The organism is Sorangium sp. So ce1153 (genome assembly GCF_051521595.1).
Lineage (GTDB): Bacteria > Myxococcota_A > Polyangia > Polyangiales > Polyangiaceae > Sorangium.
Genome location: NZ_CP150361.1, coordinates 7,015,361 through 7,072,602, shown reverse-complemented (window position 1 = coordinate 7,072,602; position 57,242 = coordinate 7,015,361). Strand labels below are relative to the sequence as shown.

Here is a 57,242-nt window from a genome sequence, read left to right as displayed (position 1 = left end):
TACTGCTCGGGGTTCTCGGAGAGCAGCTTGGCGGTGGCGAGCGAGCCGTCGGGCCGCCTGGCCACGACGTCCGTGAACGTGCCGCCGCGGTCGATCCAGAACTGCCATGCGCGCGAGGTAGAGCTCATCGGATCGACTCCTTGTGCGCGCTGGCGAGGGAGGCCTCGCGGCGCCGACAGCTTATCAGCACGCCGCTGTCGACAGTTCAACATTATGGTTTCATTGAGGAATCGTCGGCGACGCGCGTCGCCGTGGCGCCCGCCGAGCTCCCTCCTCGGCTGCTTGTGGGGCGCTCGTCGGGCCGGTTACCATCCGCCGGTCCCGCCGCGCGCGTTCGAGCAGGCGCGGGCACCGGAGCGACCATGGCCGACACGAAGCCGATCCATCTGGCGAGGGGAGACGGGAGCTCCGGGGCGCTGGGGGCGCGCCGGGAGGTCCGGGCGGAGGCGCGCATCGCCTCCGGCGATCTGATCGACGTGCGCCGCGTCGAGGTCTCCGACCGCATGTCGGCGCTCTTCGAGGCGCGCGTCGTCGCGGTGTCGGACAACCCCGACATCGACTTCGAGGCCGTCATCGGCCAGCCGATGACCCTGGTCGCGCACAGCGACCAGACCCGCACGTGGACCGGCATCTGCAGCCGCCTCCGGCAGCTCGCGGTCGAGGAGCGCAACCTCTCCACCTACGAGCTCACGCTCGTCCCCGCGCTGTGGCTCGCCACCCAGCGGCGCAACTACCGCATGTTCCAGCACACGTCGGAGCTCGACATCGCGCTCCAGATCCTCAAGGAATGGGGGGTCTCCCCGGCGCTGCGCCTCGCCGGGACCTACAAGAAGCGCAAGTACCGCGTCCAGTACGGCGAGAGCGACTACACGTTCCTCTGCCGCATGCTCGAGGACGCCGGGGTGAGCTTCTACTTCGAGAGCGCCGGCGAGGGCCGGCTCGTCCTCGACGACGGCCCGCACCGCAACACCCGCCGCGCCCCGATCGCGTTCCGCGACCACCCGACCGACACGGATCAGGATCACGTCACCGAGGTCGAGGTCGGTCGCCGCCTGCGCCCGGGCAAGTACACGGTGCGCGATCACGACCACCGGCGGCCGGCGTCGTACCGGCTCCTCGCGAGCGCGGGCGGCGCGGGCGGCGGGGCCGGCGCGGGCGGCGGGGCCGGCGCGGGCGGCGTGGAGGAGCGGCTCGAGCGCTTCCACTACGTGCCCGGGGCGTTCCTGTACGAGAGCGACAAGGGCGAGAGCACGCCGGTCGCGGACGACAGGGGCAAGTACCGCGCGGACGAGTCCGAGGGCGCCGCGCTCGCGCAGCGGCGGCTCGAGGCCAAGCGCGCGTCCGCCCGCGAGATCGCGTTCAAGACCAACGCTCTCGACCTCGCGCCGGGCACCGTCGTCAGCTTCCTCGATCACCCGAAGAGCGAGCTCGGCCCGGACGCGGGGCTCCTCGTGCTCGAGTCGACCCTCGTCGGCGACGTCCCGGGCCCCTGGCAGCACGCGTGCAAGGCCGTGAGCGCGGAGGTGCCCTACCGCCCGCCGCTCCGCGCGCGCAAGCCGCGCGCCCAGGGGGTCGAGAGCGCCACCGTCGTCGGCGCGCCCGGCGACGAGATCCACGTCGACGAGCACGGCCGCGTGCGCGTCCAGTTCCACTGGGATCGCGAGGGCCGCATGAACGACGCCTCGTCGTGCTGGATCCACGTGAGCCAGCCCTGGGGCGGCGCCGGCTTCGGCGGCACCAACCTGCCGCGCGTCGGTCAGGAGGTGATCGTCGACTTCCTCGGCGGCGATCCCGACCGCCCGATCATCGTCGGCCGGGTGTACACGAGCCTCCAGAAGACCCCGTACAAGCTGCCCGACAACAAGACGCAGAGCGGCTGGAAGAGCAGCTCGTCGCCCGAGACCGGCGGCTACAACGAGATCATGTTCGAGGACGCGGCCGGCAAGGAGCTCGTCCGGATGCAGGCCGAGCGCGACCTGCACAAGAAGGTCAAGAACGACGAGAGCGTGAACATCGGCAACGACCGCGTGAGCGCGATCGGCCACGACGAGGAGCAGATCGTCGGCAACGACTTCATGAAGCAGGTGGTGAACAACGCGCGCGAGGTGGTCGGGATGAACCGGGCGCGCGCGGTGGGCAACAACGAGACGGTGGAGATCGGCAGCACGCAGAGCATCCGGGTCGGGGACAGGCTCGAGATCGTCTGCGGCAAGTCGGTGATCGTGCTCGAGAAGTCGGGCAAGATCACGATCTCGGGCACCGACATCACGGTCCATTCGAGCGGCCACACGCAGATCGACGGCGATCCGATCGACCTCAACTAGGCGCTGGCTCGGGCGTCTCGCCGTTCACTCGGCCACGAGCCGTGCCACGAACCGGAACCCCTCGCCGGCGCTCGCCTCGAGCAACGGCGCGACCGCGTCCGGGGACAGCTCCCGAATGGGGCGGAGCTCCGGCGTGCTCGGATGGACGGGGCCATCTGACATCATCGAACCGCTCGCTGAGCTCGCATGGCAGGCGATGGGCTGCTCAATGCTGGTTTTGCGGTAGATCGTCCGCGATCTCGTAGTAGTCGCCCTTGTCGGCCGCGTGGATGTGAATCCTCAGTCTGGTGCCCGTGGGCATGTCGAACGCGCCCATGGCGACGCCGATCCAGTCGTGCTTCTTCTGGTCGATCGGGTCCCAGAAGAGCGAAGAGCCGCACGCAGAACAGAAGCCCCGTCGCGCCTTCTCGGAAGAGCGGAACCAGGTGATCTTGTCGGCGCCGTGGATCGTCAAGGCGGCGCGAGGAACGTCCGTGGACGCGAAGAAATGACCGGAGTGCTTGCGGCACTGCGAGCAATGGCAGGCATCGGGCGGGGGCAGAGCGCCGGCAACCTCGAACCTCACAGCCCCGCAAAGACATGATCCGCTGTGCACAGCTCACTCCTTCTTCGAACGCAAGGTTGAGCGACCAATCGTCCTACCGTCGCTGCTCTCTGTCTGCCCAGCGCCATGGCGATAATCAGCGGGCCAGGCCCGTCTGGTTCATCGCCTTGTTGGGCTGCGTCCATCGACCATCAGGAGAGCACTTCGGTGGCAGTCTTCGACCCAAGGGCGTTGTCGATCCAGCGGTCGAGGGTCGCAACATCCGTGCATGCCCGGACGCGCGCGCTCTCGTTCTCGGTGAGCGCGATCCCTGCGCGCGCAAGCAGCCGCAGCAGCGTGTCCCTCTTGCCCTTGAGCTCGCCCTCACGCATTCCCTCGAGCTTGCCCTCACGCATTCCCTCGAGCTTGCCGCGATCGATGAGCTTCTGCACGAATGGGGGAATGGTCGCCTCGCCTTCGATCTGCCGTTCCATGACCAACGCCTCCAGAGCCTGCCGCATGGGCTCACGCAACCCGTTCCAGATGAGCTGAAAGTAGACCAGCGCGTGCTCCTGGTCGAGCCGGCCGAGGGCAACGAGCGCCGTCCGGACCACGGTGAGCCCGTTCGGCCCGTTGCCGTGCGCCACCGCCGAGAGCACGGCGAGCTCCGGCTCGCCCTCCGCGTCGGCTGGGTCGGTGATCTCGGGCACGACGGCCGGACCGAGCACCAGCGGCTCGACGTTGCCGAGGCCCAGGCCGAGGTCGATGTTCTCCGCCGCCCAGGCGGCCACGCCGGCGTCCGGCGCGACAACGAGGACGATCGTGTCGCAGCGCTTCCTGGCGCGCACGACCGTGACGTACGTCGGCCACGAGAACTTCTTGTCTGGGTCCACGTCGCGCTGGACCTCGAAGACGATCGCCAGCACGAGCGCGCCGCTCGCGTCTCGGAGTTCGAGCACCAGATCGGCGCGGAACTCCACCGGGATGAGCTGGTCGAGCGACGACTCGACCACAGCGATGGAGGCGTGCGGCGGCACCGCGATGTGGAAGAGCGTCTCGAGCAAGCGCGGCGCAAGCTCCGGGTGCTCGCGGAACATCTCGACGAGGGCGTTGTGCTCGAGCGTCGGCATGACGCTCTGCCTTGAGCACACCCCATGCCGGCACAAAAGGACGGGAGAACGCGAGGAGAGCTCCAGCTCAGGGGTGGCGGCGCCATGGCGGAGGGTGACCGCCACCGCTCTCCGCTCCATGCCACGCCGGCCCAACTGTCGGTCGATCGGTCAACCGAAGCCGCCGGACCAGCTCACGTCGATTGGCCTCGTCCGACGTGGCATGTCGTTCATGGTACCGGACGAGGTACGCTGCCCGAAGCGCGGTGAGCAATGCCGTCTTCACGCGCGGATGTCCGGCACACCGGAATGTGGTCAATTGGCGACGGCGAGCGCTGAGACCCTGGCGCCGCCTCGACCTCCGGTGCGGGAGATCCCGACGCCGCCGGAGCTCAGGTCGCCTGCGTGCGCGCGCGGATCGACGCCGCGACCCGCCGGCCTGCCCGACTACGAGGCCTGCCCCGCCTCGCGCATCGCCTTGCGCACCTCCTGGGCCGCCTGTGGATCTCTCACGATCCGCTCCAGCCACACGCGCCGGAGCCGGATCGTCACCCCCTCCGGCAGCCTCAGGTCTGCGAGCGCCTCTCTGTCGGTCCCGCGCTCGACCGCGATCATCAGCCGCGCGTACTCGCCCGCCGTGATCGGCCCTCGCTCGGCCTCGAGCGCCCCGACATAGGCCGCGTCGTATGCCGAGAGCAGCGCCTTGCTCCCGCGCGCCGCGCCGGCGCGGATCGCGTCGAGCCAGTGCGCGTGCAGCGCCTCCCAGGTGTCCGGCGCGAGCGCCTCCGCCTCGAGGATCGCGTCGCGCGACTCCGGCCGGCGCGCGAGCTGCGCCGCGATCGCCGCGCAGCGTGCGAGGGGGTACTCGTCGACCGGCAGCGCCGGCGCCACGCTCGGCCCGGCCGGGAGCTGCTCGGGGGCGACCGCAGCGGGGGAGGGCTCCTCCGCCGGAGCGGGCTCCGCGACGCGGCGCTGCGCGGGCGGCGGCGGCGCAGGCGGCGGCGGTGCGGAAGGCCAGGGCGGCGCGGGCGGCGCGGGCGGCGGCGGTGCGGAAGGCCAGGGCGGCGCGGGCGTCGCGGGCGGCGGCGGTGCGGAAGGCCAGGGCGGCGCGGGCGTCGCGCGTGGCGGCGGTGCGGACGGCGCGGGCGGCGGCGGCGCTGTCGAGAAGCGCCAGGCGGGCGGCGCGTCGGGGTGAAGCGCGTCGCTCGCCGTGAGCGACGGCGACGCCGTGTCCCCGGCGAGCGACGGCGGCGGCGCCGTGTCCCCCGCGCGCGGCGGAGACGGCGGCGGTCCGAGCAGGTCCGCCGCGCGGCGCAGCGTGAAGGGCCCTCCTTCCGGCGCGTCATCGAGCGGCGAGGGCCCTCCGGCGTGGAACGGGAGCGCAGCCTTCTTCGCGGGCTCGAGCGCTGGCGCCTGGGTCTGCGCGGGGTCCTCCTCCTCGACGGGGCGCGAGGCCGCGGGCGACGCCGGCACGCACACCCCGTTCGCGTCCGGCGCCCAGTCCGCGGCCGGCGCCGCGCTGGCGGCCGGCGCCGAGGTCCGCTGGAACGGGAGCGCCGCGGCGGATCTCGACGAGAGCGGGGGCGCCATCGTGCCCGTGCTGCTCGGCGCGGCCTCGTCGTGGGTCACGACCACGACCCCCTCGCGCTGCGGGTGATCGAGCAGCAGCTGCCCGCGCCAGACGAGCGCCGCGACGCCGCGATCCGCGTCGATGACGAGCGTGTCGCACCGGAGCGGCACCCGCTGCTCGAGCCCGTAGGTCGTCGTGAACGCGCGCAGCGCCGGCGCGCGAAGGCGCGTGATCAGCCGCGCGAAGCGCGGGTGCAGGTGCTCGAGCACGATCCGCTCCGCGCCCGTGAGCTCGTCGGTCACCTGGTCCGGAGGCGCGACGTTGAAATACGCGGTGTCGATGTCCTCGGGGAGCGGGCGCTCGACCCAGCGCGCGTGATCCCAGCCTGCCGCGTGCCGGCGCAGGCGCTGCGCGCGGCCGGGCCACTCCGGCCGGATCGGGCCGAACCCGGCGGGCCCGCGCGTGAAGCCCGCGTCCGCGCGGATCTGGACCGCCTTGTCCACATCGCCCACCGCGAGGCGCGCGACGAGCGATCGCACCGGGGTGCCCTCGGGCGCGTGCGCGTGGCCCACGACGACGACCTCTCCCCACCGCTTGAGCGGCGCGACCGGTCCCCACGGCTCGACGTACCGCCGCTCGTCGTCCTCGCCCTCCGGCGGGGCCATGGGCGCGCCGGTCAGCGGCGACTCGCCGGGCGCGAGCTCGAAGTGCGCCCGGCACGCGACGGTGAGCGCCCATGCGTCCGGTCTCAGCCGCCACACCAGCGTGCTCGCGCGCAGGAACCCCTGGCAGACGACGTCCATCGCGTGGCGAGGATACCCGAGCCGCGAGCCTTCCGGCGAAGCGAGCGCCCCCGTCGCTCCCTGGTCACGCGCTGGACACCCCGCCGTGCGGCGCCGGACGCGGGCGGGCGCGCTTCCCCGCCTCGCGCCCCGCAGGCCCCGTCGCCGCGGCGCGTCGCCGTTGAAGGCCGGTGTGCGCTTCGATAGCGTCAACGGGCGACGATGGAGTGCCGGAACCTCACGCCGTTCGACGCCCTGGCCTACGGCGCGCTCGACGCCAGCGACGAGGAGCACCACGTCTTCGTGCTCAAGGCGGCCTACCGGCTCGCCGCCGCCGGGGGCGACGGGGAGGCGACGACCCACCGCTGCGAGCTCCTCCCGGGCGACGACGCGGGCAAGCTCCACCTGCGCGACGTGTTCGAGGGCGAGACGAACGCGTCGAGCGTCCGCGCCGAGAGCGATCTCGCCCCGTTCAAGCCGCGCTGCGACGTGCTCGTGCGCGCGACGGCGTGGGCGCCCGGGGGCCAGCCCGCCGAGCGCTGGACGGCCCGGCTGCGCGTGACGGCGCCGGGCGAGCCGCCGCCCGGGGGCGGGGGCGACGCCGGCGCGCCCGCGCCCGCGCCCGCGAGGCGCGCGCTCGTGGACAAGGCCGTGGAGGTGTGCGGGCCGCGGTGGTTCGAGCGCACGGCGGAGGGCTTTCGCCTCACGCAGCCCGAGCCGGCCGCGAGCGTCCCGGTGCGCTGGGAGCACGCCTTCGGCGGGCGCAGCCTCGTGCCGGCCCCGGAGCCCGGGCGGGGCCCGCTCCTCGACGAGGTGTGCTTCACGAACCCGGTCGGCTGCGGGTGGATGGAGTCGCGCCACCTCGGCGCGCTGAGCGACGCCGGCGCGCCGGCGCCCGACCGCGTGCCCGCGCCGCAGATCGAGCGGCCTGACGGCAGGGTGACGCGCCTCGTCGTCGCGTCGCACCCGCCGCACGCCGTGGAGGCGCCCGCGATGGCGGAGCTCGCGGAGGGCTACGGCGTGCGCCCGGCGGGCCTCGGGTGCGTGGGGCGCGCGTGGACGCCGCGGCTCCAGCGGGCTGGCACCTACAACGACGCGTGGGTGCAGGGCCGGCACCCGTTCCTCCCCGACGACTTCTCCTTCGACTACTGGAACGCGGCGCCCGACGACCAGCAGATCCCGCACCCCGGCCCCGGCCTGCGCGTCGAGCTCTGGAACCTCGCGCGCCCCGAGCTCGCCCGCGACGGGCGCGTCGCGTTCGAGCTGCCGCCGCACCGGGCCTTCGCGCTCGCGTGGATCGGCGGGCTCCCCGTGCCGGTGCCCGCGGCGCTCGACACGCTCACGGTGGACGCCGAGGCGATGGTCGTGACGTGCGTGTGGCGGGCGCTCGTGGCGCGCGCGCTCGGCGTGGAGCGCATGGAGGCGCGCTTCGAGCTCGACCCGCGCGCGCCGCTCTTGAAGCTGGAGGCGGCGCGTGGCTGAGAACGTCCTCTCGCGCAAGCAGGAGCCGTGGATGGCCGTGTCGTGCGCGCCCGACGTCTGCAAGACCCCGATGGGGTCGAGCACGCCGCCCGTGCCCTACAACGTGGTCTCCAGGCTGGCGCCCGCCCTCGACGCCAGCGAGAACGTCCACGCCAACTTCGGCCCCGTGCAGAAGCACGACCGGACCGTGATGCCCACCACCGAGGGCGACGAGCCGGGCACCGCGACGGGGGTCGTGAGCGGCACCGTCGGGCAGCAGAGCTGGTCGCAGGAGCACAGCCCGAGCGTCCGGGTCAACGCGCAGCCGGTCGTGCGCCACGGCGACATGGCGCAGATGAACGGCGACAAGGCGGCGCAGGACAGGGCCGACAAGGCCGCGCGCTACAGGTGCCGCAAGGAGCAGATCGCCGAGGGCAAGAAGAGCCAGGATCCGGCGACGCGCGAGGCCGCGGAGCGCTTCGAGCGCAACAACATCGCCGCGGAGAAGGCCGCCCTCTCGGAGCACGTGTACGACCCGTCGAGGCCGGCGCCCACGGGCTGGCGCGACATCAGCGACGACCCCGAGGCGCTCGCGCGCTACGGGCTCACGCCCGGCGACCTCGACGGCAGCCGCCCCGACGCCACCCGGCTCTACGAGCCCGATCCCTACGTCTTCGGCGGCGATCAGCGGCCGACGGTGGCCTTCCGGGGGACGCAGGGCGGCGCGGACTGGCAGAACAACTTCGCGCAGGGGCTCAACATGGACTCGCCGTACTACCGCGACGCGGTCCGCGTGGGGAACACGCTCGGGAGCAGCGTGGACTACACGGGGCACTCGCTCGGCGGCGGCCTCGCGTCGGCCGCGGCGACCGCGGCCGGCGCGCAGGGCTGGACGTTCAACGCGGCGGGGCTCAACGCGGGCACGGTGACGCGCTACGGCGGCACGGAGCGCCCGACGGACATCGCCGCCTACCAGGTCCAGGACGAGGCGCTCACGGGCATGCAGGAGCAGGGGTGGAAGGGCACCGCGGCCGCGTTCGCGGCGGGCGGCCTGTGGGGCGCCCTCGCCAAGATCGGCCTGAGCGCGCTGGCGCCCGACGCCGTGGGCACGCGGCACCAGCTGCCCGCGTCGAGCCTCGACCCGTACAACCGTCACCTGATGCCCGACGTCCTCAAGGGTATCGAGCGGCAGAAGCAGGAAGACCAGAGGAAGATCGCCGAGAAGACCGGAAAGGTGTGCTGATCCATGGCCGTGCGCCCGCCCGACCCTGACCGCTTCTTCCTCGGCCCGCAGCGCGAGCTCGCGCGCGCCGTCGCGGCCGCCGACCTCGCGGCCGTCCGCGCGCTCGCGCCGGCGACCGACCTCGACATGCCCGGCGCGGAGGACATGACGCTGCTCGCCTTCGCGATGCACCGGGCGTCGGGGCTCGAGCCCGAGCGCCTGCAGATCGTGACCGAGCTCGTGCGCGCGGGCGCCGACGTGCACCGCGTGGTGCCGGGCCTCTCGAGCGCCCTCGATCTGGCGCTGCTCGCGAAGAGCCCCGAGCTCCTGCGGGCGATGCTCGACGGCGGCGTCTCCCCCGACGCGCGGGTCGGCCGCGGCCACACGCCGGCGCTGTTCCGCGCCGCCGCCGAGCCCACGGCCGCGAACATGCGCCTGCTCCTCGACCGCGGCGCCGACGTGAACGCCCGCGACTCGCTCGGGACGCCCGCGATCACCTACGCGCTGCGCGCCCTGCAGCTCGACCAGGTGGATCAGCTGCTCGACCGCGGCGCCGATCCCGGCGCGGTCAACCGCCTCGGCCAGTCGTTCGCGCACGTCCTCTCGGAGCTCATGGCGCGGCAGCTCCCGGGTTCGCCCGCGCTCCTGAGGATGGCGGCGCTCCGCGACAGGATCGCGCGGGCGGGGGTAGCGTGGCCGCCCGCGCCGCCCGAGGTGGAGCGCGAGCGCATGCGGCAGCGCGGCGAGGAGCCGATCGTCCCGGTCGTCCACGCGCGGTGAGGTGATCGATGGCGACGGGCAACACGATCGGACGCATCGTCGGACAGTCCCCGGCGCGCCCGGTGCCCCCGGAGCAGGCCAACCCCGTCGTGCAGCTCTCCGAGGGGGTCGAGCAGCTCGCGGCGCGGTGGCAGCAGCTCGGCGGGCGGCTGCGGCAGCTCCTCGGCGCGGGTCGCGGCGGCGGGCCGCGCCAGGGCGGCGGTGCGCGGCTGACCGGCGCCGGCGCCGGCGACGGCGCGCTCGGGCCCGGGGACGTCGCGTCGCGCGAGGCGCTCGCCGCCCGGCTCACCGAGCTCGGGCACCTGCTGCGGGCCTCGCCCGAGGCGATGGCGAGGCCGCCGCGGCCCGATCAGTTCCAGACGCGCCGGATCACCGAGGAGATCCTGCAGCAGGCGATGGCTGTGTCAGGGCCGCGCGGCCAGCCGGTGCACGAGCTCTCGCTCGGCGCGGCGCGGGAGCGGATCGCGGCGCTCGCCGGGAGCGCCCCGTCGCCGGCGCAGGCCGTGCAGGCCGTCGAGAACGCCGCGACCATGGCGCAGATGCGCGGCGCCAACGCGCCGGTGCTCGCGATGCTCCAGTCGGTGCTCGCGGACGTCCAGAAGGCGCTGGGCCTGATCCAGGGCAAGCAGGGCAGGCACGACGGCGCACAGATCCGGAAGTGAGCCCGTGAGCAGGCGGCCCGGCGTGGCGCGCGCGGCCTGCCGCTGAGCCCCTGCCGAGAGCCTCGCCGCGGAGAGCTGCCCCCGGAGGCGCGCGCGTGCAGGCGGCCCGGCGTGGTGCGCACCGCCTGCCGCTGAGCCCCTGCCGAGAGCCTCGCCGCGGAGAGCTACCCCCGGAGGCGCGCCCGATACGCGCCCCGCGTGCGCGCGCGGTGCGGCCGCGATGAGCCGCCCGCGGACGCCGCTCCTGTTCGCGCCACGCGCCGAAGTGGAGTTCGCCTCCTTGACGATTTAAAACATATGTTTTAAACATTGGATTAAGTCGTCTGTTGGGTCGGCCGGCGAGGCGCTCGACGGGCTTCGCGCTGCGGCGCGGGAGGAGGTGGTCAGATGGCTTCTTCGAGGTGCGAGCGGGGGCGGTATGCGGTGGGCTTCGCGGCGGTGGCGCTCCTGGCGCTGGCCGTGGCGGGGTGCGGAACAGGTTCGGAGCCGGAGCCGGAGCCGGAGCCGGAGCCGGAGGCGCAGGTGACGTGGCACGGGGACATCGAGCCGCTCGTGCAGCGCGCGTGCGCGTCATGCCATGACAGCGGCGGCGTCGGCGGGGTGACCCTCACGGACGCGGCGACGGCGCGCGCTCTCTCCGGGCGAATGGCCGCGCGCGTGGCGAGCGGCGAGATGCCGCCGCCGGCGCTCGACCCCTCGTGCCGTCCCTATACGGGCGCGGATCGGATGAACCTCGACGCCGCGGAGCGCGAGCGCTTCGCCGCGTGGGCGAGCGCGGGCGCCCCGCTCGGCGATCCGTCGGAGGCGCCGCCGCCGGGCCCTCCGGCTCCCCACCTCGGCGATCCCGACGTCGTGCTCGAGATGCCCGAGGCGCACGAGGTCGCGCCCGACGCCGACGGCAACGAGTATTACTGCATGATCCTCGACAACCCCCTCGACGCGCCGGCCTGGATCACGAGCCTCGAGGCGCTGCCTGGCGATCCGGAGGTGGTGCACCACATGGGGCTCTACCGGGACCAGGGGCACGACGCGGGCGCGGGCTACGGCGCTCCGCCGGGGGCGAAGGGCTTCGCGTGCCGCGAGCCCGTCCTCGAGCTCGACTGGCAGCTCCTCCACGCCTGGGCGCCGGGGGGAGGGCGGACCGAGTTCCCGGCGGGCACCGGCCTCCGGATCGCGCCCGACGACCAGCTCGTCCTCCAGATCCATTACTATTCTCCGCGCAAGCTCGGCGCGGTCGACCGGTCGAGCTACCACCTGCGCACGGCGCCCGGGGAGCTCGACACGGAGGTCACGATGGACGTCTTCGGCCCGGTGCCGTTCACGATCCCCGCGGGCGCCGCGGCGCACACCGAGCGATCCAGCTTCGAGAGCGTCGGGGCGCCGACGAAGATCTACGGCCTGCTGCCGCACATGCACCTGCTCGGGCGCTCGTACAACGCGTGGATCGAGGACGAGGCCGGCGCCCCATCGTGCCTGGCGCGCGGCGCGTTCGAGTTCCACCACCAGGCGCTCTACATGTTCGACGAGCCGGTGACGCTCTTGCCCGGACAGCGGCTCGTGACCGAGTGCACGTGGGACAACTCGGCCGCGAGCCCCGATCAGTACAACGACCCTCCGCGCGATGTCGCCTGGGGCGAGGGCACGACCCAGGAGATGTGCTTTCTGGTCGCGTACATCTCACAGGAGTAGGGGTCGAGTTCTCTCTTCGCTACTTCGCGCGCGAGGCAGACCGCTGGCAGGGATTTCTGACGCGCGGAATTGGCGCTGCGCTCCGTTCGATGGGCCGCCTCGCCATGGCGGCACCCCAGCGTGCGTGAGCTCTGGAACCGGGGTTCAGTGCTGTACAACTGTTCGCACGGCGTGGTACACGCCCGAAAAGGCTCCCGGCCGAGAAAACCCCTGCGCGAATGTCCAGCCAGAAACCCCTCCCGCACGTCACCGCCGCGCGAGCCGCCGGGCTGGCCGCGCTGCTCGACGCGGCCGATCCCGCCGCGGAGAAGGAGCGCGCCGGGAGCGCGGAGCGGCACTTCGAGCGGGCGCGGCGGGCGCGGGCGGCGCGGCCCCACGCGGCCGCGAGGCCCGGTGCCAGCCCGGATCCGGCGCCAGCCGGCGCGGCCGCGGCGGGCAGCGCGCCCGCGGCGGGCAGCGCGCGGGAGTACCTGCACGCGGAGCCGACGCGCTCGCCGGTGCTGAACGCGTTCCTGAACGAGCTCGGTGACGGAGGAAGAGCGCTCGTCCCGGCGGGCGTCCACGTCTTCGACGAGCACGCCCTCGCGCCGAGGCTCGTCGAGATCGCGCGCCAGCGCGTGACCTCCATGCTGCTCGCCGTGGGCAGGACCGACGTCGCGCTGACGCTCGCGCAGATGCCGCCGATCGCCAACGAGCGCGCGGCGAGGCTCTTCATGAGGCAGGCGGTGCACGTCGGCGGCGACCTCGGGGCCATCACGCGCGACTACGGGCGGCACTACCGGCGCTCCGGGTCGCCGGATCGCGACGACCAGCGCGCGGGCTGCATCATGGCCACCTTCGCCGGGCGCCTGATCGCCATGGCGGAGAAGCTCCTCGGGCCGCACGTGCGCGCCGACGTGCAGGCGTCGCTGGAGAAGCTCACGTCGCAGGGCAGCCCTCCCGCGCGGCGGACGCGCGCGAGCGAGCTCCGGGCGCCGCAGGGCGCGGGGCGAGGCTCCGCCGCGGCGGCGCCGCCCGACGCCGCGAGCGCGACGAGGCGTCCGAGGGGCAGGTAGGCGGCGCGCTCGCGCGATCTCGCGCTGGCCCGGATCCTGTTGCGGGCGGCGCATCCGCCTGCTTCGTTGATCGCGAGGCGCCCCGGAGAGTTGACTCCCAGGCCCCTGGATGCGTACTCCCAGCGAGAGGCCGAGGCTCATGACTTCACTCGCAGAAGGCAGCGTCATCGCGGGTCGATACCGCCTCGAGCGCATGCTCGCGCGGGGCGGCATGGGGTCGATCTGGGTGGCACGGCACCTCCAGCTCGACGTCGGCGTCGCGGTCAAGCTCATGGCGTCCGAGTACGCCGCCTCGACCACCGCGCGCGCGCGCTTCGAGCGCGAGGCGAGGGCCGCGGCGCAGCTCAAGATCCCGAACGTCGTCCACGTGCACGACTATGGGATCGAGGACGATACGCCGTTCCTCGTGATGGAGCTCCTCGAGGGCGAGGACCTGGAGACGCGGCTCGCGCGCGAGGGGCGGCTCACCGGGGCGGCCACGCTGACCATCGTCACGCAGGTGTGCAAGGCCCTGCGCCGCGCGCACGAGACGGGGATCATCCACCGCGACCTCAAGCCCGCGAACCTCTTCCTCTCGCGCCAGGACGAGGACGAGCTCGTCAAGATCCTCGACTTCGGGATCGCGAAGGCGGAGGGCATGCTGCTGGCCGGCAAGGAGACGAAGACGGGCACGCTCGTGGGCTCTCCCTATTACATGAGCCCCGAGCAGGTGCGCCGGAGCAAGTCCCTCGACCGGCGGAGCGATCTCTGGTCGGTCGGGGTGATCATCTACCGCTGCCTCACGGGCCGTCTCCCCTTTCCGGGCGAGGAGATCGGCGAGGTGTTCGTGGCGATCTGCACGGAGGACTTCCCCCTCCCGTCGAGCCTCGCGCCGGAGCTCGGGCCCGAGGTGGACAGGTTCTTCGCGCGCGCGCTCATGCGCGACCCGGAGCACCGCTTCCAGAGCGCGAGCGAGCTCGCCGAGGCCTTTCATGCGGCGATCCACCTGCCCGGCGCGGAGATCAGAGCCCCCCAGCCGTCGGCGCCGGCAGAGGGAGCGCTGCACCCGCTCGCAGGCCACGACGGCGCGTCGGGGACGGCGGTCGCGAGCCCAGAAACGATACGGATGGCTCCGGGAGCGATCGGGGTGGCTCCGGGAGCGATCGGGGTGGCTCCGGGAGCGATCGGGGTGGCTCCGGGAGCGATCGGGATGGCTCCAGGAACGATCGGGATGGCTCCAGGGGCGATCGGGATGGCTCCAGGGGCGATGGTGGCCGCAGGCCCAGGGGCGATGGCCGCGAGCCCCGACGCGTTCGCGTCCACGCTGCGGGGCGGGGCCGCTTCCGTCCCGCACCGCTCCCCCGGCAGCGGCGGCGCGGAGGGTGGCGCGCCGCCCTTCGAGGCGACCGCCAGCACGCTGGCCCCCTCCGGAGAGACCCTCATCGTGCCGCCGGCCGGCGCCCGCCGGCGCTGGGTCCCGCTCGCCCTCGGGGCGCTCGCGCTCGCGCTCGGGCTCGGCACGTACGCGGTGCTCCGCGCCCCGGCGCCTGGCGACGCGCCGGCGCCGCGCCTCGACCAGGCGGCCTCCGAGCCGCCCGCCGCCGCGCCCCCGGCGGCCGCGCCCGTCGTCACGGCGACGGAGCCCCTGCCAGCGGCCTCCCACAGCGCTTCCGCCGCGCCAGGCGCCTCCTCGGCCCCCGCGGCGCCGGCCGCCGCGCCCGCGTCCGTGGATGCGCCTCGGCGGCCGTCGCCGTCCTCCACGAAGGGCACGCCGCAGCCCACCCGGCCGAGGATCCCCCGGGACGACCCCACCGACCACATGTGACCCTGTCCGGCCCTCGCCAGGACGACCCCACCGACCCCATGTGACCCTGTCCGGCCCTCGCCAGGACGACCCCGCCGACCCCGTGCGAAGCCGCCCGGCCTCGCCAGGACGCTCCCGCGCGCGGCGGCGCCGCGGAAGCCCCCTGGTAGGGCCACGGCGCCGCCTCAGGCGCTGCTCCGCCCGGCGCCCGCCCGCGCCTCCCGCCGGTCGCGCAGCGCGGGGGCGATGCGGTCGCGCACGAGGTCGAGGAACACCTTCACCTTCGGCGACAGGTGCCGCGTGCCCGGGTAGACGACGTGCAGCGGCACCTCGACCGGGCTCCACTCGTCGAGCACGCGCGCGAGGCGCCCCTCGCGGACGTCCTGCTCGCAGCGCATCGCGGGCAGCATCCCGATGCCCACGCCCGCGAGCACGACCCGGTGCAGCACCTCGAGGTTGTTCGCCGTCGCCCGCGGCGCGACCCGCACCTCCGCGCGCCGCGCCCCGCGGTGCAGCACCCACCGCGCGCCGGGCGGCTCCCCCGCGCGCGCCCCGGCCGACGCGACGACATCGTGGCCCGCGAGATCCGCCGGCGCGCGCGGGGCGCCGCGCCGCGCGAGGTACGCGGGCGCCGCCACCAGGTAGCGCGGCAAGGCCCCGAGGCGCCGCGCGACGAGCGAGGTGTCGCTGGGCGCGCCGAACCGCAGCGCCACGTCGAACCCCTCCGCGACGAGGTCGACGACGCGATCGGTGCAGACCACCTCCACGCTCACCTCGGGGTGGACCCGCAGGTACTCGGCCACGACGCCGCCCACCCACCCGAAGTGCAGCGGGGCCGTGACCCGCAGGAGCCCGCGCGGCCCGTCCTGCATCTGCGTCACGGTCCGGTCCGCGTCGTCGAGCTCGGCCACGATGCGCGCGCAGCGCTCGTAGTACGCCGTGCCGACGTCCGTCAGGCTGAGCTTGCGCGTCGTCCGCCGGAGCAGCTGCGCGCCGAGCCGCGCCTCGAGCTCGGACACCTTCCGGCTCACCGTCGATTTCGGCATCCCCAGCTCGCGCGCCGCCCGCGTGAAGCTGCCCGCCTGGACCACCCTGGTGAAGACAGCGATCTCGTTGAGGTCGGGGAGCATCGGATTGTTCCACCCATGGAACTATTCTTCCTGCCGGTCAAGACTAATCAGGCGTATGGAACAGCCATAAGCTCTGTCCAGAGAGGGTGGCTCGCCCCAGTCACGCACGCGTCGTGCACGCATCACGCACGCATCGTTCACGCATCACGCACGCGTCGTGCACGCGTCACGCACGCAATGCGAGGGCGCGCGCGGCACGACTCGAACGCTGTCCCGTGAGCGCGGGAGCGATCGAGTCAGTCGTGCCGCGCCGGGCCGCGCGGCGCGCTCGGGAGGGAGCCACCCGGAAGGAGACACACATGTATTTGGTCACGGGTGCCACAGGGAACGTCGGCAAGGAAGTCGTCGAGGAGCTCCTCGACGCGGGCGAGGCGGTCCGCGTCTTCACGCGCGATGAGCGCAAAGTGGCCCGCTGGGGCGACAAGGTCGAGAAGGCCGTCGGAGACCTCGCGCGACAGGACACGATCGCGCCGGCGCTCCAGGGCGTCCGGGCGGCGTTCCTGCTGCCGGTGGGCGGCGCGGAGGGCATCGATCACGTCCGCCACTTCCTCGCGGCGGCGCAGGCGAGCGGCGCGCCCCGCGTCGTCCTCCTGTCGAGCTTCAGCGCCGGCGCGCCGACGGTGCAGCTCGCAAAGCACCACGCCGAGCGGGAGCACCTCGTCAGGGCATCCGGGCTCCCGTGGACGTTCGTCCGGCCCGGCACCTTCATGTCCAACACCTTCCAGTGGGCCCGGTCGATCAAGGCGGATCGCGTCGTCTATAACCCTCACGGGGACGGCAAGACAGCGCCCGTCGCCCCGCGCGACATCGCCGCTGTGGCCGCGCGCGCGATGGTCACGGGAGACTTCCTGGGACAGGCGCTCGAGGTGACCGGCCCCGAGCTCCTCAGCACGCCGGACCAGGTGGAGATCCTCGCGCGCGTCCTCGACACGCCGCTCCGGCGCGTGGACGTCTCGGTCGAGGCAGCCAAGCGGCGGATGATCGAGGCCGGCATGCCCCCGCCGTTCGCCGCCGCCCTCGGCGAGCTGATCGAGCGCATCCGCGCGGGGAACGGCGCCGCGCAGACCGACACGGTCGAGCGCGTGACCGGGCGCAAGCCGGCGACCTTCGAGGCCTGGGCGCGCGAGCACGCGCGGGCGTGGACGGGGGACTGACGCCGCCGCGGGCGGGCCGGGCTCAGCCCCGCTGGGCGTTCTTGCGGTCCGGGCTCAGCCCTGGTGGGCGTTCTTGTAGAGCCGAAGGCTGTTGCGGATGGCCATGGTCACCGTCATGGGCCCCACGCGCGGCACGAACACCTTGGCCTTGCTCTGGATATCGTCGCTGAAGTTCTTGAAGGTCGAGAAGTTGATGCAGAGGGCGCCCTCGCGGATCTCGGAGGCCTGCACGTGAGGAAAGCTCCGCGAGGGCACGCCGGTCACCACGATGTCCGCCTGCCGCAGCGCGCTCGCCCGGTCCACCGTCGTCTCGTGCACCTCGTGCGTGTCGCCGGACGGGCTGGGGACGAAGAGCAGCGGTCCGTCGATGTCGAACGAGGTCACGTGGGCTCCGTCGTGCGCCATCATGCTCGCGAGCGGCCTCCCGACCACCTCGCTGCGGTTGAAGATGCAAACGCTCCGGCCCGCGAGCGGCCGCTCGCCCCCGCCGAAGAAGCCGGCCGCCTCGACCAGCTTGAGGATCGCGAGCGGCGTGCAGGGCAGGATCGCCTTCTTCGTCCTCGCCTCGTCCAGGAAGCGCTGGTTGCCATACAGGCAACGTGCCCAGAACGTGTGGAGCCCCTCGATGTCCTTGGACGGATCGACGCTGTCCCGCAGGTACACGTCCTGCTCCGTGCCGAAGATCGGGTAATACACCATGATCCCGTGCACGCCCGGATCCGCGTTCGCCGAGCCGATGGCGGCCTCGGCGCTGAGCCGCGTGGCGTGGCGGATCTCGAAGCGGACCCCCACGTCCTCGCACGCCTTGCGCGTGTACTCCGCGTACGTGTACGAGGGGCCGTGATCCGCCGCGAGCACGCCGACGAGGAACAGGGGCTCAGGCAGGGCGGCGAGCTCCTCCCGGACCTCGCGGCGGAACTGCTCCGCCACGACATTTGGATCGATGACGCTGGCCGTGCGAGCATCCGGGCTCGGCGGCTTGTGGTGCGGGTCCATCCTGGGGGCGGAGACGAGCACGCGCCAGCATCGCTGTCAAGTTTCCGGCCGCCGCGCGCGCGTCACGCTGCGTCACCTCGCCCACCTCGCGCCGCGCCATCGCGTCATCGCGTCATCGGTAGAGTCCACGCGCGACGACTCGGACGTTCCATGGCGCGGAGTTCACCGGAGCGCCGTGTCGCGACTCGCCATCTGACTCAGCGTGACGGGTGCCGCCGCTCCGCGCCGGCCGCCGCGCCCGCGGCGACGGGCTCTGCAGCGCGGTTGTCGGTCGCCTCGCCGGCGGGGCCGCTGGTGCCGGGCACGTTGAGGACCATGCCCCCCTTGTCGCGCAGCTCGTCGACGAAGTCCGCGCCGAACACCTCCTCGGGCGTGTCGCCGTCGAGCCCGCCCATGCCCGAGAGCCCCTCGAGGTCGGCGAGGTTCCCGTCACGGCGCCTCGGCAGGGGGCGCGCCTGCAGCACGTCGTCCCGCGTCACCGTCAGCGCCACGACGTCCTCGCGCATGACGCTGATCCAGGAGGCGGGGAAGTCGGCCTCGGCGCCCGCGGGGCCGCGCACCCGGAGCCGCGAGATGTCGTTGCCGGGGTCGTTCGCGCCCACGCCGATGAGCTGCGCCTCGGCCTCGTCGGCGGTCATCACCCGCGTCTCGGGGCCGAGCTCGACCGTATCGTCGGTGACCCCCAGCGCCTCCTCCAGCTCCTGCCTGCGCTCGGGCGGCTGCGGCACCAGCGAGGTGTCGACGCGCCCCGCCGGCTGCGCCGTCGTCCGCCCCTCGTAATACCGGGGCATCGCCAGGAGCTCGTCTCGCCCCTGCCGCAGCTGGAGGCGCCCCCCGGCCGTGCCCTGCACGAGGTCCATCGAGACAAGCAGCTCTTCGCTCGCCAGCGGTGAACGGAGCACCACGTGGGTCACCACGCCGCGCTCCCGGTCGACCAGGACCCGGTCGAGCACGCCCGCATCGAGGCCGCCCTCGGCGGTCACGGGCATCTCGAAGTCGATCTGCATGATTCCTCCTCAGACCAAGAGCCTCGTGCTCGATCGAGAGCCTGAGACGGGCAGGCGTCGATGTCCAGTGGAGGGCCGGCGAACTTCATGGCCCGGCGCAGCGCGCGTCGTCGGCGCGGGGCGGCACGCCGTCTGCCTGGCAGATGCGTCCCCAACGCGCCTCGAACGGGGCGCCGGTGAGCGCGGATGCGCGAGCCTGGCGACCTCATCCTGGAGACGAGGCGCCGCGCGACCTTGCCGCGCGCTCCTCGGTCATCGAAGCTCGCCGGTGCGCGAAGACTCACCGGTGATGCGAGTCGGCGTGAGCCCATGACCGCGAGTCGGCGTGGATGTGTTGGCGTCAAACCCACAAACCCACGCGCGGTGCCTCTTGCATTCACCAGAGGCTTCCATTGTCAGCCTGGAACGCCCGACAGTGGAAGGAGACAACCACAGAGGGCACAGAGGCACAGAGAAGAAGAGGAGAAATGGCTCTTTTCTTTCTCTCTCCTCTGTGTCCTCTGTGCCTCTGTGGTTAAAATCTCTCTTCGAATGCTTGGCCCGCACGCTGACGGTATCGTCGCTGATGGCGACAGATCGTCCGGGAGTGTTGGGTGTCAGTGCTGGACCGCCCGCTGCCGTGCCTGAGGGGCACTCTCTTTCCATCTGCCGGGGGCCTGCGATCAGCTTCACGTGAGCTGGGACGGCTCGATGTCACGGGCGCAGCCGGGGAGGGCGATCCTCCTCGCCCCGCGGACCCGGGACAGCTCCGGAACGAGCTCCGCCCCGGCGCGCCGTGCCCCCGGAGAACCGCGCCGGACCGCCAGGTGAGCCAGATCCCGGGCACACCGTGGCACACTCCCGTACCCTGCGCGCGATATTCCCGCGGATTTGCTGCTATCGGTCGCTGGTACGCCTGATGCAACCTACGCGCCGGCCGCTGGATGTGTGCCAGGGCCTTCGGGAGGACTGGACTTATGCGCGTACGCTTCGATGCTCTCCGCCGACGCTGGAGCTCCCCTCACGTGCTGGCCGCGCTGGCGCTCGCGGGCGCGTTCTCGGGGGCTTGCTCTTCCGATGAGGCACCGCCGAAGACGTTTGGCCGCCCCGATCAGCCGAAGAACGGCATGATCGAGGTCGACGAAGCCAAGCTGCGGGGCGTGATCGAGGAGGGCGACCTGCGCCTCCAGATCCCGGTGCGCAACCTGACCGCCGGGGCGACCCGCGGCCACCTGCGCGTCACGCTCGTCGATATCGACGCGGACAAGGAACAAGGCACGACCGAGGTCGACATCGAGGTCCCGAGCGCGGCCGGGGCGACCGCGGAGGCCCGCCTGAAGGCGCCGTCCGTGAGCGCGCAGCCGAACCTCGCGCGGTACCTCGTCCGCATCGACGACGGGTCTGAGGAGGGGCTGGTCGTGACGCGGAGCCTGCTCCGGGTGATCCCGCCCTACGACGTGCAGCTCGAGGGGCCGGCGCGCGTCGTGCGCGGGCGCCCCGCGAGCTACCGCGTGCGCGCGACCGACCCCTTCACCTACCAGGGGATGGCCGGCGTGGACGTCGAGCTCTCGGTGGGCGAGGGGGACGCGGCGCGGCAGCTCCGCGGGACGACGGACGCGCTGGGAGCGGCGGTGTTCGAGGTGGAGCCCGGCGCGCTCGGCGAGCACCCGGTCTCGGCGCAGGCAGACGGCTTCGGGGTGAGGGCGGTCATCGACGAGCACGTCACCGTCGAGGGGCCAGGACCGAAGCTGCTCCTCACCACCGACAAGCCCCTGTACAAGCCCGGTCAGACAATCCACCTCCGCGCGCTCGCGCTCGAGCGGGGCAACAACGCGCCGCTCGTCCGCGAGTCGATCACGTTCGAGGTGGAGGACGGCAAGGGCAACAAGATCTTCAAGAAGCCCGTCGTGACCGACGCGTTCGGCGTCGCCGCGACGACGTTCCAGATCGGCTCCATCGTGAACGTCGGCGAGTTCAAGGTGCGCCTCGTCAGCGGCGAGGTGACGACGGAGAAGACGGTCAGCGTGGGTCAGTACGCGCTGCCGCGGTTCGAGGTCGCCGTGAAGACCGACAGGCCCTGGTACAGCGCGGGCGACACGGTGGTGGGCACCATCGACGCGCGCTACTTCTTCGGCAAGACGGTCGCCCGCGGCAGCGTGACCATCGAGGCCGCGTCGCTGGACGTCGGCCAGACGACGTTCCAGCGCATCGTGGGCGAGCTCAACGCCGAGGGGCACTACGGGTTCAGCGTGGCGCTGCCGCCGAGCCTCGCGGGCCTGCCGCTGGAGCAGGGCGACGCGGCCGTGACGCTCACGGTCACCGTCGCGGACACGGCAGGCCAGCAGGTCACCAAGGCCATCCCGGTGAAGGTCGCCGCGGACGTGGCCTCCATCGTGCTCGTGCCCGAGGCGCGCGAGCTCGTCCCCGGGGTGCCCAACACCCTGCTTCTCTTCGTCACCGACCCGCTCGGGGCGCCCATCCCCGACACGGAGGCGGTCATCGAGGCGCCGGACGGCTCGCGGCTCACCGCGCGCACCGACGCCTTCGGCCAGGCGGCGGTGACGTTCACCCCGCCGGCCGGCCCGGCGGTCGACGAACCCTCCGGCGAGCCGGCCGGCTCGTCGGACGGTACTTTCAAGGTCCGGGCCAAGGTGGGCGACCGGACCGTGACGCAGTCGTTCTCGTTCGCGGCCCAGGCGGGCGGCGAGCACCTGATCGTGCGCACCGACCGCGCCGTGTACGAGACGGGCGAGACGATCGAGGTCTCCATCGAGTCGAGCGAGGAGGCGGGCAGCGTCTACGTCGACTGGCTGAACGACGGTCAGGCCGTCGACATGCGATCGCTCGAGCTCGAGGGCGGGCGCGCGCGCTTCAGCATGCCCGTCGACGCCGGCCTGCTCGGCAACAACCGGGTCGAGGCGTACATCGTCGACGACGACGGCAACCTGGTCCGCTCGGGCCGCACCGTCTTCGCGCGCGGGGACAGCGCGCTCAGCATCAAGGTCGACGCCGACAAGCCGCTGTACGCGCCGGGCGAGACGGCGACGCTGCGGCTCTCGGTCAAGGACGACGCCGGCAACCCGAAGGTCGCCGCGGTCGGCGTCCAGGTGGTCGACCAGGCCGTCTTCGCGCTGGTCGACGCCCAGCCCGGGCTGCTCCGCACCTACTTCGAGCTGGAGGACGAGTTCGCGAAGCCGAGCTACGAGATCCACGGCCCGCAAGCGAACCTCCAGAACCTGCTGTTCAGCGCGACGGCGAGCGAGGACCCCGAGCAGGCCGAGGCCGCGCAGCGCACGACCCAGGCCTCGCTCGCCGCGCTCGCCGGCGGCTCGGTCACCGGCCTCCAGGCGCGCACGTGGCCTGACGTGCTGGCGAAGGTGCAGACAGAGCTCGCGTCGTTCCACGGGCGGCAGAAGGACGCGCTCAATCCCTGGCTCGCGGAGGCCACCGCGGGCGCCGCGCAGGAGCTCAAGGCGCTCGGCTGCGAGCCGGCCCAGTACTTCTGCAGCACGCCGGAGGGCATGTACACCGAGCTGCTCGCGCAGCGGACGACCGAGCGCTTCAAGGCGTATGACGTGTGGGGCAACGCGTACGAGGTGGTCGGCGGCCAGGGCGGGTTCTCGCTGCGATCGTCGGGGCCCGACGAGGTGGCGCAGACCCAGGACGACGCGTCGATCGCGTTCTCGTTCGACGACCTCGGGATCGTCGTGCCGGTGCAGGACTGGGCGGCGGGAGGCGATCCCGCCGAGGGCGACGGCTGGGGCGCGACCGGGGCGGGCAACGGCTGGGACACGGGCGCGGCCACGGCCGGGGCGGGCGGCGCCTCCGGCGGGGGTACCGGCAGCGGCGGCGGCGACGGCGGGCCGCGCGTCCGGCGCGAGTTCCCGGAGACCCTGTACGTCAACCCGAGCGTGATCACGAGCTCCGACGGCACGGCGACCCTGAGCATCCCGCTCGCGGACAGCATCACCGAGTGGCGGCTCTCGGCGCTCGCGAACTCGGCCGACGGCAAGCTCGGCGGCGTGCAGAGCGGCTTCAAGGTGTTCCAGGACTTCTTCGTCGACGTGAGCTTCCCGGCGACGCTCACGCGCGGGGATGAGGTCGAGTTCCCGATCGCGGTCTACAACTACCTGGAGACGCCGCAGACGGTCGATCTCACCCTCGATCCGGGGAGCTGGTACACGCCGCTCGGCGCGACGTCCACGCAGGTGTCCCTCGCCCCGGGCGAGGTGCGCGGCGTCCGCTTCCCGGTGCGCGTCGACACCGTGGGCGTCAACTCGCTCACGGTCACGGCGCGGGGCACCGAGGGCGCCGACGCCGTGGCCCGCACCGTGCGCGTGGTCCCGGACGGCAAGCCGTTCGCCGACAGCCAGTCGGGCATGCTCGAGACGGGCGCCGTGAGCCACGCGCTCTCGTTCCCCGAGGGCGCCGTCGTCGGCTCGAACCAGCTCTACGTCGAGATCTACCCCGCGTTCCTGTCGCAGGTCGTGAGCGGCATGGACAGCATGCTCCAGGTCCCTTCGGGGTGCTTCGAGCAGACCACCTCGACGACCTGGCCCAACGTGCTCGTGACGCAGTACATGAAGCAGACGGGCCAGATCACCCCGGAGATCCAGATGAAGGCCGAGTCGCTGATCTCGGCGGGGTACCAGCGCCTGCTCACGTTCGAGCACCCCGGCGGCGGCTTCTCCTGGTTCGGCGAGCAGGACGGGCACCCGTACCTGTCGGTCACCGCGTTCGGCGTCATGGAGTTCGCCGACATGATCAAGGTGCACGCCGTGGACCCGGCGATGCTCGCCCGGACCATCGCCTGGCTCGCCGGGCAGCAGAAGGCGGACGGCACGTGGGAGGGCGATCAGACGGAGTTCTTCAGCTTCCACACGGGCACGCTCCGCAACAGCGCCTTCGTGCTCTGGGCGCTCGCGAGCGCCGGGTACACGGGGCCGCAGATCTCGGCGGGGCTCGGCTACCTGGCCGGGGCGGTGCAGCCGGCCACCGACGACCTGTACACGCTGGCGATCGTGGCCAACGCCCTCGCCGTCGCCGACCCCTCGAGCGCGCTGGCGGACCGGGTGCTCGACGCCCTCGACGACCGGAAGACGGCGGAAGGGGACGCGTTCTACTGGGACGACGGCGGCACGCAGACGTCGTTCTACGAGTACGGCGACGACGCGAAGGTCACGACCACCGCGCTCGCGGCGCACGCGCTGCTCTCGGCGGGCGCGCACCGGGCGAGCGCCGACGGCGGCGTGAAGTTCCTGACGCAGTCGAAGGACCCGAACGGCAACTTCGGCTCCACGCAGGCGACGATCTGGAGCCTGCGCACCCTGCTCCTCGCCGCGAGCAAGGGGACCGAGGGCGCCACGGGGTCGCTGACGGTCGAGGTCGACGGCGAGGCGACGAGCACCGTCTCCCTGCGCGAGGACCAGTCCGACGTCATGACGACGCTCGACCTCACGCACCTCGCGACCACCGGGGCGCACGAGGTCACGCTGTCCTTCGCGGGGGAGGGGAAGCTCAGCTACAACGTGGTGAGCCGCCACAACGTGCCGTGGAGCGCGGTGCCGAGCGACGGGGGCGGGCCGCTCAAGGTCAGCGTGAGCTACGACAAGACGCAGCTCTACGTGGACGACATCGTGACGGCGTCGCTCGACGTCCGGAACACGACCGACGCGGCGCAGAACATGGTCCTCGTGACCGTCGGGCTCCCGCCGGGCTTCCAGCTCCTGACCGAGGATCTCCAGGCGTACATGGCCGCGGGCCAGCTCTCGAGGTTCGAGATCACCGGCAAGCAGCTCATCCTCTACGTGACGGAGATCCCCGCGGGCGGCGCGGCCGCCTTCCAGTACCGGCTGCAGGCGACCATGCCGGTGAAGGCCGAGGACGGCGGCGCCGAGGTGCACCCGTACTACCAGCCGGAGCAGCAGAGCTTCTCCGGGGCGCAGACCCTGCAGGTCCTCGGGGAGTGAGCGCCGTTGCCGGGGGTTGCGCGGGCGTCGTACACTCGCGCAACCTTCGGACGGCATGACGGAGCGAGATCCTCGTCGACAGTCAGCTTCTCCGGCGCGCGTCGAGCTGCCGCCCGCCGCGGCCGAGGTCGCGACCGAGCTGGACGCCGCCGAGGGCGCGCCCGGCGAGCGGGCGGCGCCGGGCCAGGCGTCCCTGATCGTCCGCGCCGGCGACGGCGCGGCGCGGGTGATCGACATGGCCGACGGCGACGTCGTCGCGATCGGCCGCGCGCCGGAGTCCGCCGTGTGCGTCGACGACCCCCGCGTGTCGCGCAACCACGCGCGCGTCGCGCGGCGCGGCGACGCCCTCGAGCTCGCCGACCTCGGGAGCCGCAACGGCACCTCGGTGAACGGCGCCGTCGTGCGCGGGGCCGAGCGGGCCCTCGCCGGCGGCGACGTGATCCGCGTCGGCCCGGCCGAGATCGTCGTCGCGATCGCCGCGGCGGCGCCCGTCAACGCGGCGCCGCCCGGGGCCGCGGCGGTGGAGCTGGAGGGCCCCTCGTCCGGTCAGGGCGCCGGCTTCGTCGTCGCGGACGAGGCGATGGTGAAGGTCTTCCAGGTGGTGCAGCGCCTGGCGCGCGCCCAGACCACGGTGCTCGTCCTCGGCGAGACGGGGTCGGGGAAGGAGGTCGTCTCCGAGCAGATCCACCGCGCGAGCCCGCGCGCCGGGGGGCCGTTCGTGCGGCTCAGCTGCGCGGCGCTGCCCGAGACGCTGCTCGAGAGCGAGCTCTTCGGCCACGAGAAGGCCGCGTTCACCGGGGCGGACCGCCGCAAGATCGGCTACTTCGAGGCGGCGCAGGGCGGCACGCTGCTGCTCGACGAGATCGGCGAGCTCCCCCTCGCCATGCAGGCCAAGCTGCTGCGCGTGCTCGAGAGCCGGCGCATGGCCCGGATCGGCGGCACGCAGGAGATCGAGCTCGACGTGCGCGTCGTGTGCGCCACGCACAGGGATCTGCAGGCCGAGGTGGCGGCCGGGAGGTTCCGGCAGGATCTCTATTATCGCATCAGCACGTTCGTCCTCCGCGTCCCGCCGCTCCGCGAGCGGCGCGCCGAGATCGCGCTGCTCGCGCACCGCTTCGCGCGCCAGGTCGCCGAGCGCATGGGGGAGCGGGCGCCGCGGTTCGCGCCAGCCGCGATGCAGGTGCTCGAGGCGCACGCGTGGCCCGGCAACCTGCGCGAGCTGCGCAACGCGGTCGAGCACGCCGTCGTGCTGGCCGACGCCGGCGTCGTCGAGGTCGAGCACCTGCCGGCCTCCGTGGTCGAGGGCGGCGCGGCGCCGGCGAGCGTGGGCGCGCCGGCGAGCGTGGGCGCGCCGGCGAGCGTGGGCGCGCCGGCGAGCGTGGGCGCGCCGGCCAGCGCGGGCGCGCCGGCCAGCGCGGGCGCGCCGGCGGAGGCCGGGCCGATGCCCGCGCGCCTCGCGGAGCTGGAGAAGAAGAGCATCGAGGACGCGCTCGCCGCCGAGGGGAACAACCAGACGCGCGCGGCGAAGCGGCTCGGCATCTCCCGGCGCGCGCTGCTCTACAAGCTGGACAAGTACAACATCCGGCGCTGAGCGCTGGCCCTGCGCCCCGCGATCCTCGTCGCGTGCCTCGAAGCGGGGCTCGACGCGCGCTCTCTCTCGCTCACGACCGCCGTGGCCATCGCCCTCGAGGACCCCGGCGCGCCGGGAGCGCCGGCCTACGGCGGGAACTCGTCGAACCGAGGATACGAGTCCGTGATCTGATGCCAGGCCGCCTTCGAGGCGACGTGGATGTGATGATCAGGCCGCTTCGCCGGCACGCCGTCGAGCGCGCCGAGCTGCACGTGGGCGAACGCCTGCCCGCGGACCGCGTCGTACAGGGGCGAACAGCACTGCTTGCAGAGGCAGCGGTAGCCGTCCTCGCTCTCCCCGAGCCGCAGGAGCAGCTCGCTGCCCGCCGTGACGCGGACCTTGTCGATCTCGATCCCGCCGATGGCGGCGCAGGCGGCGCCGGTGCGCCGCCGGCACCTCGAGCAATGACAGTAGAACGCGTAGCCGAACGCGTCGTCGACCTGGAACTGCACGGCACCGCAATAGCAACTCCCGTTCAGCATCGGGTGGTGGCCCAATTTGCCCCGGAGTGATTCACATGAAGGCGGGAAGGCAGGAAGATCATTGATCTTTTCTTCTCGCCTTCCCGCCTTCATGTTCAAATCCGGCCACCACCCAGCATCGCTCCTCCACCTCCGTCGAGCGCCGCTCCGGCTGCTGCGTCGTGAGCTCGAGGGCGCGCCTGTGCCGGCGCGGGCTCCCTCGGGTGGGCGCCGGCGTCCGCGTCACGCTGCGTCGCCGAAGTTGCGCGCGATCACCGGGGCGACGCTCGGGTGCGCCTCGGCGCGCTCGGCCGCGGCGATGGCGCGCGGCGCCACCTCGCGGATGCGATCCCGGCCCGGGCGCCAGCGCGAGATCATGGATGCATAGACGTCGAGCACGGTCATCTGCTCGCCGAGGAAGAACGGGCCCGCCCCGAAGCTCGCCTCGATCGCGCTCCAGCAGCCCAGCGTACGCTGCACGGTCGCCTCCTTGAGCTCGGCCTGCGCCGCCTTGCCCTTCACCCAGCGCTCGGGGAAGTCCCCCACCGTGTACATGGGATAGATCGCCGAGGGGAAGTAGACGAGCCGCCGCAGGAACGCCGCGCGCCGCGGATCGCCCGGGCGCGGCGCGAGCTCCGTGTCCGGGTGCCGCTCGAGCAGCCAGAGGAGAATGGCCACGCTCTCGGTCATCACCGTGCCGTCATCGAGCACGACCGTCGGCACCTGGAGCAGCGGGTTCAGCGCCCTCAGCTCCTCGACGGCTGGCCCGGGCTCCCAGGGCGCCACCTCGGTGAGCTTGAACTCCTCGCCGAGCAGCGCACAGACCGCCTCGATCACGGCCGAGCCGCACCCCTTGCACCCGTAGATCGTCAACATCGCTCGCGCACCTCCGTCCGGTGCGCCCCTCATAGCAGCGCCGCGGATGGCTGGGTAGCGCGGCGCTGCCCGCGTCCCGGCTCAGGGGCGCTGCCCGCGTCCCGGCTCAGGGGCGCTGCCCGGACGCCGCGCCGCCGCGCGCCCCGGCGGGAGCGCAGCGAGACGGAGAAGTCATCGCGTCTCCCGAGGTCGAGCCGGGCCCCGGTGAACAGGCCCGCTCGCGCGGGCTCGCGCCGCGCCGGACGCGGCGCGGCTGTCTCAGGGCTCGGCCCCCTCCAGCATGTGGCAATACTGGCACGAGAACTCGCCTGTCTGCGTCGTCGGATCGAACCTCGGGATCTGGAGCAGGTCGGCCATCTCGGGCACGACCTTGTCGAACATGAAGTTGGTCCACTCCTGCCGCTCCGGGTGCTCCGGGTCTCCCACCCACTCGAGGAAGCCCTCCTCGCTGCCGGGGAGCGGGGCGATGCCCGCGCTCGGCATCGCGTAGGTGCCGCTGGCAACGCCGTCGCCGTGGCACGTCTCGCAACTCATGCTCTCGAACTTCGGGTCGTACGCGACGAAGACCTCCTTCATCCGCGGCATGACCACGTCGGTCATGTATCCGGTGCGCTCCTCGAAGCTCATGTCCTGCCATGCGACCGGCTCCGGCTCTGGCCCCTGCTCCTGCTCGCCGTCGTCCGCCCCGCCGCACGCGGCGGCGAACAGGCACGCTGCCATCGAGATGCGCCGCAGGACCGCGGCGGTCCTCCTCGTCCGGCGCTCCGGGGGAGGCGAGCGATCGGGCTGCCCCGCCTCTGCCGTCGCGTCGTTGGTCGCCGGTCCCACGGTGTTCATGGATCGCATCGTCACGTCTCCTTCTGAGCTGCGCGTCCGGCGGTCCCGGCCGGACGAGCCCTGGTTCTACGGTCACGACGAACGAGGGGGCGCGGGATCGACACGGGGGGCGATCTTTTTTTGCGTTGCGTCCAAGTGCTTGAAATGACTTGGCATTGGCGCCGTGCCTCCCGGCGGCCGCCGGGCACCCGGCGCCCCGGCGTGCACCGGGGAGCCCCGGCGGATCTGCGGGGGGGGCGGCCGGCGCTACCCGCTGCAGCAGCGGAATCCGATCGTGTAATCCGTGTCGTCGCGCTGCCGGACGTCGCGCGCGTCGCACCGGAGCTCGTCGAGCGAGCCGCCGCTGTCGAACGCCCCGCCGCGCGTCGCGCAGAGGTCGCCGGAGCCGGTGTCGCCGGAGCACGAGTCTTCCCACTCGCGGACGTTGCCGCTCATGTGCTGCAGGCCCAGATAGCCGCCCTCGCACGCCATGCTGGCCTCGTCGCCGACCGGCACCGTCGCGTCGCCGTCGCCGTTGCACTGCTGGGCGTCGAAATCGCCGGTGGAGTGGGCGAGCGCGCCGCCCTTGCTGCAGGCGTCGAACCACTCGCCCTGCGCCGCGCCGGCGTCGCCGTACGGCAGGGGGCCGCCGTGGAGCTTGCCGCAGAGGCGCTTGCCCAGGCTCTTGCAGAAGGCGCGCGCGTCGCACCAGTCGACGCAGGTGGCGGGGTACGGGTCGTCGGCGCGGCGGGTCGCGCACACCTCGGGGGCGCCGGGGCCGGAGTCGAAATCGAAGGTGCCGTTGAAGGAGCAGAACGGCTCCTGCGCCTCGACGTCCGGGTTCGTGGCGAGGAAGCGGCGGTAGGCGGCGTTCGAGACCTCGGTCTGGTCGATGCAGGACGTGCTCTCGACGGTCACCATGCCGGCGGGGCACTGGCAGACGCGCGCCGCGCACGAGGCGGTGGCGCAGTCGGCGTCGGCCTCGCAGGGCTGGCCGTACAGGCACGACGCGTCGCCGGCGCCGGGCTCGCAGGTGAGGCCGTCCAGCGGGCGCACCAGCGTGCACGCCGGGGCGAGGGCTGCGGCGAGGGCAGCCGCGGCGGCGATGTGGGCGGGCAGCCGGCGGCTCATCAGAAGGCCCCCTCGACGCCCGCGGAGGCGCCGGCGACGAGCGGACGGATCGCCGGCCGGAGCGCGCTCGCGCGGGCCGGCGGCGGCGTCGCGGCGGCCGGCCGGGTCAGGTAGAGCCACGCCGCGGCGCCCAGCGCGACGACGCCCACGCCGAGGCCGACGTCGGCCACCGCGTGCTGGACCCGGATGGCGCGCACGTCGTCGCCCGGGCAGCGCGGGGCGCACGTGGCGCGCAGATCGGCCTCGGCGTCCAGCGAGAGCGCGCCCACGACGGCGAACACGCCGAGCCCCACGACGCCGACGCCGCCGGCGGTCCACGCGAGCGGGGGGACCGCGGGCGGCGCGGCGGCAGCGAAGCGCGGGGGCGCGGAGGGCGGAGGCGCGGAGGGCGCGGCAGACGGAGGCGCGGCGGGCGCGGCAGGCGGACGGGGCGAGGGCGCGGAGGGCGCGGCAGACGGGGACGCGCCGGACGCGGCAGGCGGAGGCGCAGAGGGCGGAGGCGCGGCGGGCGGAGGCGCAGACGACGCGGCAGACGGAGACGCGCCGGGCGCGGCAGGCGGGCGGGGCGAGGGCGGCGCGCCGGCCGGAGGGGCGCCCAGGACCACCGTGATCGCCCGGTTCTTCTCGCCCTCGCGGATCAGCACGCGCTCCTCGACGGCGGGGCCTCCCGCGGGCTCATACCGGAAGGTGTGCGGGCCCGGGTCGACCGGCAGCGCCTTGCCGTCGAGCGCCGCGGCGAGGAGGCGCCCGTCCACGAGCACGCGCACGTCGAGCCGCTCTCGTCCGCCGGCTTCTCTTGCGGCGATCACCACGGAGGGCAGGCTCTTCTCGACCTCGGCGAGCCATGGCCCGCAGTCGGCCACGGCGGCCGCCGGGCACGTCGGCTGCGAGCAGGCGATGAGCGCCTCGCGCGCCGCGATGAGCTTTCCGTCGCGACGGAGGCCCTGGGCGCGCTCGTAGGCGGCAGCACACGCCCGCTTGCTGGGCTGGGCGCGGGCGTCGATGCCGGCGAGCGAGAGCGCGGCGGCGAGGCACAGGGCGAGCGCGGGCCGCGCGCGGGCGGGAGAGGCGTTCATCGGCTCACAGGCACTCCGGCTTGAGCCGGCGTATGCCAGCCTTGTCCACGGTGTAGGGTGGGGCGCAGCGCTGGGCGTCGGCGCGGGTCGCGCGCGGCGCGGGCGCAGGGGCGCGCGCACCCACGGCGGTGCGCGCCGGGCGCGGCGCGGGAGCCGCCGCGGGGGTACGCGGCGCGGGCGGGGCAGGGGCCGGTGTCGCGCCGGCGCCGGTGGAGGCGGTGGCGCCCGTCGAGGCGATGGCGCCCGTGGCGCTGGTCGCACCCGTCGCGCTCGTCATGGGCGGCGGGGCAGGGGCGGCCGTCGTGCTGGCCGCAGCCGTCGTGCTGGCCGCAGCGCTCGCCGCCGTCTCCTCGGCGGCACGGCCCTGCGTCGCGGCCGCGGGGATCGCGCTCGCCGCCTCGTCCGGCCCCGAGGGGCCGCGGCGCGACCAGTGCGCCGCGAGCGCGGCCGCGCCGCCGAGGAGCACCACGCCCAGCGCGACGAGCGGGCGCGCGCGCCTCGTCGCGGCGCGCGGCGCTTCATCTCTGGAGGCGAGCGCCACGGAGGTGTCGCTGGACGTCGCGTACCCCGCCTGCGGCGCCGTCGCGGTGGCCACCTGCTCGCGGACGACGGCCGGGATCTCCGGTGCGGTCTCCGCCAGCCCCTGCGCTGCCGGGCTCGGCGGCGCAGGCCCGCGTCCGCCGCGGTCGCCGTACGTGTCGCTGCGGTCGCTCGGGCCCGCCGCCGACGCGCTCTCGATCTCCGCGACGCGGGCCGCCCGCTGCGCCAGCGCGTGGCCGGCGAGGTCCTCCACCCACTCGCCCACCGCGCGCGGCGACGCGAGCGGGACGACCTCCTCGATGGCGATCGCGAGCTCGCGGGCCGTCGGGTAGCGGCCCTCCGCGTTGCGCTCCAGCGCCCGGAGGACGACCGCGTCGAGCGCCCCCGGCGCGTGCGGCGCAAGCGAGCTCGGCGGTGGGATGGGCTGCTCGAGCACGGCGGCGATCAGGGCGGCCTCGTCGCCGCCGTCGAAGAGCCGCTTGCCGGCGAGCGCCTCCCAGAGGACCACGCCCGCCGCGAAGACGTCGGTCCTCCGGGTCACGTCGCCGCACAGGATCTGCTCGGGGGCCATGTAGGCGAGCTTGCCCTTGAGCTGCCCGCCGCGGGTGATGCTGAGCCGCCCGCGCGCCTTGGCGATGCCGAAGTCGAGCAGCCGCGCCGTCCCGTCGACGCCGACGAGCACGTTCTCCGGCGAGATGTCGCGGTGCACGATGCCGAGCGGCTCGCCGGACTCGCTGCGCGCCTCGTGGGCCGCGTGCAGCCCGTGGAGCGCGCCGCACGCGACGCTGGCGACGATGGGCGGCGGCACCGGCGCGCCGCGCGCGCGCGCCGCCCGGAGCAGCCGCGCCAGCGACTCGCCCCGCACGTAGTCCATGACCAGGAACGCCTCGTCCGCGGCGATGAGGAGGTCGACCGTGGCGACCACGTTGGGGTGCTGGATGCGCGCGACGATGCGGGCCTCGTCGCGCAGGCTCTCGGCGATCTCGGGGGACTCGGCGAGCTGGGGGTGCAGCCGCTTGATGGCCACGGTGCGCGAGAACCCCGCCTCGCCGACCAGCCGGCCGAGGTGCACCGACGCCATCCCGCCGGAGGCGATCGGGCTGTAGATCAGATACCGGCCGATTCGCCTGGGCGGTGACGGCTCCGACGTCATGCCGGGGCGATGATACACGAGCCCGCGCGGCGCCGGGCACGAGGCCTCGATCGTCGGCCTCGCCGCGGGCAAGCAGCTCGCTGGCAAGGGGGGCAAGATGACGATCACGACGGAGCGGGCGGCCGAGGAGCCGGCGCCAGGCCCTTGATGAGCCCGCGGTCCGGGCGCGGCCGGACTGTCAGGCGGGGTGGGCCGCGCTCGGCTCGACGAAGCAGGCGCGGTACCCGTCGGGGTCGGTGACGAGGACCTCCCGTGTGTGCCACGGCTGGTCGCGCGGCCCGTCGACGGCGGCGCCGGCCGCCGCGGCGCGCGCGGCGATGGTCTCGATGCCGAGGTCGCCGGCGGCGCTGAAGCACAGGATCACCCCGAGGCCGCGCTGGCCGGCGAGCGAGACCCCGGGCGGCGTGGCGACGAGGAAGAGATCGGCGTAGCGCGCCCACCGCAGGTGGACGAACACCGGATCCTGGTGGACGCGGGCGAAGCCGAGGAGCTCGTAGAACGATGCCGAGCGCGCCGCGTCGGCCACGAGGAGCTTGACGTAGGCGGGCATCAGGTAGGGTTCGTCGCTGTGCATGGTCCCTGGGCGCCAAGGTGTGCTGCGCGCGGGGCCGGAAGGCAAGCCGCCAGCGCCGGGCGGGGACGGCGCCGTCTCGTCCTTCAGGTCCTCGGTGAGCCAGAGCCCGTCCCGCTGCACCGTCACTGGTCATGAAGAACTCGCGGCCGTCGTGGGGGGATCGACGAGAGCTGCGTGTCTGGCGTGCTCTGTTGTCATCGCCCCTTCGACTCCGACACACGAAGCGCGCGGAGGGGCTGTAACGGGGCATGTGGCGAGTCTGCTCATGAACGATTGTGTGAATGAATTGGGGGTGTCCTGGTAATGCACGAGGACTCCAGATGACGACGTGCGCGCGATGTGTCGATGTGTCCCTTGGCGCCGTGGTGTGGTATCGGCGGTCGGCATGCAGTTCCGCCTCGATCAGCTCAGCAAGAACATCCTCCGGGACTTCTTCGTGCTCGTGGGAGCAGCCGAGACCGAGGTGGAGGTGCCGGCCGGGGATGCACAGCGGATCGACGTCTGGCACGTGCCCGATCCGGAGCTGTTGCGTGCCCACCCCGAGATAGAGCCTGGCTTGCTCCGCTCCATGGCGGCGGAGGCGGGGATGGTGGAGGTCTTCAGCGCCGCGCCCGATACAGCCGAGTTCCACGATTGCCTGCGCAAGCGCTACCAGTGGCACCACACGCTCGAGCTGCGCACGGAGCGCCGGCTCGATCTGCCGTCGGCGTGGCTCTTGAGCGCCGGGCGCCCGGACGGGGTGCTCCGCGACTTCGGGTTCGTGCAGGACGCTGCTGGTCCGGAGGGGCTCTACGCGGCGCCGGCGCCGGGGTGGCGGATCCATGCCGTGGTGATCGCGGAGCTGCCGCGCGTCAGGAGCACGGTGCTGCTGCGGTTGCTGGGCTCGCCTCGCGTGCGGCGCGCGGCGCTGCGGGATCTGGCGGCGCTCCCCGAGGAAGCGTGGGAGCGCCGGGTGGCGCTGCCGTGGCTGGTTCGGTTAAGCTTCGAGGTGCCCGAGGAGCTCCTTCCAGGGCTGCCGTCCGAGGAGAGGGATTTCATCATGGAAACCCGCGAATGGTATGAGCAGTGGAACGCACGGAGGATGCAAGAGGCAAAAGAGGCGGAGGAGCGTGCCCAACAGCGCGGGCATGAGCGCGGGCGGCTGCAGATGGCGTCCCGGATCTGCGCGAACCGGCTCGGCCGGCCGCTGACCGAGGCGGAGACCGCCGCGCTGGCGGAGCGGCTCGAGCGGCTGCACGAGGACCGAGTAAGTGAAGTGGTCCTCTCGTTCTCGGTTGAAGCGCTGGGGGGCTGGCTCGCCGATCCGAACGCGACGTAACGCGGCGGTGCCCCGCCAGGACAGGAGATCCCGGCGTTCGCGGCCTACGGCGCGGCCGTCGCCGCGGGCTCCGCAACGCAGCGGATCCCGAGGAAGCCGCAGCGGTACGTCACCTCGAACCCCCCCGGCCGCGCCGTCCTGACGAGCGGCGGGATGCCGTCGCGCCAGCTGCCGCCGCGGGCGACACGCATCTTGCCATTGCCGTCGTTGGCGCTGGTCGTCCACTCGAAGACGTTGCCGGCCATGTCCTGGATGCCCTGCGGGTTCGCGCCCGCGGGGAAGCTCCCCACGTCGCACGCGGTCTTGCGCACGGCGCCGCCGCCCGACCAGCAGAGCTGATCCTTCGGGGCCTCGGCGCCCCACGGGTACGGCCGCGCCTCCTCGCCGCCGCGGGCCGCCCACTCCCACTCGTCGTCGCGCGGCAGCCGCTTGCCCTGCGCGGCGCAGTAGGCCTCCGCCTGCGCGAAGTCGACGCAGACCATCGGCTGCTTCTCCTTGCCGGCCACGCCGTAGGTCGACGCCTCCTTGGCGCAATTCGCCAATGTATCCGTACACTTACCTGTCTTGACGCACGCGGCGTAGGCCTCGGCGGTGACCTCGGTCGTGTCCATGCAGAGGTCGCCCACGGTGGCCTTCACCTTGAGCGGGCCCATCACGAAGCTGCCGCCGGGCACCCGCGCCATGCCGTCGGGACAGCCAGCCGAGGGCTTCGCCGGCGCGGCGGAGGCGGCGGCCGGCTCCACGCCGGCCTGCGCGGCGCTCGGATCCGCGCCGGCCGGCCCTGGCGTCGCGGCCGCCGCTGGCTGAGGCGGCGCCGGGGCGGTCGGCGCGCCGCCAGCGGTGTCCCCCGGCGCGGCCTGCGGCGCGGGCGCCGGCCCGGCGGGCGGGGAGCCGTCGGGCGCCGCGGGAGAGGCGCCGCACGCGGCGGCGAGGGCGCCGCACGCGGCGGCAGCGAGGAACAGCGAGGAGGTGGCGAAGGGCGGGGTGTGGGATCGCATGGTGTCTAGGAGGCGGTCACGGTCGGCGCCGGCTCGTCGTCGAGCCATTGCTCCTGGACGACGATCGCCGGTAACAGGGTGAACGGCCCGTCGTAGCCCGGGCCGAAGGTCAGGATCTGGATCACCCGCCGGTCGCCGCGGCGGATCGGGAACATCACCTCGCCCCCGCGGGGGAGCTCGCTGCCGCCGCGGGGCGGATCGATCCAGAAGGCCACGCCCTCGGTCTTCCCGCCGAGCAGCGAGATGGCCGAGACGGTGAGCTCGGGGCAGCGGATGCGCAGCCACTCCCTCGTCCGGTACGCGCGGCAGCCCGCGGCCGCGGGGCCGGTGCGGGAGAGGCGGACGCGCGGCGCGGCCTTCCACTCGGCGGCCGTGGGCTGCTTCGACGGCTCGGCCGGGAAGGGCTCGGCGTCGAGGGGCCGCTCCTCGACGGCCTCGGGCGCGGTGGCCGGAGGCTTGCCGGGCGCGCCGGTGGCGGCGGCCTTGGCCTGCGCGCCGGGCGCGCCGGTGGCGGCGGCCCCGGGCGCATCCTTGGGCTGCGCGCCGGGCGCCGCGGCCAGGGCGCCGACCGTACCGGCGGCCATCAGGGCGAACAGCGCGACGCGCGGCCTCATAGCGTCTCCAGGAAGGCCACGAGCGCCGCCCGGTCCTCGGGCGACAGGTGGCTCGTCTTGCCCATCCAGTCGGCGTTCTGCTCGATGAGCTCCGCCAGCGTGCCGGCGCGCCCGTCGTGAAGGTACGGCGGCCGCCCTCCCACGAAGCGCAGCGAGGGCGTCTTGTACTCGGGGCGCGGATCCGCGTCGTAGCCCGGAGGCGGCGGCCGCTTCGGCATCGGGTACGCCGTGCGATCCGTGTAATCGCTCGCGGGCACGTGGCAGCGGGAGCACTTCGCCTCGTCGCTGTGGAAGATCTCCTGGCCGCGCTTCACCCGCTCGTCGGCCGCCCCCTCGGCGCGCGGCGGCGTCACCAGGCCGCGCCGGATGAACATCGTGAGGTAGGTGGCCCGGGCCGCGAGCCCGGCCGGCGTGTGGTCGATCGGCAGCCCACCCCAGCGGTGCAGCCCCATGCCCGCCTGGAGCCTCTCGAGCAGATCCTCGTTCTCGCCGTGCCAGCCGTAGGGCCCGGCCGCGCCCACGTTGCCGGCGAGCATCGGGGTGCGCCGCGGGTAGCCCTTCCGCTTCGCTACCTCGGGGATGTTCTCCGGCCTGCCGACGAAGTTCGCGTGCTCGCCGTCGGCGGTGCTGAAGGTCGCCTCGCGCCAGACGTGCCCGTCGTCCCGCCCCTCGGGGTGGCACCCCGCGCAGCCGAGGTTGCCGCTCACCGTGGCGTCGAGCGCGCTGTAAAAGAGCCGGCGCCCCTTCGCGACCTCGGGGCCGAGCGGGTCGTCCGCGAGGTGTACGAGCGCCGCCGGCCCCTCCGCGGGCGCGGCGCCCGCCGGGAGCGCCGCCGCCGGGCCCGCGACCGGATCCTGCAGCCGGATCGCCGCCACGTCCCCCGTCGCGCGGCAGAACACCCACGCCGTTGCCTCGTCCGCGGACAGCGCCAGGCCCGTCGGCGCGCCGCACGTGCCCGCCACGCGGATGTGCGGGTCGTAGCGGCCGCCGACCGGGTAGCTCTTCACGATCGCGAGCGTCGGATCCACGGCGGTCGCGTCCACCTCGAGCACGAGGTCGTCGCCCTCGCCCGCGACGAGCAGCGTGCGCGCGCGCTTGCGGTAGGCCACGGCGCGCGGCTGGGTGACGGGCGTGACGCTCGCGCCCGGCAGGGTGATGACGCTCTCCGGCGTGATCACCTGCTCCGCGAACGCCGACCTGAGCACCGGCAGGTTGCCGTGGTGCGGCGGGGCGAGCGGCTCGTCGCGGCCGGTGAGCAGCACGTCCACCGTCGCGGCGCCGAACCACGCGGCGTGGCCCATGGCGCCGAGCGCGTGCCGCGCCGCGAACAGGCGCCGCCCGTCCTCCGACAGCGCCAGCGCGTAGCCCAGCGACGCGGCGAGCCGCTCACCGGACGGGGCGCGCAGCGGCGCGGCGGGCAGCGCGACGCGCCGGACCCGCGGCGCCCCGCCGAGATCGTCGATCCGGGTGACGTCCGCGCCGACGAGGTGGCTCACGTACGCGGCGCTGCCGTCGGGCAGCACGGCGACGCCCCGCGGCTCGCGCGCCACATCCACGGTCCACCTCGTCTTCCCGGCCTCGAGGTCCACGGCCGAGACCTTGTGCGTCCACGCCGAGGTCACGATCGCCGTCTTCTCGTCGGGCGTGACCGCGATGCCCCACGCGTCCGCGGGCAGCGGGACGCGGCCGAGCTCGACGAGGCCGGCCGCCGCGTCCGGCCGCAGGATGAGCAGGAGCCCCGGGTCGCGCACCGTGGCGAGCACCCGCCCGTCCAGCGCCAGCACCTGCGCGGGCCTGCCCGGCGTGGGCACGCCTGCGCCGGGCCGCGCGGGGTCGAGCGGCAGCGGCACGACGCGCAGCACGCCGTGATCCTCGTCGGCCACGTAGAGCGCTTCTTCGCGCGCCGCGCGGGCGAGGGCGCCGCCCTCGCGGACCGGCGCGCGCAGGGCCGCGGCCGCGGCCGGGGGCAGGGGAGCGGCCGGCGCGCCCGCGCCGCCATCCGAGGCGGCCGCGCTGCCGGCGGGGCCAGCGCCCGCGTCCGCGCCGGGCGCCGGGCCGCTGGAGCAGGCGCTCGCAGCGAGCGCGAGGAGTGCGGCGAGAGAGCGTGTCGCGGCGTGGAGCAAAGGGATCGCCGGATCTTCGCGCGCCCCCGCGCCCCAGGTCAACGGGCGCGGAGGGGCCGCCACGCGCCGTTTGATCCGTGCGCGCGAACGAACTATCTCGGCGTGTTCATGACGACAGCATCCCTGGCGGGCCACGGCGGCCCGGGCGGCGCGCAGACACCTCGGTTCATGGAGGTGAACGGAGCCCGCCTCGCCTGTGTGGAGCAAGGACAGGGCACCCCGGTGGTGTTCCTGCACGGGGCGGTCTCGGACCACCGCATGTGGGATCGGCATCGCGCCATCGTGGGAGAGCGGCACCGGGCCATCGCCTACAGCCAGCGCTATTTCGGGACCGGCGAGTGGGGCTCCAGCTGGCCCCCGTTCGGCGTGCAGACGCACACGGACGACCTCGTCGCGTTCCTTCGCGGCCTCGGCGCGGGCCCCGCGCACGTGGTCGCGTGGTCGTACGCCGGCCATGTGGTCCTGAGCGCCGCGCTGACCCATCCCGAGCTGATCCGCAGCGCTTTCATCTACGAGCCGGGGGTTCCCTCGTACGTGACCGATCCCGCCGAGCTGAGCGCGCTGAGGGACGACATGAACGCCATGTTCGGCCCCATCTTCGGGGCGGTCCAGCGCGGTGACAGCGAGGAGGCCGTGAGGCTCCTGCTCGACCGGTCGGGCCAGCGCGAGGGGTATTTCGATGCTCAGTCCGCGGAGAGACAGGCAGTCAACCTGGACAACGCGCGGACCATGCCGCTCCTCCTGTCGCAGCCCCGGCCGCCGGAGATCACCTGCGGCCAGCTGGCCAGCCTGAAGGTGCCTGTCACCATCGCCCATGGCGAGCTCTCCCGGCCGACGTTCGGCGTTGTCTCCCGCGCTGCCGCCCGCTGCATTCCCGGGCAGCACCTGGTGATCCCCGGGGCCACGCACATGTGGCCCGAGGAGGACGCGGGCGCGTTCTGCGCCGCGGTGCTGAGCCGCATCAAGGAACGCTGAGCGGCGCCGGCGCGGCCTGGCCCCCCGGCGGGGCGCTCCCTCTTCGCGTCGCTCGCCGCCCGAGCCACCGCGCCTCCTCACGCGCGAGGCGCGCGGCGGCCGCCCAGTCGATCCGTGCCGCCATCCTCTGAGAGGGGCCGGGCGAGGCCATGTTTTCCCACATGTCCTTCGTGCCGAAGAGCAGCTCGACCACGGCCGGGTCCTCGTCCCACGCGACGGGCACGAGGTCGTCGAGGCACGTCGTATCGACGGCGGCCTCGGGGTCCTCGATGAACTGCGCCATCATCTGCGTACCGCAGGGCGCCGCGCCGGCGGTCCTCACCGGGGATTCGTACGCGACCCAGTGCGGGCTCCAGGGCACCGCCACGAACGTCTGATGGGGCGCGGTGAGCCTGTCCGCCACGAGCTCCGCCCGGCCGATGGGCGTCTGCGGGTCGAGCAGGCCGTTCATCGCCAGGACGGGCACGGTGAAGCTCGGCCACCCGTCCCAGAACTGGTCGTGCGGATAGCGCGGCCAGAGTTCGTGAAGCTCGCCGAGCTCCAGCGCATCCTCCGGGCAGAAGCGCTGCGAATCGCAGCGCTCCTGGATCTCGGCCAGGGTCGGGGCGGGCTCTTCCCACAGCTCGGAGAGGGCCACGTGCGTCCCGAGGACGCTCGAGTCCCGCGGCTCGCCTCCGTCGGTCTGCGAGAAGAGGTCGAGCAGCGTTTGCATGTAGTGGTCGACCACCTGCACGTCGCCGTCCTCGCAGCGGTCGATGCGGTAAGCGAGCGGGAAGATGTGCGTCCGCAGGGCGCGTGCCTGCGCGAAGATCGGCACGATGGATGTGAAGAGGGCGACGTCGGTGCCGAGCTGCGAGCAGTGACCGCTCGAGAGCTTGCCGAGGAGCGCGTCGAGCTTCGCCCACGGGTCGGCGCCGAGCTTCGCCCCGCAGACCGGATCGGCGGCGCAGATGTCGGACAGATCCCGCACCACCGGATCGAATTGCGTATCGTACCAGGACAGGTACTGCGCGCCCGGCGACATGATCGAGTCGAGGATCACGGCGTCTGCCCCGTCGGGGTGCGCCTGCAGGAAGCGCATCGCGCGCGTCGTCCCGTAGGAGGCGCCATACAGGATCACCTTCTTGCCGGGCTCGCGCGTCAAGTCGATGAGCCGCGCGAGATCCTCGGCGTCGGCCGACGTCGTGAAGCGCGCGAGATCGCCGCCCCACGTCGCCTTCACCGCCTGGATGCAGGCGGGCCACTCGAGCGCGGTGATCTCCGCGCCGCCGTCCGAGCTCGGGTCCTCCTGGGCCGGGCATTCGAGGCGGCTCGAGGGCCCGACGCCGCGGTGCTCGAGCACGTACCAGTCGACGTCGGGCATGGCGCCCTGCCACAGCTGCTCGACAACGTCCTTGAACAAGTAGCCGGAGCCGCCGGGGCCGCCTTGCAGGAGCCAGACCTGCGCCTTCGCCGCCCCGCCCGGCGCGAGGTGGCGCGATACGAAGATGGGGAGCGCTTCGCCGTCAGGCCTCGAGGGGTCGAGCGGCAAGGGGACCGTGGCGCACTCGGAGAGGAAGTCGCCTGGGCAGCTCCCCCACGCGATTGCCGTGCTGCCGCCCGAGCCGCCCGAGCCGCCAGCGCCGCTCGTATCGGTGCTGGCCTTGTCTTCGCGGTCAGCGCAGCCCGCAGCGAGCGCCGTGAGCCCGAGCGCCGCGAGGAGGCGCCCCCGCCGAAAGATGTTTTGCATGTTCATGTCCGTGAACCTCGTGATCGCCGCAAGGGCAGCAGGTCGAGCTGCGCGATCGTCGCGGTGTGATGACCAGGACGCCGGTGGCGCCCCCGAAGGTGTCGTTGTCGCGCGCGATACGGTGTGTTCCCGCTCGGCCCGGTTCTGCTCAACGCCGGGATCGATTTCAGCAGTGGCGGATCTTTTTTGGATGGCGGCGTCAGTGGTCAGACGTCTGGCTCTCCGCGGCCAGACGTCTGGCCACGGCGATCGCTCGGACTTCGCCGGCGCGCTGGCGAGGGGCCTGTCGTCCTCGTGACAGGAGCTCTGCAAGTCGCCGCGCTCTCGGCGGTGGCCCGGCGCGCCCGCTTGGCGCCTTGGCCCCGATCAACGGATAGGTCGGACGACGACGTGGTAAGTGGCGGCCTCCGCCGGCACACCGATGGCCTCGACCATCGCGCGGCGCTCTGCCTCCGCGGCTGCCGACATATCCACCACGGTGGACGTGCGCCCCGAAGGCTGGAGCTCGGCCACCTTGACGCCGCGGATGGCGCACCGCTCATGCCTCGCCCCCGGGTACACGTGCTCCGCCTCGTCTACCGCCAGCGGTCGGCTGGGGCGCCATACAATCTTCTCGCCGAACACGAGAAGCACCTGCGCGCTGTGAGGTGGTTTGCACCTGAAGCTGAAGAGGGTTGCCTCGTTCTTCTCCGAGAGGCCGCCAGGAGAAAGCGCAGACAGGTCGCGCCAGATGGACGCCGGCACGCGCTCGAGCTGCTCGTACGCCTCGGCGAAGGAGCTCAGGGCGATCGTGGCGTCGTACGGGTATCGGGAGGCCAGCCGGATGCCCACGAAGAGCCTCTCAGGGAAACGTTCGCTTCCGCCGGGTAGGGAAGCTGATACTTGCTCCTCCAGCGCAAAACAAGCGAGCGCGATGCCGGTCTGCCGTCGCACCAAACGCAGCATCTGTCGGATGTCATAAACGCTCTGGTTCGGCAGCATCGGCGCGAGCGAGGCACGTCCCGCGATGAAGCAGGCGTCCGTAAAGCCGCCGAACTCCACGTACTCACTCTCGGTCCAGGTGCTCTCGACGTGGCCGGACGTCTCACCAGCTCCGGAGAAGTCCCACGCCTCCCTCACGGCCCAGCCGATCGCGGGGCGCAACGCGAGCGTGTCTTCGTCCTGCGCGATCCCCACGAAACCACCGAGGAACTCCATGGGAAGCTGCTGCAGCAGATAATCCCACGTGAACGAGACGGCCGAGAGCCCGCTCGGAGCGTGGCCCTCGTTCATGCTGTTTCTATCGAGGTAATCGAAATGTTCGTTCAGGTCGTCGAAACCTTCGTCCCCCGTGGAATGCCCGACCGGCGCCGGATCGAAGCCCTTCTCGCGGCCCCCCTCGCGTTCACCAGCCTTCAGGTGCATGAACGCGAGGTCCTTGTGGATGGCGCGGTTCCGCGCCAGGTCGCCGTAGATGTCGAGGTAAGGGAAAAAAGCGTTGATCCAGCCCGTGATGAACGGCCCGCCGGATTCGTCATGGAGCTTGAAGAGCGATCTCCAGAATGCGACGTCGATGCGACCCTCGAAGGCGTCGATGAACCGGTCGACGATCGGCAGGAGCGCCTCCGTCCACCAGGAGAGGTCGTACTCCGAGAGCGCCTGGACCCGCCTCCGGATGCGCCGGTAGTCCTCCACCGTGCCCTCGAGGGTGATCGACGGGATGCCGCAAGCCGTCTCGAAACTGTACTTGAAGTAGCTCCTCATGGCGTCCAGGAGGACGATCTCGGAGGCGGCGCGCTCGCACGGCCCGGTGGTGGAGAAGTCACAGACCACGAGGTCGCGCTGGCGGCCGATGTGCGCGGCGACTTGCTCGGAGAACGACGAGAAAACCTCGGGCCAGGGATTCTCAGGCGAGCCCTTGACGAAATCGTCACGCCGGACGCGGAGCTCGGCCTGACCCTCGTGGCGGACGAACTTGCCCCGAAGGCGCTCGGCGTTCGCCTTCACGTGCGCGGCGAAGCCCTGCGCGATCGCCAGCCAGACGGCATCCGGCGTGAGCGCGAGCGGATAGTGCTGCCGGAAAGCCGTGCCGACGGCCGCCAGCAGCCCGTGCTGCCGCGCGCGGAGGCACCGCGGCGGGTTGCTCCCAAACGCCTCGACGGGGCGGCCGAGCAGGAAGACGGGCCTCGCGTTCTCACCCTTCTCGTCGGACACGTCAGCCAGACGTCGATGCGCTCGCTGGACCGGCGATACCTCAAACGTGATGGCCATCTCTCGTCTCCTCATCAGGGCAATGCTGCGGGCGCCGCGGGCGACAAAGAGAAGCAAGACGGCTCAACCATGTCAATGCGCGCCCGCGCGCCCGCGCGCCCGCGCGAGAGCGCGAGAGCGCGAGAGCGCGAGAGCGCGAGCGTGCGACGCTGATGTGGTCGGGGCCCTGGTGATCGACCCGGGGACTCATGTAACCTCTCTCCTCTCCATCCCTTTGCCCGCCGAGGAGGTCCTCGATCCATGAGCGAACGGCTGAACCTGATGTCCCCCGCGATGCTCGCCGACCCGTACCCCACCTACGCCGAGCTGCGGCGCGACGCGCCCGTGTGCCAGGTGGACCCGGGCGGCTTCTGGGCGGTGACCCGCCACGACGACGTCATCGCCGTCCTCAAGGACACCGAGCTGTTCTCCTCGGAGGGCTTCCGCGCCGCGACCAAGCCCGCGTGGCTCGGGCACAACCCGTTCGGCGACTCCATGATCGTCCTCGACCCGCCGGCGCACGGCCGCCTGCGCTCCCTCGTGAGCCGCGCCTTCACGCCCGCGGCCATGGCCCGGCTCGAGGCGCGCGTGCGCTCCTTCGCCGGCGACCTCACGGCGCGCCTGCCGCTCGGCGAGCCGGTCGACTGGGTCGAGGCGCTCGCCATGCCGCTGCCCGCGAGCGTCATCGGCGAGCTCCTCGGCCTGGATTCCTCGCTGCACCCGCGCTTCAAGCGCTGGACGGACGACCTCACCAGCATCAGCCCGGTCACGCCGGACATGACCGCGCGCATGGAGGAGATCCGCACCACGGTGCGCGAGGCCGAGCAGTACATGACCGAGGTGCTGGCCCGACGCCGCCGCGAGCCCGCCGACGACATGGTGACAGACCTACTGCGCGCCCGGGTGGACGGCGAGTCGCTCACCGACGCGGAGCTCATGAGCTTCATGTTCCTGCTGCTCGTCGGCGGCCTGGAGACCACGGTGCACCTCCTGAGCCACACCGCGCTGCAGCTCATCGCGCACCCGGAGGTGCTCGATCGCGTGCGCGCGGATCCCGCGCTGATCCCGCGGCTCGTGGACGAGGTCCTGCGTTACGAGCCGCCGGTGCGGTCGGTGTACCGGGTCGCCACGCGCGACGCCGAGCTGAGCGGCGTGCGCATCCCCCGGGGCGCCAAGGTGCTGGTGGTGATCGGCTCCGCCGCGCGCGACGAATCGCACTTCCCGGACGCGCACCGGTTCGACATCGACCGCGCCGGGGTCACGAACGTGCCGTTCGGGCACGGCGTCCATTTCTGCCTGGGCGCGCCGCTCGCCCGGCTGGAGGCCCGGCTCGTCCTCGCGGCGCTCCTGCCGCGCGTCCGCCGCTTCACCCAGGCGGGGCCGGTCGCGTGGCGGCGGTCGATCTCCGTGCGCGGCGTGACCACGCTCCCGCTCGTGGCGCACCCGGCCTGAGCGCGCTCAGAGCGAGCCCAGGAAGACGACGAGGGCGTCGCGATCTTCCCTGGGGAGCGCCATGAAGCGCTGCCTCGCCGCGTCCGCCTCGCCGCCGTGCCACAGGATCGCCTCCACGACGTCCCGCGCGCGGCCGTCGTGCAGGAGCTGCGTGTGGCCGTTCACAGCCTCGAGCAGCCCGATGCCCCAGAGCGGCGGCGTCCGCCACTCGCGCGGCCCCGCCAGGTGATCGCCTGTCGACGTGTCCGCGAGCTCTTCTCCCATGTCGTGGAGGAGCAGATCGCTGAAGGGGTGGATGATCTGCTCGCGCAGCTCGACGAACGGGTGATCGCTGCCCGTCTTCATCGTGGGGACATGGCAGCTCGCGCACCCTGCCTGGCTGAACAGCACCTCACCGCGCTGGACCGCCGGATCCGCGGTGTCGCGGCGCGGCGGCACGCCGAGCATGCGCATGTACGCCGACATCCTGTCGAGATCCTCGTCCGAGAGCTCCGGCTCCCCGCGCGTGCCGGCTTCGCAGCCCGCCTGCCGCTCGCCGCACTCCTCCACCGGGAAGAGGCTCGTCGTCACGCCCATGTCGGCCACGAGCGCGTCGGCGACCTGGTGCGGCACGCTCACCTTGCCCGCCTTCCAGCCGAAACGCCCGATCCGCAAGACCCCCGAGGCGGGATCCGGGATCAGGTTCGGACGACCCGAGATGCCGTCCTGGTTGCAGTCCATCCCGTCCGCGCGCTCGAGCAGCGACGCCTCGGCGATCGCCTCGAGGAGGCCCATGCCCACGACCGGGCGGGCGACGCGGACCGAATAGCTCGAGATCGGCCCCGCGGAGAGCCCGCTGAAGCTGAACGTGGGCTGCCGCAGGACATACGGTGTTCCGTCGGGGAACTGCCCGGGCCTGTCGGTATAGGCCAGGGTGGCCGTGCCCTCGCCGGGGCTCCCGTCGAGCCCCTTGTCCTGCAGCTGCCGGCCGTAGCTGGGGTCCACGGAAGGCCCCCCGTTCGCGCCCGACCCGGCGCCGAACAGCTTCACGACGGAGGTGGCCATCGCCTCGCCGGGCTCGGGCGGCGCGCCACGGCCGTTGTTGATGTGGCAGCCCGCGCACGCGGCCTGGTTCGAGAGGGGGCCCGCCTTGCCAGCCTGCTCGTCGAGGGCGGGATTGCCGCTCTCGCTGTGCTCACCGGTGGTGAAATCCGTGTGGAACAGGCGGCGCCCCTCCAGAAAGCGCTGGATCGAGCCCTCCTGGATGTTGAGCGCCATCTGCTCGTAGTAGAGGTGAGGCTCCTCGTGGATGTACGGGATCGTCCCGTCTCCGCCCGACAGGGCGGCGTCGTTCGGCTCGTCGAAGGGCGTCAGCTCGCCGCTGCCGACGCGGTAGCGGAACGTATCGCTGTAATAGCTGGTCCTCCCCTCGACGGTGGCCGGATCGAGGAACACCCCGAACTCGAACTCCAGCAGATCGCCCTCGCGGATCTCCCTGCTCTCCCTGGCGTTGCGGTCGACGACGAACTCCCAGTGGGTGCTCGTGATGCGGTCCATACCGTTGTTCGAGTCGAACACGTTGCCTTCGCCCGAGTACCAGCAACGGAAGTTGATGACGTTGTTGTCCGAGGTCTTCGCGTTGGGGAGCCAGGTGAACTTGACCGTGCTGCCGCCCGCCGGGATCGTGTCCTCGATGATGAACTTGTAGCTGCGGTTCTCGAAATAGCGCGGCTGGAACGGGCTGAACTCCTCCTCTTTCTCGTGGCGGCCGCGCACGCGCCCCGCCGCTTCGAGCGCGATCGTGCCGTCCGCGGCCCTCGTGGCGATCGGCCGGCCTCCGGTCGCCGCGGGGAACAGGGGAGAGACCTCGCCGGTCACGCCGGAGCATTCGCCGGGAGAGACTCCGTTGCTGTTGCAGGTCGCGGCGGGCGGCGCGCCCGACGAGAAGTAGGCGTAGATGGCCTCGACGTCCTCCGCCGCGATCTTCTGCGCGTCGAAGGCCGGCATGCGGTCCGAGCCTGTGCGCACCTGATCCGTGAACTCCTCCAGCGAGCCGTCGAAGGCGAACAGATCGGGAAAACCGCCGGTCGACTTGCCATACGCGTCATGGCACCCGCCGCAGCTCTGCGCGAACGCCCGCGGCAGCGCCGGCGCTTCGCCCGCCTCCACGCACGGATCGCCGGGGGGATCGCCCCCGGACCCCGACCCCGGCGGGGGCGACCCAGGCGGGGGCGACCCCGGCGGGGGAGACAGCGCCGGATCGCCCGAGCACCCGAGCCCCGCCGCGCAGCTCGCGAGCAGCCCGAGCGCGACACGGAGACCCCGAGACACAAATCGACGTGAGCGGCTTTCGATCATCGCGCATCGACCTCCGACGTGGGCTTATCCATCAAGACCGTGATCACACGGGGTACCTGAGGCATCCCCTCGAACTCTTCGGAAGATTCACAAGGAGGCAGTTTTCCCCTCGTGTCCGGCGCGTGTGGTTTTCGTGATCAAATCGACGGCATGGCTGCGCTACGATCATTCCATGTCGTGTACGCGGAAGACTGCAGCGATGGTGTTGCTCCTCGGGCTTTCCTGCTGCGGGGCGGACGTGGAGATCGCGGTAGGTCGCATGAATCCGGCGGCAGCGGCGGGCGGCGGCAGCGGGGGTGGCGGCAGCGGAGGCGGCGGCAGCGGAGGCGGCGGCGACGGCGGCGACGGGGGCACCGGTGTCGTGCCTTGTGATGAGCTGCCGTCGGCGGCGCACCGGTACACGTTCGACGGTGAGGGGACGGTCGTCGCCGATGCGGTCGGCGACGCTGACGGCGAGATCCTCGGGGGAGCGAGCCTCGATGGGGGAGGGGGGCTCGCGCTCGACGGCGACGACGATTACGTCGACCTGCCCGCGGGGCTCCTGGCAGGCTTGCGCGACGTCACGGTCATGGCGTGGGTCGCCCGCGGCAGCGGGGGGGCGTACATGCGGATCGTCGACCTCGGCGTCGGCAGCAGCGACGGAGATCCCGTCGAAGGTGATGGGAGCGTCGGACGTTCATACCTTGCCATCACCCCCTCGACGGGCTTCGACGTGCGGGGGGTCGCCGCGCTCGCGAGCGACAGCGGCGCCGCGGGCGAGGTGGAGATCCCCACCGCGCTGAGCCTCGACGATGGCGAGACCCATCAGGTCGCCCTCGTCGTCGATGGCGAGGCGGCGGACATGGCCCTTTATGTGGATGGCGCGCTGCTCGGCCGCGCGGCGGTCGGGTTTCCGCTCTCGGCGATCCAGGACGTGAACAACTGGCTCGGGCGGTCCCAGTTCGATCAGGATCCGTACTTCCACGGACGCTACGACGAGCTGCGCATCTACGATGAGGCGCTGGCCGGCTGCGCGGTGGAGGCCGCCTGGAACGCCGGCCCGGATCGACCCTGAGGCTTCAGAAGACCAGCGCGAGGCCGAGGCGAGCGCTGACGCCTGCGGCCGGGGGGCGATACACGGTCCCCTCGAGGTTCTCGACGATGAAGCGGGGCCGCTGCAGCGGGGCGACGGCGTGCAGCGCTCCCTCGAGCCTCAGGGGAGCGGCGATGTCCACCTCGACCAGCGATCCGAGCCCGATCGCGAAGATCGGCGCGGCGCGGTGGAAAGGCTCATCGACCTGCCGTCCCGTGGCCATGAGCCAGTGCTGGCGGCCGAGCGCGCAGAGGTACACGCGGACGACGGGGTGCCCGAGGGCGCGCGCGCAGGTGTCGACCTCGAGGAACCAGAGCCGGAACTCGGCGCCAGCCGCCTGGCCGGCGATGCGGCCCGAGCTCGACGGCACCACGCCGCCCGCCGCGTCGGCGCGGAACCAGCCGCTGCGGACCGCGCCTCCCGCGGCGAGCCCGGCGCCGAGCGCCGGGACGAGCGCCTGCTCGACGTGCGCGCTCAGCCAGAGCGCGCCGTCGACGTCGCGCTCCGCCGCGGGAGGGCGGTCGGCCGCGGGAGGGCGGCCGGCCGCGGGAGGTCGCTCGGCCGCGGGAGGTCGCTCGGATGCGGCCGGCGGTGGACGCGGCGCGCGCGCGATGGGGGCGTCGGCCTCCTGGGGCGGCGCGGCGGCGCTCCGCGCGACAGCGTCGGGATCGATCGACATGGCGACGATGAGCGCCGCCGCCCGCGACATGGACGCGCAGTCGTCGCCGTGGAGCACCCGCTCGCCGGGCGTCGGCCTGCGGATGCGCAGGGCGAGCCGGAGGCGCGCGTCGCCCTCGCGAGCGACGGCGATGTCGACCTCGATCGGCTGGCGCTCCTCTGACGCTCCCAGCAGGCGGACGATCTCGTTCCGGACCTCGTCGCCCGCCGGGCACCCGTCCGGCGCTTCCCATCGCAGGTCGACGGCACGCGGCCCGGTGGGCGCCGCGATCGCGCGCGTGGGCAGGAGCGCCGCCGTGACGATCAGCGCTTGCAGGGCCGACGGGGCCCACCTCGAGGCGTGCACCCGCGCACTCTACTCCTCCTGTCCGCACGCGGCGCGCACGCGGGTCGCGAGCGGCGAGCCCGGGCTCTGCGCGAGCAGCTTGGCCGCGATCGCCCTTCCGGGCGCCGCGCGACCGGAGCGGCAGAGCGCGATCGCGCGCGAGGCCTCGCGCTCGGTCGAGAGGACCCCCCGCGGGAACCGGCTGGCGTGCTCGTCGAGCTTCGAGAGCGCTTGCGCGAACTGGCCCGCCTGCAGCGCCTGCTGCGCGTCGCGGAGCAACGCGATCTCCGCGTCGAGCCCCTCGGGGCCGGGCTTCCCGGCGGCCGCCGCCGCGGGCGTGCGCGGTGCGGGCTTGCGCGCGGCGCCGTCCGCCGCTGGGGGCGCGGCGCTGTCCGCTGCTGGGGGCGCGGCGCGGGCCCCGGCGGGAGCGGTGGCCCCGGCGGGCGCAGGCGTCTCATTGGCGGCCGCTCTGTTCCCGGCGGGCGCAGGCGTCGCGTTGGCGGGCGCGGTGGCCCCCGCGGGCGTGTTGGCCCCCGCGGGCGCGCTGGCCTCGGCGGGCGCGCTGGCCTCGGCGGGCGCGCTCGCCCCGGCGGGCGCAGGCGTCCCGTCGGCGAGCGCGGCGGCCAGCGGGCCTCCGGGCGCCGTGGCCGCGATCCTCGCCGCCTCCGGCGCGCTCGGCGCGTCGCCCCGGGCCGGGAAGTAGAGCGCAGCGCCCGTCGCCAGGCCCACGACCAGCGTCGCGAGCCCGATCTTCAGCGGCGCGCCGAGCAGCGTGAGGCCCGCCCCTTTCGCGGCCGCCGTGCTCGCCTTCGCGGCCACGCTCGCGGCGGCGGGAGCTGCCATCCCCACCGCCGCCCCGGCGCCTGCGGCCCCGATGGCCCCGGCCCCCGCGGTGCCGGCCGCGGCGCTGCTCCCGGCGCCCGTCGCCACGGCCGCCGCGGTCGCTCCGGCGATGCCGAGCCTCGCCCACACGGCCGCGCGCATCCGCCTCCGGTCGTCGTCCGTCGGCTCGTCCTCGTCGCGCAGGGCGTCCAGGAGCGCCTGCTCGCCAGCCCCCAGCTCACCCATGCCGGCCTCCCCGGATCCTGGCGTGGTGCCGCTGCACCGCGTCGGAAAATGCCTGTCGAGCGGCCCTGAGCCGCGCATAAACGGTGTTGATGTTCACCCCGATACCCTGCGCGATCTCCGTCGCCGGCATCTCTTCCAGCTCGGCGAGGACGAGCACCACGCGCTTCTCCTCGTCGAGCGACGCCAGGAGGTCGTGCGCCACGCGCGCGGCCTCCGCCCTCGTCATCGCCTCGTAGGGGCTGAGGCTGCTCGGCCCCTCGATCAGCTCCGGATCCAAGGTCTCTCCCGTCCCGCGGTGGGTCGGGCTCTTGCGGCGCAGCGACCTCCGGTGCGCCTGCACCACGTTGACCACGATCCCGAAGACCCATGTCTTCAGCGACGAGCGGCCCCGGAACTCCGGGAGCCGCCGGTGCACGACGACGAACACCTCCTGGCACACGTCCTCGTGCGCCGAGGCGTCCACGCCGAGGCGGCGCACCGTCCGCCAGACGAAGGGGAAGGTCTCCTCGTACACCGCGGCGAAGTCGAGCGGCGCGGCCTGGACGCCGGGCGCGGTCGCGGCGGGGACCGCGGCCGGGACCGGGCCGGCGGGCGGAGGCGTCGACGGGGCGACCGCCGCGCGGGCGGTCACGGGCTGCACCCCTCCGCGTGGGGCAGCGAGACGTAGAGCTCGCCGAGGGCGGTGAGCTCGCCGCTCGCGCCGAGCAGGTCCACGTTCGGGATCGCCTCCGTTCGCCCGGAGAACCAGGCGTACCGGAAGACATCGGGATCCGATTCGAGGAGGGGGACCGCTTCTCGCATGTACGCTGCCTGCGCCTCGGCCGACCGATCCGCGCCGTCTCCGCACGAGAACTCGGTCAGCCAGATGGGGCGCTCGTAGCGTTTGAGCTCGCCGAGGTACCACTCGAGCGCTGGCCTGTCGCAAGCGTACCAGTGCGCCGCGATGAAATCGACGCGGCAGCCTTCGCACGCGGCGAGGAAGGCGTCGAGGTACGCGAACGGATCCGTCTCGTTGCAGCCGCCCCCGCAGAAGTTCACGGCCGGCGAGACGATCTGGAGTCCCTTCTCGTCCGCGATCTCCTCGATGCGCGGCCACAGCGCCGCGGCCTCGGCGGCGGTGAGGTTGGCCTGAGAGAAGAAGTTCGGCTCATTGAAAGCGAGCAGGTACTTCGCCCCGCTCGGGATCGCCGCCTTGACCTGGTCGGCGTCGAAGTTGCCGCCCCAGACCATCGGTACGAACTCGACGCCCAGGCGGACGTGGTCGCCCCCCCGGAGCTCCTCGTCGGGGACGGTCGCCCAGTTGTACCACCAGCCGACGCTGGCCGAGAGGGCCGAGAGGTCGGCGACCGAGTGGTAGCCGTACGCGACCCCGCGCTTGCACGGGCGCCCCGCGTCCGCTCCGCCGCCGTCGCCGGTGCTGCCGCCGTCGCCGGTGCTGCCGCCGTTGCCGGTGCTGCCGCCGCCGTCGCCCGTGCCGGCGCTGTGCCCGGCCTCGCCCCCCGTGCCGCCGGGACCCACGAGGCCCGCGCCGCCGTCGCCCGAGCTGGTGGTCTCGTGGACGTTTCCAGCGCCACCGTCCCCGGTCGTGCTCGGGTGGAACGCTCCCTCCACGCAGGCGGCGGACAGGAGGGGCCCGATCAGGGGGAGGATGCCGCAGAGGAGGGATCTGGGGGCTCGATGCATGGCTCGAGGGGCCTGGTGACCGGAGCCGTCCTGATCCGTGATGAAAAATGGGGTGGTGCTGTCATTTGAACATGAAGGCGGTAAGGCGGGAAGAAAATCTCAATGATCTTCCCGCCTTACCGCCTTCATGTGAACCCTCTCTGGGCAAATGACAGCACCACCAAAAATGGAGGGACGGGGATGCAGAGGGCACGGAGGCCAAGGACCATCGGGTTGTCGAGCCTGCCCTTGTCCAGAAGCGTGGGGACGAGCTTCCGCAGCTCCGCGGCGATCTGGCAGCGGTCGGGCGGCGGCAGCGACAGCGCCGTCCTGGCCCTGGTCGGCGCTGTCGTGGATGGCGGCCGAGGTGGCACAGGACCGGAGCGGGTGAGAACCAGCGCCAGCGGGCCGAAGGCGAGCCAGAAGAGGAGAGGATAGTCCGAGCAAAGCCCGGCGACGATCGGGATCGGCACTCGACGGTCAGCGACTCCCCGGGAGCTCCAAGACGTTCGCCGCCTGCCTCGGGTCCATGCGGTAGGGCGTGCCAGCGCCTTCGAAAAATCCATGTTCGGCAATCAAGTGCACGATGAGCCCAGGTCCCCCGAGCCTCGCGCCCGTGCGGATGTTCTCGATCGAGAAATCTATCGAGGACCACTCGGGTTCGTCGTCGCAGCTCCATGGACATCCTTGAAAACCGCGATACTGATGGATTCGAACGCGAAAGTTAGCGATCGTGTGGTAGCAGAGGTCGCTCCCGCTCCGGTCGCGGCGGATCGCCTCGCCCACGATCTCGCGAAGACGGTCGGCGAGCTGGGAAGCCGTGATCCCCAGCGACGATAGGGTGCTCGCATCCTCCCGCAATACCGCGTCAAGACGCTCCGTCGGGCCCAGGAATCCAGCCTCGGACAGCGCGCCGGGTCGCATGACGCCCTCGACGTGGATATGCCCTGTCCTGCTCAGCCATTGTTTTTGCCACCGTTCGATCTCCGCGCGTCTTTCACTCGCGGCGGCTACTTCGGCGAGCTCGAGGATCTCGGTGGTGAGCCTGGCGGCTTGGAGCTGCGCGCGCCTGGCCTCCGCGGCAGCGCGCTCATGGAAGACCAGCGTCGGCTTCGCACGAAACCTCGGTGCGTGGCTGAATTCATGGCTACCGAGCGCCTTGAGCGCTGTATCGAGGTGCCACTGGACGCTCGTGGCCGTTCCGGTATCGATGAAATGCGTGAAACGCTGGACCAGAAGGCATCCGCCGTCGCCGTCCAGGATCTCCCATCGATAGAACGGGAAATCGGGGTCCTCGTGCTGATTCAGCTCGTGTTGACTCAGCGCAGCGTCATGTCGTGCGCCGAAGGTCAGGACCACCTCGGTCTCCAGCGACGATCTGTGCAGCGTCTCCTCGAGCTTGACGCTGTGAGCGGCGTCGCAGACCGCGTCGATATGCGCTCCTGATACCTCCGCCAGAGGCATCGTGAAGCTTCCGATCAATGCGTACCTTCTGGGGCCGGCGCAGCGAGATCGAAGAAACCCAGAGATCTCGGCCCGCTGTCCTTCGGTGATCGATCGAGAGAACACGCAACCCATGCCATCGACATCGACGACCTCGACCGCTGCCTCGCGCGACGCGGCGTCCTCGTCGACGAGCCAGCCCATGAATCCAGGGACACTCTCGATGTCGGAGCGAGATGTGATCATGACCCTATCCTCCACGTTTGTGCCCGAATGAGTCATCCACCGCGACCTCAAGCTGAGCAGCCTGATGCTCGTGAGCGGCGCCATCGGCGCGTGCCACCCCGCTCGACTTCGGCATCGCTTACTTCCCCCTCATCGATGCCTTTCCCATATTCCTGGGCAGATCGTCAACGTGTGAGAGCCCCGAGGAGAGAGGTGCGATCCTCTCGTGGCCGCCAGGCGAGTCGATGGCATGCACATCGGCCTCAGATCGAGTCCTCAACGCACACCGTGACGTGCTTCGGCAGCGGCAGGTCCATTGACCCGAGGCGCTTCACACGCACGACTGTGTGGTGATCCGGGCGGGCACTCTGATGTGTGACAATGTAGGTGTATCCGGGTGCCCCCGCCCCACGTGGTGCATCGTTTTGAAAATGAAAGTGAATTTCATTTACATCCTGAAGGGCCAGTGCTACTTCGGATGTCCCGTCGCACCTCGCTCGCCGGGACACCCAGGGTTGAGGCATTCGATGACCCCTGCCTTCGCCGCCGAAGATCTCCTCTCCACCGACGCTTACGGCCTCGTGCGCGCCAGGTACCGCGGCCGCATCATCGAGCTGAAGCGCCGGCGCCGCGTGACCGTCGGGCTCCACGTCTCGGTCCTGTTCGAGTCGCGCGAGACGGTCCTCTACCACGTCCAGGAGCTGCTCTGGCTCGAGCGCCCCGTCAGGCCCGAGCGCGTCGCGGAGGAGGTCGCGGAGTACGACCGCCTCATCCCGAGGGCCGGTGAGCTCACCGCCACGCTCATGATCCAGGGCGGCCCCTGGCTCGCGGGTCAGGCCCTGATCGACGGCCTCGTCGCGGGGCGAGCCGTGGTGCTGCTGATGCTCGGCGAGCGGAGGGTCGCCGCCGAGCTGCTCTCCCCCGTGAACGACCCCTCTTGCCCCGTGCAATACCTGCGGTTCCCGCTCGACCGCGACGCTGCCCGCGCGCTGCTCGAGCGGAGCGTGGATGTCCACCTGGGCGTCCACTACGCGGGCGAGATCGAGACCGTCGCGCTCCCGCGCGAGACGGTGGACGAGCTCGCCCTGGGCCTCGGCGCGGACAGCGCGCCGGCCGCCCGCGCTCCGATGCTGTCGTCTGTCGCCGCTCTTCGGTGAAAGGAATGGATATGACCGTGCTCGTGGGGAAAAAAGCCCCTGACTTCTCCTGCGCCGCTGTCCTGCCGGACGGCTCGATCACCGCCGCGTTCCGCTTCTCGAAGGCCATCGAGTCGAAATATGGCCTCCTTGTGTTCTATCCCCTCGACTTCACCTTCGTCTGCCCCTCGGAGCTGATCGCGCTCGATCATCGGGTCGCGGCGTTCCGCGAGCGCAACGTCGAGGTCATCGGGGTCTCGATCGACTCTGAGTACACCCACCACGCCTGGCGCGAGACCCCCGTGGAGCGCGGCGGCATCGGGCCGGTGCGCTTCACCCTGGCGGCCGACGTGAAGCACGAGATCTGCCGCGCCTACGGCGTCGAGAACGACGACGGCGTGGCCCTTCGCGCGGCGTTCCTCGTCGACCGGGACGGCGTCGTGCGCTCCGCGATCGTCAATGACCTGCCGCTCGGGCGCAACATGGACGAGCTGATCCGGCTGGTCGATGCGCTCCAGTTTCACGAGCAGCACGGCGAGGTCTGCCCGGCCGGATGGCAGAAGGGCGAGCGTGGCATGACGGCCTCGACCGCGGGTGTGGCCGCGTATCTCTCCGAGCACGCCGAGCAGCTCTGACCGGCTCGTCCCGCCCACCGCAGGACGCGCCCGCCCCCGGGCATGGTGCGGGCGAACGCGCGGCGCACCCGGCCTGCGCGCGCGGGGCGCGCTCACCAGCGCGTCCAGCGGGAGATCCGCTGGACGCGCGTGTACACGCTGCCGTCGTCCGAGAGCCCGTACGACGTCGCGACGGTGGTCTCCATGTGCGGGCCCCAGCCTTCGTCGGCGATCGGCTCGTCGTCGTCCGCGCCGAGGTTGTAGACGAAGCAGTTCCCGTAGTGCTGCGTGACGCCCGCGTAGGCGCTCGAGCAGTTGCCGTCGCCCTTGGTGTCCCTGTCGTAGTCCGCCGACGCCCACCCGGTGCCGAACTGCCAGTCGAAGAGATTGCCGTCCCCGGCCACGCGGATCGGCGTGAGCAGGTGCATGTCCTCGGTCTCGATGCCCTCGGCGGTCGCGCGCATCACCTCGGCGACGGTGCCCGCGATGTCCTCGACCTCATCGCGGTATTCCCGGCCGGCGACATACAGGGAGGGCTGGTAATGGTTGCCGTCGATCGACGGCTCCCCCTTGGCGGTGAGCCGGTCGTCATACAGGATCTTCCAGAACGGGAGCGTCGCGCCGTCCGTCGCGCCGACGCTGTTGTAGACGAGCGCCCACCTGTCGCCGTCCGTCGGCTCACCGCAGTGGACCTGCAGCGGCTCCTCCGGGCCGTCCCCGTCGAGGTCGAGCGTGTAGACGCCGCCCGGGGCGCTCGCGGGCACGTCGCCACACCGCGCGTAGATGCACCCTGAGCTCGCCTCCTCGCTGCAATCCGCGGGCTGGCCGCCGCCGCCGGCTCCGTCACCGCCCGCGCCGCCGCCCGCCTCCAGGTGATACGGCCGGTCGAGCCCGGCGATCGCCGTGCAGCCGCAGGCCAGGAGGCACGCCGTCGCCCACACCCATGCTGCGGACTCGCTCCTCATCTCCGTTTCTCTCCCGAACGCATCACCCCATCCGGCCCTGCATGGCGATGACCCGCGCTGCGCGGACGCTACCGCCTCACCCCCGGCCTGGCAAGGGACCGGGCGGCGGTGAGGCCGCTCAGCCCGAGCCTCGCGGGTTCGGGAGTGGACGGCCGGCAATCCAGCCACCCAGCCACCCGCGTCGAGACGCTGGCGAGCAACAGCGCCGGCGGGGTGACGACGCGCGGCGTGGCAGGGACGGGCGGCCCTCCACGTCGAGCCGCCGCACCGACGGTGTATGGATTGACCACAACAGCAACAGGCTGCGAGTCCGATAGAACATCTCCTCCGCCCACGGCTCCGCGGCGAGCGTCGCTCCGGCCAGAGGTCAGCCTCCCTTCACCCAGGGCCGAGCTGGCCCGCAGCGCAGCGCGCCTGTGTGCGCGGCGCTCACGAGGCGCACCACGCGCCGCGGCAGAGACGCGCCGGCCGGCGCGGCTGTCGCGCTCGCCACCGGCGCGCTGGCCGCTGGAGACGCGCGAGTCGCCGGGGCTCAGTCCAGCTCCAGAGAGCTGGAACACTAGGGCTCACCACGCGCTCGACAGTCCAGGTGGACGAGCCAACGCTCCCCGATCGTGGTGATCTGCGAGCCAGCGCCCTAGACAGAATCCGCCCTGAGTGCGATTCTGCGAGGCTGCCGTGCGCAGCTGCGCTGCGCCGGACACTCGAAGCACGTGACGAGGTAAGATGCTCTCCGTAACTTGTACCGTGGGTCAGCAAATTTACAGCGACTCGAGCGTCGAGGTGTTCCGTGGGACCTGGGGTGACGAGCAAGAGCCGGTCGCGGT

46 protein-coding genes (2 of these 46 running past the window's edge) are annotated in these 57,242 nt (G+C 72.8%); 18 read left to right on the top strand and 28 right to left on the bottom strand.

Translation table 11 applies throughout. From position 1 onward, the window contains the following. Nucleotides 1-128 carry the 5' portion of a hydantoinase B/oxoprolinase family protein gene (locus WME85_RS25450; protein ID WP_437841884.1) on the bottom strand. 3,529 nt of this gene lie to the left of the window's left edge, so the window shows 128 of its 3,657 coding nt (coding positions 1-128); it begins with the start codon at nt 126-128; its stop codon lies beyond the left edge, outside the window. 234 nt (nt 129-362) lie between these two features. On the opposite strand from WME85_RS25450, the gene WME85_RS25445 reads away from it, so the two are divergent. Then, on the top strand, nt 363-2,324 hold the full coding sequence (locus WME85_RS25445; protein WP_437841882.1) for a type VI secretion system Vgr family protein: 1,962 nt from the start codon (nt 363-365) through the stop codon (nt 2,322-2,324). A 24-nt stretch (nt 2,325-2,348) separates the two neighbouring features. Here WME85_RS25445 and WME85_RS25440 read toward each other — a convergent pair whose 3' ends face one another. The 4 genes from WME85_RS25440 to WME85_RS25425 all read right to left on the bottom strand — a co-directional run bounded on the left by WME85_RS25440 (nt 2,349) and on the right by WME85_RS25425 (nt 6,329). Then, nucleotides 2,349-2,489: a hypothetical protein gene (locus WME85_RS25440; RefSeq protein WP_437841879.1), complete on the bottom strand. Its 141-nt coding sequence runs from the start codon at nt 2,487-2,489 to the stop codon at nt 2,349-2,351. Nucleotides 2,490-2,529: 40 nt separating this feature from the next. After that, entirely contained in the window at nt 2,530-2,919 is a 390-nt protein-coding gene (locus WME85_RS25435) for a GFA family protein (RefSeq protein ID WP_437841877.1), read from the bottom strand. A gap of 140 nt (nt 2,920-3,059) precedes the next feature. Further along, nucleotides 3,060-3,977: a hypothetical protein gene (locus WME85_RS25430; protein WP_437841874.1), complete on the bottom strand. Its 918-nt coding sequence runs from the start codon at nt 3,975-3,977 to the stop codon at nt 3,060-3,062. A 426-nt stretch (nt 3,978-4,403) separates the two neighbouring features. Then, nucleotides 4,404-6,329 (bottom strand): DUF2169 domain-containing protein, encoded by a 1,926-nt coding sequence (locus WME85_RS25425; protein ID WP_437841872.1) that lies wholly within the window; start codon nt 6,327-6,329, stop codon nt 4,404-4,406. A 201-nt stretch (nt 6,330-6,530) separates the two neighbouring features. On the opposite strand from WME85_RS25425, the gene WME85_RS25420 reads away from it, so the two are divergent. From WME85_RS25420 to WME85_RS25390, 7 genes are all read left to right on the top strand, one after another. Then, nucleotides 6,531-7,790, top strand: coding sequence for a DUF2169 family type VI secretion system accessory protein (locus WME85_RS25420; RefSeq protein ID WP_437841869.1), 1,260 nt, complete (start codon nt 6,531-6,533; stop codon nt 7,788-7,790). Continuing rightward, a complete protein-coding gene (locus tag WME85_RS25415; protein ID WP_437841866.1) occupies nt 7,783-9,012 on the top strand; it encodes a DUF4150 domain-containing protein in 1,230 nt (409 codons plus the stop codon). The genes WME85_RS25420 and WME85_RS25415 overlap by 8 nt, the downstream gene beginning before the upstream one ends. A gap of 3 nt (nt 9,013-9,015) precedes the next feature. Then, complete coding sequence (locus WME85_RS25410; RefSeq protein WP_437841865.1) at nt 9,016-9,771, top strand: ankyrin repeat domain-containing protein; 756 nt, start codon at nt 9,016-9,018, stop codon at nt 9,769-9,771. An 8-nt stretch (nt 9,772-9,779) separates the two neighbouring features. Then, nucleotides 9,780-10,433, top strand: coding sequence for a hypothetical protein (locus WME85_RS25405; RefSeq protein ID WP_437841863.1), 654 nt, complete (start codon nt 9,780-9,782; stop codon nt 10,431-10,433). 387 nt (nt 10,434-10,820) lie between these two features. Beyond that, entirely contained in the window at nt 10,821-12,122 is a 1,302-nt protein-coding gene (locus WME85_RS25400; RefSeq protein WP_437841860.1) for a hypothetical protein, read from the top strand. A 218-nt stretch (nt 12,123-12,340) separates the two neighbouring features. Further along, on the top strand, nt 12,341-13,177 hold the full coding sequence (locus tag WME85_RS25395) for a hypothetical protein (protein ID WP_437841859.1): 837 nt from the start codon (nt 12,341-12,343) through the stop codon (nt 13,175-13,177). Between the two features lie 139 nt (nt 13,178-13,316). Then, nucleotides 13,317-14,981, top strand: coding sequence for a protein kinase domain-containing protein (locus WME85_RS25390; RefSeq protein ID WP_437841857.1), 1,665 nt, complete (start codon nt 13,317-13,319; stop codon nt 14,979-14,981). A gap of 164 nt (nt 14,982-15,145) precedes the next feature. Here WME85_RS25390 and WME85_RS25385 read toward each other — a convergent pair whose 3' ends face one another. After that, nucleotides 15,146-16,090: a LysR family transcriptional regulator gene (locus WME85_RS25385; RefSeq protein ID WP_437312026.1), complete on the bottom strand. Its 945-nt coding sequence runs from the start codon at nt 16,088-16,090 to the stop codon at nt 15,146-15,148. A gap of 299 nt (nt 16,091-16,389) precedes the next feature. Between WME85_RS25385 and WME85_RS25380 the strand changes: the two genes are divergently transcribed. Further along, a complete protein-coding gene (locus tag WME85_RS25380) occupies nt 16,390-17,244 on the top strand; it encodes an SDR family oxidoreductase (protein WP_437841854.1) in 855 nt (284 codons plus the stop codon). 54 nt (nt 17,245-17,298) lie between these two features. On the opposite strand, the gene WME85_RS25375 is transcribed toward WME85_RS25380, so the two are convergent. Together WME85_RS25375 and WME85_RS25370 are read right to left on the bottom strand one after the other, a co-directional pair. Further along, on the bottom strand, nt 17,299-18,261 hold the full coding sequence (locus tag WME85_RS25375) for a bifunctional methylenetetrahydrofolate dehydrogenase/methenyltetrahydrofolate cyclohydrolase (protein WP_437841851.1): 963 nt from the start codon (nt 18,259-18,261) through the stop codon (nt 17,299-17,301). A gap of 176 nt (nt 18,262-18,437) precedes the next feature. After that, entirely contained in the window at nt 18,438-19,247 is an 810-nt protein-coding gene (locus WME85_RS25370) for a hypothetical protein (protein ID WP_437841849.1), read from the bottom strand. Nucleotides 19,248-20,203: 956 nt separating this feature from the next. On the opposite strand from WME85_RS25370, the gene WME85_RS25365 reads away from it, so the two are divergent. Further along, nucleotides 20,204-25,195 (top strand): MG2 domain-containing protein, encoded by a 4,992-nt coding sequence (locus WME85_RS25365; RefSeq protein ID WP_437841846.1) that lies wholly within the window; start codon nt 20,204-20,206, stop codon nt 25,193-25,195. A gap of 55 nt (nt 25,196-25,250) precedes the next feature. Next, entirely contained in the window at nt 25,251-26,786 is a 1,536-nt protein-coding gene (locus tag WME85_RS25360; protein WP_437841845.1) for a sigma 54-interacting transcriptional regulator, read from the top strand. A gap of 125 nt (nt 26,787-26,911) precedes the next feature. On the opposite strand, the gene WME85_RS25355 is transcribed toward WME85_RS25360, so the two are convergent. From WME85_RS25355 to WME85_RS25325, 7 genes are all read right to left on the bottom strand, one after another. After that, nucleotides 26,912-27,307 (bottom strand): GFA family protein, encoded by a 396-nt coding sequence (locus WME85_RS25355; RefSeq protein ID WP_437841842.1) that lies wholly within the window; start codon nt 27,305-27,307, stop codon nt 26,912-26,914. A 222-nt stretch (nt 27,308-27,529) separates the two neighbouring features. After that, on the bottom strand, nt 27,530-28,162 hold the full coding sequence (locus WME85_RS25350; RefSeq protein WP_437841840.1) for a glutathione S-transferase family protein: 633 nt from the start codon (nt 28,160-28,162) through the stop codon (nt 27,530-27,532). 258 nt (nt 28,163-28,420) lie between these two features. Further along, nucleotides 28,421-28,999 (bottom strand): hypothetical protein, encoded by a 579-nt coding sequence (locus tag WME85_RS25345; RefSeq protein ID WP_437841838.1) that lies wholly within the window; start codon nt 28,997-28,999, stop codon nt 28,421-28,423. Nucleotides 29,000-29,245: 246 nt separating this feature from the next. Next, complete coding sequence (locus WME85_RS25340) at nt 29,246-30,109, bottom strand: formylglycine-generating enzyme family protein (protein ID WP_437841836.1); 864 nt, start codon at nt 30,107-30,109, stop codon at nt 29,246-29,248. Further along, entirely contained in the window at nt 30,109-31,185 is a 1,077-nt protein-coding gene (locus tag WME85_RS25335) for a hypothetical protein (protein ID WP_437841834.1), read from the bottom strand. The genes WME85_RS25340 and WME85_RS25335 overlap by 1 nt, the downstream gene beginning before the upstream one ends. 4 nt (nt 31,186-31,189) lie before the next feature. Then, nucleotides 31,190-32,878: a serine/threonine-protein kinase gene (locus tag WME85_RS25330; RefSeq protein WP_437841833.1), complete on the bottom strand. Its 1,689-nt coding sequence runs from the start codon at nt 32,876-32,878 to the stop codon at nt 31,190-31,192. Nucleotides 32,879-33,056: 178 nt separating this feature from the next. Beyond that, a complete protein-coding gene (locus tag WME85_RS25325) occupies nt 33,057-33,452 on the bottom strand; it encodes a VOC family protein (RefSeq protein ID WP_437841830.1) in 396 nt (131 codons plus the stop codon). A 385-nt stretch (nt 33,453-33,837) separates the two neighbouring features. Here WME85_RS25325 and WME85_RS25320 point away from each other — a divergent pair, with 385 nt between their 5' ends. Continuing rightward, nucleotides 33,838-34,770, top strand: coding sequence for a hypothetical protein (locus WME85_RS25320; RefSeq protein WP_437841828.1), 933 nt, complete (start codon nt 33,838-33,840; stop codon nt 34,768-34,770). 44 nt (nt 34,771-34,814) lie between these two features. On the opposite strand, the gene WME85_RS25315 is transcribed toward WME85_RS25320, so the two are convergent. From WME85_RS25315 to WME85_RS25305, 3 genes are read right to left on the bottom strand one after another with little or no spacing between them, the layout of a single operon-like run. Beyond that, nucleotides 34,815-35,768, bottom strand: coding sequence for a formylglycine-generating enzyme family protein (locus WME85_RS25315; protein WP_437841826.1), 954 nt, complete (start codon nt 35,766-35,768; stop codon nt 34,815-34,817). Nucleotides 35,769-35,773: 5 nt separating this feature from the next. Further along, a complete protein-coding gene (locus WME85_RS25310) occupies nt 35,774-36,382 on the bottom strand; it encodes a hypothetical protein (RefSeq protein WP_437841823.1) in 609 nt (202 codons plus the stop codon). Then, nucleotides 36,379-38,568, bottom strand: a complete 2,190-nt coding sequence (locus WME85_RS25305) for a hypothetical protein (RefSeq protein WP_437841821.1) — start codon at nt 38,566-38,568, stop codon at nt 36,379-36,381. The genes WME85_RS25310 and WME85_RS25305 overlap by 4 nt, the downstream gene beginning before the upstream one ends. 45 nt (nt 38,569-38,613) lie before the next feature. Between WME85_RS25305 and WME85_RS25300 the strand changes: the two genes are divergently transcribed. Further along, a complete protein-coding gene (locus WME85_RS25300) occupies nt 38,614-39,480 on the top strand; it encodes an alpha/beta fold hydrolase (RefSeq protein WP_437841819.1) in 867 nt (288 codons plus the stop codon). Here WME85_RS25300 and WME85_RS25295 read toward each other — a convergent pair. Continuing rightward, complete coding sequence (locus WME85_RS25295) at nt 39,467-41,215, bottom strand: alpha/beta fold hydrolase (RefSeq protein WP_437841815.1); 1,749 nt, start codon at nt 41,213-41,215, stop codon at nt 39,467-39,469. The two genes, WME85_RS25300 and WME85_RS25295, sit on opposite strands and share 14 nt — an antisense overlap. Nucleotides 41,216-41,575: 360 nt before the next feature. Then, a complete protein-coding gene (locus WME85_RS25290) occupies nt 41,576-43,459 on the bottom strand; it encodes a DUF4419 domain-containing protein (RefSeq protein WP_437841812.1) in 1,884 nt (627 codons plus the stop codon). Between the two features lie 240 nt (nt 43,460-43,699). Here WME85_RS25290 and WME85_RS25285 point away from each other — a divergent pair, with 240 nt between their 5' ends. Next, the gene (locus WME85_RS25285) at nt 43,700-44,890 is read left to right on the top strand and encodes a cytochrome P450 (protein ID WP_437841809.1); all 1,191 of its coding nucleotides are present in this window, start codon (nt 43,700-43,702) and stop codon (nt 44,888-44,890) included. Nucleotides 44,891-44,896: 6 nt separating this feature from the next. On the opposite strand, the gene WME85_RS25280 is transcribed toward WME85_RS25285, so the two are convergent. Beyond that, complete coding sequence (locus WME85_RS25280; protein ID WP_437841807.1) at nt 44,897-47,200, bottom strand: di-heme oxidoredictase family protein; 2,304 nt, start codon at nt 47,198-47,200, stop codon at nt 44,897-44,899. 226 nt (nt 47,201-47,426) lie between these two features. Between WME85_RS25280 and WME85_RS25275 the strand changes: the two genes are divergently transcribed. Continuing rightward, complete coding sequence (locus WME85_RS25275; protein WP_437841804.1) at nt 47,427-48,281, top strand: LamG domain-containing protein; 855 nt, start codon at nt 47,427-47,429, stop codon at nt 48,279-48,281. A 4-nt stretch (nt 48,282-48,285) separates the two neighbouring features. Here WME85_RS25275 and WME85_RS25270 read toward each other — a convergent pair whose 3' ends face one another. The 6 genes from WME85_RS25270 to WME85_RS25245 all read right to left on the bottom strand — a co-directional run bounded on the left by WME85_RS25270 (nt 48,286) and on the right by WME85_RS25245 (nt 53,721). Further along, the gene (locus WME85_RS25270) at nt 48,286-49,323 is read right to left on the bottom strand and encodes a hypothetical protein (RefSeq protein ID WP_437841801.1); all 1,038 of its coding nucleotides are present in this window, start codon (nt 49,321-49,323) and stop codon (nt 48,286-48,288) included. Between the two features lie 9 nt (nt 49,324-49,332). Further along, the gene (locus WME85_RS25265) at nt 49,333-50,370 is read right to left on the bottom strand and encodes a hypothetical protein (protein ID WP_437841798.1); all 1,038 of its coding nucleotides are present in this window, start codon (nt 50,368-50,370) and stop codon (nt 49,333-49,335) included. Next, the gene (locus tag WME85_RS25260; protein ID WP_437841795.1) at nt 50,363-51,001 is read right to left on the bottom strand and encodes an RNA polymerase sigma factor; all 639 of its coding nucleotides are present in this window, start codon (nt 50,999-51,001) and stop codon (nt 50,363-50,365) included. The genes WME85_RS25265 and WME85_RS25260 overlap by 8 nt, the downstream gene beginning before the upstream one ends. Then, nucleotides 50,998-52,053 (bottom strand): glycoside hydrolase family protein, encoded by a 1,056-nt coding sequence (locus tag WME85_RS25255; RefSeq protein WP_437841793.1) that lies wholly within the window; start codon nt 52,051-52,053, stop codon nt 50,998-51,000. The genes WME85_RS25260 and WME85_RS25255 overlap by 4 nt, the downstream gene beginning before the upstream one ends. 125 nt (nt 52,054-52,178) lie before the next feature. Further along, a complete protein-coding gene (locus WME85_RS25250; protein WP_437841790.1) occupies nt 52,179-52,505 on the bottom strand; it encodes a hypothetical protein in 327 nt (108 codons plus the stop codon). Nucleotides 52,506-52,512: 7 nt separating this feature from the next. Next, nucleotides 52,513-53,721: a hypothetical protein gene (locus WME85_RS25245; protein ID WP_437841787.1), complete on the bottom strand. Its 1,209-nt coding sequence runs from the start codon at nt 53,719-53,721 to the stop codon at nt 52,513-52,515. A 506-nt stretch (nt 53,722-54,227) separates the two neighbouring features. Here WME85_RS25245 and WME85_RS25240 point away from each other — a divergent pair. Beyond that, nucleotides 54,228-54,857 carry a DUF3501 family protein gene (locus WME85_RS25240; RefSeq protein WP_437841785.1) on the top strand — a complete coding sequence of 210 codons (630 nt, stop codon included), beginning with the start codon at nt 54,228-54,230 and terminating at the stop codon, nt 54,855-54,857. Nucleotides 54,858-54,868: 11 nt separating this feature from the next. Next, nucleotides 54,869-55,471 carry a peroxiredoxin gene (locus WME85_RS25235; protein ID WP_437311995.1) on the top strand — a complete coding sequence of 201 codons (603 nt, stop codon included), beginning with the start codon at nt 54,869-54,871 and terminating at the stop codon, nt 55,469-55,471. 92 nt (nt 55,472-55,563) lie between these two features. Here WME85_RS25235 and WME85_RS25230 read toward each other — a convergent pair whose 3' ends face one another. Beyond that, complete coding sequence (locus WME85_RS25230) at nt 55,564-56,415, bottom strand: fibrinogen-like YCDxxxxGGGW domain-containing protein (RefSeq protein ID WP_437841783.1); 852 nt, start codon at nt 56,413-56,415, stop codon at nt 55,564-55,566. Nucleotides 56,416-57,162: 747 nt separating this feature from the next. Here WME85_RS25230 and WME85_RS25225 point away from each other — a divergent pair. Next, a protein-coding gene (locus WME85_RS25225; RefSeq protein WP_437841781.1) for an AAA family ATPase crosses the window boundary here: on the top strand, nt 57,163-57,242 show its beginning. It continues 4,978 nt past the right edge of the window; only the first 80 of its 5,058 coding nucleotides appear in the window; it begins with the start codon at nt 57,163-57,165; the stop codon falls past the right edge of the window.

What these genes read in the sequence shown, in the direction of transcription:
- WME85_RS25445 (WP_437841882.1), top strand. Translation starts at nt 363, where the DNA reads ATGGCCGACACGAAGCCGATCCATCTGGCGAGGGGAGACGGGAGCTCC.
- WME85_RS25440 (WP_437841879.1), bottom strand. Translation starts at nt 2,489, where the DNA reads ATGATGTCAGATGGCCCCGTCCATCCGAGCACGCCGGAGCTCCGCCCC.
- WME85_RS25430 (WP_437841874.1), bottom strand. Translation starts at nt 3,977, where the DNA reads ATGCCGACGCTCGAGCACAACGCCCTCGTCGAGATGTTCCGCGAGCAC.
- WME85_RS25425 (WP_437841872.1), bottom strand. Translation starts at nt 6,329, where the DNA reads ATGGACGTCGTCTGCCAGGGGTTCCTGCGCGCGAGCACGCTGGTGTGG.
- WME85_RS25420 (WP_437841869.1), top strand. Translation starts at nt 6,531, where the DNA reads ATGGAGTGCCGGAACCTCACGCCGTTCGACGCCCTGGCCTACGGCGCG.
- WME85_RS25410 (WP_437841865.1), top strand. Translation starts at nt 9,016, where the DNA reads ATGGCCGTGCGCCCGCCCGACCCTGACCGCTTCTTCCTCGGCCCGCAG.
- WME85_RS25405 (WP_437841863.1), top strand. Translation starts at nt 9,780, where the DNA reads ATGGCGACGGGCAACACGATCGGACGCATCGTCGGACAGTCCCCGGCG.
- WME85_RS25400 (WP_437841860.1), top strand. Translation starts at nt 10,821, where the DNA reads ATGGCTTCTTCGAGGTGCGAGCGGGGGCGGTATGCGGTGGGCTTCGCG.
- WME85_RS25395 (WP_437841859.1), top strand. Translation starts at nt 12,341, where the DNA reads ATGTCCAGCCAGAAACCCCTCCCGCACGTCACCGCCGCGCGAGCCGCC.
- WME85_RS25390 (WP_437841857.1), top strand. Translation starts at nt 13,317, where the DNA reads ATGACTTCACTCGCAGAAGGCAGCGTCATCGCGGGTCGATACCGCCTC.
- WME85_RS25385 (WP_437312026.1), bottom strand. Translation starts at nt 16,090, where the DNA reads ATGCTCCCCGACCTCAACGAGATCGCTGTCTTCACCAGGGTGGTCCAG.
- WME85_RS25380 (WP_437841854.1), top strand. Translation starts at nt 16,390, where the DNA reads ATGTATTTGGTCACGGGTGCCACAGGGAACGTCGGCAAGGAAGTCGTC.
- WME85_RS25370 (WP_437841849.1), bottom strand. Translation starts at nt 19,247, where the DNA reads ATGCAGATCGACTTCGAGATGCCCGTGACCGCCGAGGGCGGCCTCGAT.
- WME85_RS25365 (WP_437841846.1), top strand. Translation starts at nt 20,204, where the DNA reads ATGCGCGTACGCTTCGATGCTCTCCGCCGACGCTGGAGCTCCCCTCAC.
- WME85_RS25360 (WP_437841845.1), top strand. Translation starts at nt 25,251, where the DNA reads ATGACGGAGCGAGATCCTCGTCGACAGTCAGCTTCTCCGGCGCGCGTC.
- WME85_RS25355 (WP_437841842.1), bottom strand. Translation starts at nt 27,307, where the DNA reads ATGCTGAACGGGAGTTGCTATTGCGGTGCCGTGCAGTTCCAGGTCGAC.
- WME85_RS25350 (WP_437841840.1), bottom strand. Translation starts at nt 28,162, where the DNA reads ATGTTGACGATCTACGGGTGCAAGGGGTGCGGCTCGGCCGTGATCGAG.
- WME85_RS25345 (WP_437841838.1), bottom strand. Translation starts at nt 28,999, where the DNA reads ATGAACACCGTGGGACCGGCGACCAACGACGCGACGGCAGAGGCGGGG.
- WME85_RS25340 (WP_437841836.1), bottom strand. Translation starts at nt 30,109, where the DNA reads ATGAGCCGCCGGCTGCCCGCCCACATCGCCGCCGCGGCTGCCCTCGCC.
- WME85_RS25335 (WP_437841834.1), bottom strand. Translation starts at nt 31,185, where the DNA reads ATGAACGCCTCTCCCGCCCGCGCGCGGCCCGCGCTCGCCCTGTGCCTC.
- WME85_RS25330 (WP_437841833.1), bottom strand. Translation starts at nt 32,878, where the DNA reads ATGACGTCGGAGCCGTCACCGCCCAGGCGAATCGGCCGGTATCTGATC.
- WME85_RS25325 (WP_437841830.1), bottom strand. Translation starts at nt 33,452, where the DNA reads ATGCACAGCGACGAACCCTACCTGATGCCCGCCTACGTCAAGCTCCTC.
- WME85_RS25320 (WP_437841828.1), top strand. Translation starts at nt 33,838, where the DNA reads ATGCAGTTCCGCCTCGATCAGCTCAGCAAGAACATCCTCCGGGACTTC.
- WME85_RS25315 (WP_437841826.1), bottom strand. Translation starts at nt 35,768, where the DNA reads ATGCGATCCCACACCCCGCCCTTCGCCACCTCCTCGCTGTTCCTCGCT.
- WME85_RS25310 (WP_437841823.1), bottom strand. Translation starts at nt 36,382, where the DNA reads ATGAGGCCGCGCGTCGCGCTGTTCGCCCTGATGGCCGCCGGTACGGTC.
- WME85_RS25300 (WP_437841819.1), top strand. Translation starts at nt 38,614, where the DNA reads ATGACGACAGCATCCCTGGCGGGCCACGGCGGCCCGGGCGGCGCGCAG.
- WME85_RS25295 (WP_437841815.1), bottom strand. Translation starts at nt 41,215, where the DNA reads ATGAACATGCAAAACATCTTTCGGCGGGGGCGCCTCCTCGCGGCGCTC.
- WME85_RS25290 (WP_437841812.1), bottom strand. Translation starts at nt 43,459, where the DNA reads ATGGCCATCACGTTTGAGGTATCGCCGGTCCAGCGAGCGCATCGACGT.
- WME85_RS25285 (WP_437841809.1), top strand. Translation starts at nt 43,700, where the DNA reads ATGAGCGAACGGCTGAACCTGATGTCCCCCGCGATGCTCGCCGACCCG.
- WME85_RS25275 (WP_437841804.1), top strand. Translation starts at nt 47,427, where the DNA reads ATGGTGTTGCTCCTCGGGCTTTCCTGCTGCGGGGCGGACGTGGAGATC.
- WME85_RS25265 (WP_437841798.1), bottom strand. Translation starts at nt 50,370, where the DNA reads ATGGGTGAGCTGGGGGCTGGCGAGCAGGCGCTCCTGGACGCCCTGCGC.
- WME85_RS25255 (WP_437841793.1), bottom strand. Translation starts at nt 52,053, where the DNA reads ATGCATCGAGCCCCCAGATCCCTCCTCTGCGGCATCCTCCCCCTGATC.
- WME85_RS25245 (WP_437841787.1), bottom strand. Translation starts at nt 53,721, where the DNA reads ATGATCACATCTCGCTCCGACATCGAGAGTGTCCCTGGATTCATGGGC.
- WME85_RS25240 (WP_437841785.1), top strand. Translation starts at nt 54,228, where the DNA reads ATGACCCCTGCCTTCGCCGCCGAAGATCTCCTCTCCACCGACGCTTAC.
- WME85_RS25235 (WP_437311995.1), top strand. Translation starts at nt 54,869, where the DNA reads ATGACCGTGCTCGTGGGGAAAAAAGCCCCTGACTTCTCCTGCGCCGCT.
- WME85_RS25230 (WP_437841783.1), bottom strand. Translation starts at nt 56,415, where the DNA reads ATGAGGAGCGAGTCCGCAGCATGGGTGTGGGCGACGGCGTGCCTCCTG.